54 protein-coding genes, 2 tRNA genes and 2 pseudogenes (1 of these 58 cut by a window edge) are annotated in these 54781 nt (G+C 64.8%); 25 read left to right on the top strand and 33 right to left on the bottom strand.

Features of this window, described 5'->3' with window-relative positions:
• The 3 genes from mctP to A9Z05_RS10820 form a co-directional block, all read right to left on the bottom strand.
• Positions 1-418, bottom strand: the 5' portion of a protein-coding gene (mctP, locus tag A9Z05_RS10830) for a monocarboxylate uptake permease MctP (protein WP_069618096.1). 1133 nt of this gene lie to the left of the window's left edge; the window shows 418 of its 1551 coding nt (coding positions 1-418); its start codon is at positions 416-418; its stop codon lies off the left edge, out of view.
• The gene (locus A9Z05_RS10825; protein WP_006490660.1) at positions 415-657 is read right to left on the bottom strand and encodes a DUF3311 domain-containing protein; all 243 of its coding nucleotides are present in this window, start codon (positions 655-657) and stop codon (positions 415-417) included. Before A9Z05_RS10825 ends, mctP begins: the two co-directional genes overlap by 4 nt.
• 199 nt (positions 658-856) lie before the next feature.
• Positions 857-1774 carry a spermidine synthase gene (locus tag A9Z05_RS10820; protein ID WP_069618095.1) on the bottom strand — a complete coding sequence of 306 codons (918 nt, stop codon included), beginning with the start codon at positions 1772-1774 and terminating at the stop codon, positions 857-859.
• A 154-nt stretch (positions 1775-1928) separates the two neighbouring features.
• Here A9Z05_RS10820 and A9Z05_RS10815 point away from each other — a divergent pair, with 154 nt between their 5' ends.
• A complete protein-coding gene (locus A9Z05_RS10815; RefSeq protein WP_069618094.1) occupies positions 1929-2183 on the top strand; it encodes a hypothetical protein in 255 nt (84 codons plus the stop codon).
• A 410-nt stretch (positions 2184-2593) separates the two neighbouring features.
• On the opposite strand, the gene A9Z05_RS10810 is transcribed toward A9Z05_RS10815, so the two are convergent.
• The 3 genes from A9Z05_RS10810 to htpG are packed head-to-tail and all read right to left on the bottom strand — an operon-like array spanning position 2594 to position 5591.
• The gene (locus tag A9Z05_RS10810; protein ID WP_069618093.1) at positions 2594-3070 is read right to left on the bottom strand and encodes a DNA-deoxyinosine glycosylase; all 477 of its coding nucleotides are present in this window, start codon (positions 3068-3070) and stop codon (positions 2594-2596) included.
• On the bottom strand, positions 3070-3666 hold the full coding sequence (locus A9Z05_RS10805) for a chorismate lyase (RefSeq protein WP_069618186.1): 597 nt from the start codon (positions 3664-3666) through the stop codon (positions 3070-3072). The genes A9Z05_RS10810 and A9Z05_RS10805 overlap by 1 nt, the downstream gene beginning before the upstream one ends.
• Positions 3667-3674: 8 nt before the next feature.
• Positions 3675-5591 carry a molecular chaperone HtpG gene (gene htpG, locus A9Z05_RS10800; protein ID WP_069618092.1) on the bottom strand — a complete coding sequence of 639 codons (1917 nt, stop codon included), beginning with the start codon at positions 5589-5591 and terminating at the stop codon, positions 3675-3677.
• 306 nt (positions 5592-5897) lie between these two features.
• Here htpG and A9Z05_RS10795 point away from each other — a divergent pair, with 306 nt between their 5' ends.
• Entirely contained in the window at positions 5898-6638 is a 741-nt protein-coding gene (locus tag A9Z05_RS10795; protein ID WP_069618091.1) for a LysM domain-containing protein, read from the top strand.
• A complete protein-coding gene (locus A9Z05_RS10790; RefSeq protein WP_069618090.1) occupies positions 6626-7021 on the top strand; it encodes a hypothetical protein in 396 nt (131 codons plus the stop codon). The genes A9Z05_RS10795 and A9Z05_RS10790 overlap by 13 nt, the downstream gene beginning before the upstream one ends.
• A gap of 56 nt (positions 7022-7077) precedes the next feature.
• On the opposite strand, the gene A9Z05_RS10785 is transcribed toward A9Z05_RS10790, so the two are convergent.
• Entirely contained in the window at positions 7078-8538 is a 1461-nt protein-coding gene (locus A9Z05_RS10785; RefSeq protein WP_050018117.1) for a PLP-dependent aminotransferase family protein, read from the bottom strand.
• Between the two features lie 230 nt (positions 8539-8768).
• Between A9Z05_RS10785 and A9Z05_RS10780 the strand changes: the two genes are divergently transcribed.
• From A9Z05_RS10780 to A9Z05_RS10750, 7 genes are all read left to right on the top strand, one after another.
• Complete coding sequence (locus tag A9Z05_RS10780; protein ID WP_069618089.1) at positions 8769-9461, top strand: VOC family protein; 693 nt, start codon at positions 8769-8771, stop codon at positions 9459-9461.
• 45 nt (positions 9462-9506) lie between these two features.
• Positions 9507-10415: a DMT family transporter gene (locus A9Z05_RS10775; RefSeq protein ID WP_069618088.1), complete on the top strand. Its 909-nt coding sequence runs from the start codon at positions 9507-9509 to the stop codon at positions 10413-10415.
• A 165-nt stretch (positions 10416-10580) separates the two neighbouring features.
• Positions 10581-11762: a PLP-dependent aminotransferase family protein gene (locus tag A9Z05_RS10770; protein WP_069618087.1), complete on the top strand. Its 1182-nt coding sequence runs from the start codon at positions 10581-10583 to the stop codon at positions 11760-11762.
• Positions 11763-11805: 43 nt separating this feature from the next.
• Positions 11806-12264: a RidA family protein gene (locus A9Z05_RS10765; RefSeq protein WP_006478174.1), complete on the top strand. Its 459-nt coding sequence runs from the start codon at positions 11806-11808 to the stop codon at positions 12262-12264.
• A 13-nt stretch (positions 12265-12277) separates the two neighbouring features.
• Positions 12278-13162: a PhzF family phenazine biosynthesis protein gene (locus A9Z05_RS10760; protein WP_069618086.1), complete on the top strand. Its 885-nt coding sequence runs from the start codon at positions 12278-12280 to the stop codon at positions 13160-13162.
• Positions 13163-13378: 216 nt separating this feature from the next.
• A complete protein-coding gene (locus tag A9Z05_RS10755; RefSeq protein ID WP_069618085.1) occupies positions 13379-15718 on the top strand; it encodes an EAL domain-containing protein in 2340 nt (779 codons plus the stop codon).
• 201 nt (positions 15719-15919) lie between these two features.
• Positions 15920-17125, top strand: a complete 1206-nt coding sequence (locus A9Z05_RS10750; protein WP_084044192.1) for a chromate transporter — start codon at positions 15920-15922, stop codon at positions 17123-17125.
• A gap of 45 nt (positions 17126-17170) precedes the next feature.
• Here the strand turns inward: A9Z05_RS10750 and A9Z05_RS10745 are convergent, their stop codons facing one another.
• Complete coding sequence (locus tag A9Z05_RS10745; RefSeq protein WP_069618084.1) at positions 17171-17617, bottom strand: multidrug/biocide efflux PACE transporter; 447 nt, start codon at positions 17615-17617, stop codon at positions 17171-17173.
• A 112-nt stretch (positions 17618-17729) separates the two neighbouring features.
• Here A9Z05_RS10745 and A9Z05_RS10740 point away from each other — a divergent pair, with 112 nt between their 5' ends.
• A complete protein-coding gene (locus tag A9Z05_RS10740) occupies positions 17730-18614 on the top strand; it encodes a LysR family transcriptional regulator (protein WP_069618083.1) in 885 nt (294 codons plus the stop codon).
• Between the two features lie 50 nt (positions 18615-18664).
• Here the strand turns inward: A9Z05_RS10740 and A9Z05_RS10735 are convergent, their stop codons facing one another.
• The 5 genes from A9Z05_RS10735 to A9Z05_RS10715 form a co-directional block, all read right to left on the bottom strand.
• On the bottom strand, positions 18665-19123 hold the full coding sequence (locus A9Z05_RS10735) for a CopD family protein (protein ID WP_050017501.1): 459 nt from the start codon (positions 19121-19123) through the stop codon (positions 18665-18667).
• Between the two features lie 260 nt (positions 19124-19383).
• Entirely contained in the window at positions 19384-21705 is a 2322-nt protein-coding gene (gene parC, locus A9Z05_RS10730; RefSeq protein ID WP_069618082.1) for a DNA topoisomerase IV subunit A, read from the bottom strand.
• Between the two features lie 70 nt (positions 21706-21775).
• Positions 21776-23758 (bottom strand): DNA topoisomerase IV subunit B, encoded by a 1983-nt coding sequence (parE, locus tag A9Z05_RS10725; RefSeq protein WP_069618081.1) that lies wholly within the window; start codon positions 23756-23758, stop codon positions 21776-21778.
• Positions 23759-23978: 220 nt separating this feature from the next.
• Entirely contained in the window at positions 23979-25964 is a 1986-nt protein-coding gene (locus tag A9Z05_RS10720; RefSeq protein ID WP_176730195.1) for an ATP-binding cassette domain-containing protein, read from the bottom strand.
• Between the two features lie 232 nt (positions 25965-26196).
• On the bottom strand, positions 26197-26601 hold the full coding sequence (locus A9Z05_RS10715) for a DUF4399 domain-containing protein (RefSeq protein ID WP_069618079.1): 405 nt from the start codon (positions 26599-26601) through the stop codon (positions 26197-26199).
• Positions 26602-26799: 198 nt separating this feature from the next.
• Here A9Z05_RS10715 and A9Z05_RS10710 point away from each other — a divergent pair, with 198 nt between their 5' ends.
• From A9Z05_RS10710 to A9Z05_RS34495, 3 genes and pseudogenes are all read left to right on the top strand, one after another.
• Positions 26800-26982: a rubredoxin gene (locus A9Z05_RS10710; protein WP_006478164.1), complete on the top strand. Its 183-nt coding sequence runs from the start codon at positions 26800-26802 to the stop codon at positions 26980-26982.
• Between the two features lie 148 nt (positions 26983-27130).
• Positions 27131-27205: transfer RNA gene (locus tag A9Z05_RS10705), tRNA-Arg, on the top strand.
• A gap of 148 nt (positions 27206-27353) precedes the next feature.
• Positions 27354-28574 (top strand): annotated as a pseudogene (locus A9Z05_RS34495) (tyrosine-type recombinase/integrase).
• An 88-nt stretch (positions 28575-28662) separates the two neighbouring features.
• On the opposite strand, the gene A9Z05_RS10690 reads toward A9Z05_RS34495, so the two are convergent.
• Positions 28663-29733, bottom strand: coding sequence for a ParA family protein (locus A9Z05_RS10690; protein WP_176730194.1), 1071 nt, complete (start codon positions 29731-29733; stop codon positions 28663-28665).
• Positions 29734-30390: 657 nt separating this feature from the next.
• Between A9Z05_RS10690 and A9Z05_RS10685 the strand changes: the two are divergent.
• Positions 30391-30840, top strand: a pseudogene (locus A9Z05_RS10685) (recombinase family protein); the annotation flags it as partial.
• A gap of 242 nt (positions 30841-31082) precedes the next feature.
• Here A9Z05_RS10685 and A9Z05_RS36090 read toward each other — a convergent pair.
• The gene (locus tag A9Z05_RS36090; RefSeq protein ID WP_141723402.1) at positions 31083-31955 is read right to left on the bottom strand and encodes a hypothetical protein; all 873 of its coding nucleotides are present in this window, start codon (positions 31953-31955) and stop codon (positions 31083-31085) included.
• 147 nt (positions 31956-32102) lie between these two features.
• Positions 32103-33128, bottom strand: a complete 1026-nt coding sequence (locus A9Z05_RS10680) for a hypothetical protein (protein WP_069618076.1) — start codon at positions 33126-33128, stop codon at positions 32103-32105.
• Between the two features lie 1068 nt (positions 33129-34196).
• On the opposite strand from A9Z05_RS10680, the gene A9Z05_RS36880 reads away from it, so the two are divergent.
• Together A9Z05_RS36880 and A9Z05_RS10675 are read left to right on the top strand one after the other, a co-directional pair.
• On the top strand, positions 34197-34538 hold the full coding sequence (locus A9Z05_RS36880; RefSeq protein WP_176730193.1) for a hypothetical protein: 342 nt from the start codon (positions 34197-34199) through the stop codon (positions 34536-34538).
• 9 nt (positions 34539-34547) lie between these two features.
• Positions 34548-34784 (top strand): hypothetical protein, encoded by a 237-nt coding sequence (locus A9Z05_RS10675; protein ID WP_069618075.1) that lies wholly within the window; start codon positions 34548-34550, stop codon positions 34782-34784.
• A gap of 446 nt (positions 34785-35230) precedes the next feature.
• Here the strand turns inward: A9Z05_RS10675 and A9Z05_RS10670 are convergent, their stop codons facing one another.
• The 4 genes from A9Z05_RS10670 to A9Z05_RS10655 all read right to left on the bottom strand — a co-directional run bounded on the left by A9Z05_RS10670 (position 35231) and on the right by A9Z05_RS10655 (position 37151).
• Positions 35231-35719, bottom strand: coding sequence for a hypothetical protein (locus A9Z05_RS10670; RefSeq protein WP_069618074.1), 489 nt, complete (start codon positions 35717-35719; stop codon positions 35231-35233).
• A gap of 230 nt (positions 35720-35949) precedes the next feature.
• A complete protein-coding gene (locus A9Z05_RS10665; protein ID WP_069618073.1) occupies positions 35950-36246 on the bottom strand; it encodes a 4Fe-4S binding protein in 297 nt (98 codons plus the stop codon).
• Between the two features lie 2 nt (positions 36247-36248).
• Positions 36249-36557 (bottom strand): hypothetical protein, encoded by a 309-nt coding sequence (locus tag A9Z05_RS10660; protein ID WP_069618072.1) that lies wholly within the window; start codon positions 36555-36557, stop codon positions 36249-36251.
• A gap of 12 nt (positions 36558-36569) precedes the next feature.
• A complete protein-coding gene (locus tag A9Z05_RS10655; RefSeq protein WP_176730192.1) occupies positions 36570-37151 on the bottom strand; it encodes an RNA polymerase sigma factor in 582 nt (193 codons plus the stop codon).
• A gap of 176 nt (positions 37152-37327) precedes the next feature.
• Here A9Z05_RS10655 and A9Z05_RS10650 point away from each other — a divergent pair.
• Positions 37328-37404 (top strand) — tRNA-Met (locus A9Z05_RS10650).
• A 207-nt stretch (positions 37405-37611) separates the two neighbouring features.
• Positions 37612-37944 carry a hypothetical protein gene (locus A9Z05_RS10645; protein ID WP_069618070.1) on the top strand — a complete coding sequence of 111 codons (333 nt, stop codon included), beginning with the start codon at positions 37612-37614 and terminating at the stop codon, positions 37942-37944.
• A 60-nt stretch (positions 37945-38004) separates the two neighbouring features.
• Here the strand turns inward: A9Z05_RS10645 and A9Z05_RS10640 are convergent, their stop codons facing one another.
• Positions 38005-38745 (bottom strand): SDR family NAD(P)-dependent oxidoreductase, encoded by a 741-nt coding sequence (locus tag A9Z05_RS10640; RefSeq protein ID WP_069618069.1) that lies wholly within the window; start codon positions 38743-38745, stop codon positions 38005-38007.
• A 115-nt stretch (positions 38746-38860) separates the two neighbouring features.
• On the opposite strand from A9Z05_RS10640, the gene A9Z05_RS10635 reads away from it, so the two are divergent.
• Positions 38861-39484, top strand: a complete 624-nt coding sequence (locus A9Z05_RS10635; RefSeq protein ID WP_069618068.1) for a TetR/AcrR family transcriptional regulator — start codon at positions 38861-38863, stop codon at positions 39482-39484.
• A gap of 21 nt (positions 39485-39505) precedes the next feature.
• Here A9Z05_RS10635 and eco read toward each other — a convergent pair whose 3' ends face one another.
• A complete protein-coding gene (eco, locus tag A9Z05_RS10630) occupies positions 39506-40006 on the bottom strand; it encodes a serine protease inhibitor ecotin (protein WP_069618067.1) in 501 nt (166 codons plus the stop codon).
• Between the two features lie 143 nt (positions 40007-40149).
• Here eco and A9Z05_RS10625 point away from each other — a divergent pair, with 143 nt between their 5' ends.
• Complete coding sequence (locus A9Z05_RS10625) at positions 40150-40455, top strand: hypothetical protein (protein WP_069618066.1); 306 nt, start codon at positions 40150-40152, stop codon at positions 40453-40455.
• 139 nt (positions 40456-40594) lie between these two features.
• Here A9Z05_RS10625 and A9Z05_RS10620 read toward each other — a convergent pair whose 3' ends face one another.
• Positions 40595-40996, bottom strand: coding sequence for a hypothetical protein (locus A9Z05_RS10620; protein ID WP_069618065.1), 402 nt, complete (start codon positions 40994-40996; stop codon positions 40595-40597).
• Positions 40997-41113: 117 nt separating this feature from the next.
• On the opposite strand from A9Z05_RS10620, the gene A9Z05_RS10615 reads away from it, so the two are divergent.
• The gene (locus tag A9Z05_RS10615; protein ID WP_069618064.1) at positions 41114-41494 is read left to right on the top strand and encodes a DUF5594 family protein; all 381 of its coding nucleotides are present in this window, start codon (positions 41114-41116) and stop codon (positions 41492-41494) included.
• A 182-nt stretch (positions 41495-41676) separates the two neighbouring features.
• A complete protein-coding gene (locus tag A9Z05_RS10610; RefSeq protein WP_069618063.1) occupies positions 41677-43044 on the top strand; it encodes an MFS transporter in 1368 nt (455 codons plus the stop codon).
• Between the two features lie 30 nt (positions 43045-43074).
• Here A9Z05_RS10610 and A9Z05_RS10605 read toward each other — a convergent pair whose 3' ends face one another.
• The 3 genes from A9Z05_RS10605 to A9Z05_RS10595 form a co-directional block, all read right to left on the bottom strand.
• Complete coding sequence (locus A9Z05_RS10605; protein ID WP_069618062.1) at positions 43075-43668, bottom strand: AAA family ATPase; 594 nt, start codon at positions 43666-43668, stop codon at positions 43075-43077.
• Positions 43661-45082 (bottom strand): alpha,alpha-trehalose-phosphate synthase (UDP-forming), encoded by a 1422-nt coding sequence (gene otsA / locus A9Z05_RS10600; protein ID WP_069618061.1) that lies wholly within the window; start codon positions 45080-45082, stop codon positions 43661-43663. Before otsA ends, A9Z05_RS10605 begins: the two co-directional genes overlap by 8 nt.
• A gap of 138 nt (positions 45083-45220) precedes the next feature.
• Positions 45221-45430 (bottom strand): hypothetical protein, encoded by a 210-nt coding sequence (locus A9Z05_RS10595; protein WP_069618060.1) that lies wholly within the window; start codon positions 45428-45430, stop codon positions 45221-45223.
• A 288-nt stretch (positions 45431-45718) separates the two neighbouring features.
• Between A9Z05_RS10595 and A9Z05_RS10590 the strand changes: the two genes are divergently transcribed.
• A complete protein-coding gene (locus A9Z05_RS10590) occupies positions 45719-46270 on the top strand; it encodes a hypothetical protein (protein ID WP_069618059.1) in 552 nt (183 codons plus the stop codon).
• The gene (locus A9Z05_RS10585) at positions 46267-46761 is read left to right on the top strand and encodes a hypothetical protein (RefSeq protein ID WP_069618058.1); all 495 of its coding nucleotides are present in this window, start codon (positions 46267-46269) and stop codon (positions 46759-46761) included. Before A9Z05_RS10590 ends, A9Z05_RS10585 begins: the two co-directional genes overlap by 4 nt.
• Positions 46762-46827: 66 nt before the next feature.
• On the opposite strand, the gene A9Z05_RS10580 is transcribed toward A9Z05_RS10585, so the two are convergent.
• The 7 genes from A9Z05_RS10580 to A9Z05_RS10550 all read right to left on the bottom strand — a co-directional run.
• Entirely contained in the window at positions 46828-47310 is a 483-nt protein-coding gene (locus A9Z05_RS10580; RefSeq protein WP_084044191.1) for a tetratricopeptide repeat protein, read from the bottom strand.
• Between the two features lie 64 nt (positions 47311-47374).
• The gene (locus tag A9Z05_RS10575; RefSeq protein ID WP_069618056.1) at positions 47375-47845 is read right to left on the bottom strand and encodes a hypothetical protein; all 471 of its coding nucleotides are present in this window, start codon (positions 47843-47845) and stop codon (positions 47375-47377) included.
• 11 nt (positions 47846-47856) lie between these two features.
• Entirely contained in the window at positions 47857-49197 is a 1341-nt protein-coding gene (locus tag A9Z05_RS34485) for a PAAR domain-containing protein (protein WP_218077807.1), read from the bottom strand.
• Between the two features lie 12 nt (positions 49198-49209).
• Positions 49210-50025, bottom strand: coding sequence for a DcrB-related protein (locus tag A9Z05_RS10565; RefSeq protein WP_069618055.1), 816 nt, complete (start codon positions 50023-50025; stop codon positions 49210-49212).
• A gap of 97 nt (positions 50026-50122) precedes the next feature.
• Entirely contained in the window at positions 50123-50809 is a 687-nt protein-coding gene (locus tag A9Z05_RS10560; protein WP_256121951.1) for an ankyrin repeat domain-containing protein, read from the bottom strand.
• Between the two features lie 95 nt (positions 50810-50904).
• On the bottom strand, positions 50905-53904 hold the full coding sequence (tssI, locus tag A9Z05_RS10555) for a type VI secretion system Vgr family protein (protein ID WP_069618053.1): 3000 nt from the start codon (positions 53902-53904) through the stop codon (positions 50905-50907).
• 496 nt (positions 53905-54400) lie between these two features.
• A partial coding sequence (locus A9Z05_RS10550; RefSeq protein WP_176730191.1) for an AAA-associated domain-containing protein occupies positions 54401-54781 on the bottom strand: 381 nt, incomplete at its 5' end.

Below are 54781 nucleotides of genomic sequence, written 5' to 3'. Positions count from 1 at the left end.
CGATGTACGGCATCGTCGCGAGGATGCCCGTCACCGCGATCGCCAGCGCGAGCATCCGGCTGCCGTAGCGCGCATTGACGAAATCCGCGGCCGTCACGTAGCCGTGCCGCTTCGCGATGCTCCACAGCTTCGGGAACACGACGAACGCGAACGGATAGATCAGGATCGTGTACGGCAGCGCGAAGAAGCCCATCGCGCCGGCGCCGAACACGAGCGCGGGCACCGCGACGAACGTATAGGCCGTGTAGAGATCGCCGCCGAGCAGGAACCACGTGACGATCGTGCCGAAGCGGCGTCCGCCGAGGCCCCATTCGTCGAGATGGGCAAGATCGCCGCGCCGCCAGTTCGCGGCCAGGAAACCGATGATCGTGACGCCGATGAACAGCAGGACGAAGACGAAGGTCGCGCCGAGATTCATTGCGCACCTCCTTGCGTACCGCTCGCCTTCCACGCGTTCTTGGTCTTGAAATACACGAACGCGGTAATCACCGCGCTGATGAAGACCCACAGCAGCTGGTACCAGTAGAAAAACGGAAAACCGAGCCATTGCGGTTCGATCTTGCTGTACGACGGTACCCAGACCATCGCGATCAGCGGCAGTACCAGCAGCCAGAGCCAGCGCTTGGCGGCCCGGTTGGCGTCGGCATCGTGAGCCATGACGTCTCCTCTTCTATCCCGGTTATCGATCTTGTTGAGCGGGTACGGCGCCGAGAGGAGCGGCAAAACGGGTAGGCTGCGGCTCCCCTGGCTTCGCGCCAGTATAGGAGCCGCGAGCACACGGTCAAGCGGGGGCGAACCCGAGGTGATCCGCCCCTTGTCGCGCGGTTGCACCGGCCCGTCGCCGGTGCATGCGACGTCAGATCGCGAACGCGGCGTCGCGGGCGCCGGTCGTTGCTTTCAAAGCTTTCACCCACTTGCGCGCGGGCAGCTTCAGCGTCTCCTCGATCAGCTTCGCGCGGGCTTCCAGCTGCGCGAACGGCACGTCAAGCGCGGGGCCCGAGAACGCGATCGCGATCCGGTTGCCGTCGTGCACCTCGGGCAGCGCGATCACGCGGTGATCGAACGCCGCGTTCAGGTGCTTCATGTTGCGCACGAAGCTCGGATGATCGCCGAACAGGTTGATCGTCGCGATGCCGGCGTCGGCGAGACAGCCACGCACCGCGCGGTAGAACGCGACGCTGTCGAGCACGGGGCCGCGCGCGGTCGCGTCGTACAGGTCGATCTGGATCGCGCCCGTCGTGCCGCGGTTGGCCGGATCGTTGACGAAATCCCATGCGTCGGCTTCGTGCACGACGAGGCGCGCGTCGTCGGGCGGCAGCGCGAACATCGTGCGCGCGGCGACGATCACGGCCGGGTTCAGCTCGACGGCCTCGACCTTCGCGTGCGGCAGGAAACGGTGCGAGAACTTGGTCAGCGCGCCGGTGCCGAGCCCGAGCTGGACGATCCGCTCGGGCGTTTCGAGAAACAGCAGCCACGCCATCATCTGCTGCGCGTATTCGAGCTCGATATGCAGCGGCTTCGAGATCCGCATCGCGCCCTGCACCCACTCGGTGCCGAAGTGCAGGAAGCGCACGCCGCCTTCTTCGGAGAACGTCACGGGCGCGAAGCGCGGCTTGCGCGGCGCTTCGAGCACCGGCACGTCGTCGTGCTCGTCGATATCCGGGCGGCGCTTCACGCGCGGCGGCTGGAGTTTTTCGGAGCCGTTGTACGCGGACGGCTTGCGTTGCTTGAACGCGCGCGCCTCGGCGGACGCGCGCTTGATCAGTCGGGTCATGATGGTTGAATCTCGCTGGGTGATGCTGGATGACGCTGGATGAGCGGACGAGAGGATAGCATTGGTGGGGGTCGGGGCCGCGCCGCGGGTCCGGCCACGCGTGACGCCGAATCCCGTCGGCGCCACGCTGCAGTCGCGGATCACAGGAGCGCGCATGACCTCGAACGACAAGAAGATCTGGTTTCCCGCGAAGCGCTACGGCTGGGGCTGGGGGTTGCCGGTGGCGTGGCAGTGGTGGGTCGTGCGGCTGCTGTTCGCGATCGGCGTCACTGCGAGCGCGTGGCTCGTGCCGCCGCAGCGTTCGCCGATTGCGTACGGTGCCTGCACCGTGGTGCTGGCCGCGCTGCTGACCGCGGTGTGCTGGCTCAAGGGCGAGAAACCGCGCTGGCGATGGGGCAAGGACGATTGAGCGTCGCACGCAACGGCGCGTGACGAGCGCCACGCGCGCCCACCGCCGGTACGCGTCGATGTTCCGGTCCGTTTCGACTGCTGATACGACGACCATCGAAATCCGCGAAACCCGCCGCCTGCCTGATCCGCGTACGTGCCGGTCCTTTACTTTCTTGCAATAAAAAGCCCGTTCGGTCGACCGAACCTATGCCAAACTGAAACGACATTCGGGCAGGCTCGCGGCGGCCATGACGCATACGGCGACGGACCATGCACCGCCAGATCGCCAGGGATGGCTCTCCAGTCTGTGGCTGGTGGCGACCACCGATGATCAACTCGTCGCCGCACAAAGTCGCATTGCGTCGACCACGGGCGCCTGGCAAGGCGAGGCGAAGCCCTGACCGGGAGAGACTCGGAATCCGACGCGTCTCAGGCGCGAAGTGCGCGCCAAAGCGCCAGCTTCTGCTCGAACGACAGCATCGCATTCGCCGGGCTCGACGAAGGCAACACGAGGGTTTCATAACCCGCCGCGCCGATCACGTCGGCGAACCGCCCTGCCGTCTTGCCGTTGAAGCACACGCGCTTGAGCAACGGCGCATGCTCGCGCAGCGAATCGAAGTCGTTCGGCTGCGCGTTCCTGATCGCGGAATCGAGACTGCCCTGTCGATGGCACGCGTCGAGCACATCCCAGATGCCGATGCCGTATGACAGCACACGCGCAAGCCGCGCATCGTACGGCAGTTCATGCAGCGACGGCTCGCCGAGCACCGCGCCGAGCAGCCGCCAGAACTGGTTACGCGGATGCGCGTAGTACTGCGCGGCGTCGAGCGACGCCTCGCCCGGAAAGCTGCCGAGGATCATCGTGTGCGTGTCCGGTGCGACGACCGGCGGAAATCCCCGCAACATCACGCGTCTCCGTGCGGCCCGACCGATCGCGGCCCGTCGCCGTGCGCATCGAGATGGCGCCACAGCGCCGGCAGCATGCACTCGGTGACCATCAGCGGCTTGCCGTGCCGCTGGAACACCGAGCGCCGCGCGGCAAACGCGTGCGGCGCGCGCGCGCCCTGCAATGCATGGCTCGCGAGCGCATACAGCGGATGGCCGGCGATCACGCGCCTGCTCACGAGCGCCGAGCGCTCGACCTGCGGATCGCTGTACAGCAGTTCCGCGAGCGGCCGCGTGCGCAGCCGCCGCATCGCCTGCCACACGCCCTTGCTGGCCGCGAGCGGCGCGATGCTGTGCGCGGCGACGTACGGCGTGCCGTCGACCGACAGGATCACCTCGCGCACCCACATCGGCGCGCGCGGCGAGCTCGCGAGTGCGTCGGGCTCGTCGAACCACGGCGCGTCGACGGCCTCGCGCGTCACGCGCACGCTCACGCGGCCGAGCCGCGCGAGGTGCGCGGTCAGCGATCCGCCGCGCGTCAGCCAGTCGCGCTGGTCGAGCGTGCAGCCAGGCCGCGGCGTCTCGCGCCAGCCGGCCTGCGCGCCGTCGAATCGCATGCGCGCGTTCACGCGGCGCGCGACAGCAGCAGCGCGTTGGTCCGCTTCACGAAGCTCGCCGGATCGTCGAGCATGCCGCCTTCGGCCAGCAGCGCCTGATCGAACAGCAGATGGCACCAGTCGCCGAAATCGGCGCTGTCGGCGTTCAGCTGCTTCACGAGCGCGTGCTCAGGATTGATCTCGAGAATCGGCTGCATCGCCGGCGCGTTCTGGCCGGCCGCCTTCAGCATCCGCTGCAGGTAGCCGCTCATGTCGTTGTCGTCCGCGACGAGACACGACGGCGAATCGGTCAGGCGGAACGTGACGCGCACTTCCTTCACCTTGTCGCCGAGCGCTTCCTTCATCTTCTCGACGACCGGCTTGATCGCCTCGCCGGCTTGCTCCTGCGCCTTCTTCTCCTCGTCGTTCAGCTCGCCGAGATCGAGATCGCCGCGGGCCACGCTCGCGAGCGGCTTGCCGTCGAATTCGTGCAGGAACGACAGCATCCATTCGTCGACGCGGTCGGTCAGCAACAGCACCTCGACGCCCTTCTTGCGGAACACTTCCAGATGCGGGCTGTTCTTCGCGGCCTGCCACGTATCGGCGGTCACGTAGTAGATCTTGGTCTGCTCGGGCTTCATGCGCGACACGTAGTCGGCGAGCGACACGTAGTCGGCGAGCGACACGTCCTGCGCGTCGGTGTCGCCGTGCGTCGACGCGAAGCGCAGCAGCTTCGCGATGCGCTCGCGGTTCGCGTGATCCTCGCCGAGACCTTCCTTCAGCACCTGGCCGAACGCGCCCCAGAACGTCTTGTACTTGTCCTTGCCGGCATCGTCTTCCGCGTTCGCGAGTTCCTCGAGCATCGACAGCGCGCGCTTGGTCACGCCTTCGCGGATCGCCTTCACGTCGCGGCTTTCCTGCAGGATCTCGCGCGACACGTTCAGCGGCAGGTCGGCCGAATCGACGACGCCCTTCACGAAGCGCAGGTATTGCGGCAGCAGCTGCTCGGCGTCGTCCATGATGAACACGCGCTTCACGTACAGCTTCAGGCCGCCGCGATAGTCGCGGTTCCACAGGTCGAACGGCGCGTGCGCCGGCACGAACAGCAGCTGCGTGTATTCGCTGCGGCCCTCGACGCGATTGTGCGTCCACGTGAGCGGATCCTGGTGATCGTGCGCGATGTGCTGGTAGAACTGCGTGTACTGCTCGTCGGTGACGTCGCTCTTCGAACGCGTCCACAGCGCGCTCGCCTGGTTGACGGTCTCGTCCTCGTCCTTCAGGACCATCTCGCCCTTTTCCTGATCCCACTCTTCCTTGCGCATCAGGATCGGCAGCGCGATGTGGTCGGAATACTTCTGGATGATCGACTTCAGGCGATGCGACGACAGCAGCTCGTCCTCACCTTCGCGCAGGTGCAGCGTGATCGTCGTGCCGCGCTGCGCGCGCTCGATCGCGTCGATCGTGAAATCGCCCTCGCCCGCGCTTTCCCAGCGCACGGCTTCGTTCGCCGGCAAGCCCGCGCGACGCGTCTCGACGGTGATTTTGTCGGCGACGATGAAGCCCGAGTAGAAGCCGACGCCGAACTGCCCGATCAGCGCCGCATCCTTCTGCTGGTCGCCCGACAGCTTCGTGAAGAATTCCTTGGTGCCCGAACGCGCGATCGTGCCGAGGTTCGCGATCGCCTCGTCGCGGCTCATGCCGATGCCGTTGTCGTCGATCGTGATCGTGCGCGCGGCCTTGTCGTAGCCGATGCGGATGCGCAGGTTCGGATCGTTCTCGTACAGCGCGCTATCCGCGAGCCCTTCGAAACGCAGCTTGTCGGCCGCGTCGGACGCATTCGACACCAGTTCGCGCAGGAAGATTTCCTTGTTGCTGTAGAGCGAATGGATCATCAGGTGGAGGAGTTGCTTGACCTCTGCCTGAAAGCTCATCGTTTCGTGTGCCATGGATGCTGTTTCCTCTTACTTGAACTTGATAGGCGCCCCGCCACGCCGTGCCGAACGGGTTTGCGCGCTCATCTGGGGACGAACGACTCGATTTCAAGGGACCTCGGACGATTGCGGCAAGCGAATCGCAGATTCCGTCTGTGCGGCTGACCGAACCGATACCAATCCGCATAGATTCGAACGTGTCCGATGTTTCCGCGGACGGAAATTTGTTGAAATGCTGGACGCGCCCCGATCCGCGCTGCGAGAGAGCGGGGACCGAATCAGCGCTGGAACGCATGACACTCAACACCGAGACAACCCGATATGACCACCCCCTCACCCGCGAAAACCGGTTACGAGAAATGGCAAGATGGCATTATGTCGGCCGCTGACGATCCAAAATGGCACATCTACGATTGCGAGCTTCGGGCGGCAGCAGGCGAATACAATCGGCACCTTGCCGGCGTGGCGGGTTACCGTCCGTTGGACTGGCAGCTCATCAAGGCGATGGCATGGGTCGAGACTGGCGCCAGAGATCCATTATGGGCATCCAATCCAATGCAGATCGGCATGTACGACGACCCAGGCCTGGACGGTCTGCTGTCAGGCAAAGAAGGGGGCGATCTTATCTTGCCGGCGTCGACCCAATCGCGACTGACCCGCGCGAATGCACGGGCCGTGCCTGCTTACAACATCCGCGCCGCTATCGGTTATCTGCTCATGCGCCTGGCGAATTTCTCGATGCAAAGCGTACCGGACCCGGATCGACGAACGTACGAAATTTCCGTCAAGCCTGGCGATAGCCTGGACAAAATTGCCCGACAACAGGGTTCGACAACCGACACACTGCGCGCACTCAATCCGGGTATCGGCACGTTACGCCCGGGACAAGTCTTGAAATATCAGAAAGCCGCGATACGCAAAGTCATCATGGGCTGGCAGCCGATGACTACGGCAAACGTCGGTCGACTTTACAACACGAAAGCGCCCGACACCTACGCAAAGAAGCTCGATTATGCGCTGGCGACGATTCGACAGGGCAAGGAACCGGTATGCGCGCCGTGAGAATTACCCAAGGGTTGAGCCTTGCTACCGCGCTGCTGGCAGGTGTTGCGCAGGCCGGCAATCAGCCGCTTACCGGGGCGTTCGTCGGTCATGGCCGGCAATGCGATGGCCAACTTCGTGTGACCGAAAAAACGATCGAATGGCACACGCCTTTCGCCCATTGCGCGAAGCGCCCGTATCGGGTGATTGAAAGCGACCTGACCGCGGCCAAGCCGAAAATCGCCTTCTTGCTACAGGGACGAGCCTGCGGTTTCGGCGTGATATCGCTGAATTTCGACCCGGCTTACCCCGATTACTGGATCGCAAAGGGTTACCGGAGCCTGGACGGCTACCAGCGCGATAGCGCGGATGCGCTAAGTTGCAGCATGGCGCGCCTGAAGTAGTAGCGCGTGCAACTTGCCGCGTCGCGGCAAAGCAACGCGAAGCCACCCGTTCCGCATCACGACGCGCGCCGCACCGCCGAGTCGATATAGCGCGCCAGCAGCCCGGGCAGCGCCGGATCGCCGCAATTCGCGACGTTGAAGCGCATCCACGTGGACGGCGACTGCTGCGGCGAGAACAGGCTGCCCGGCGTCAGCAGGAAGCCGGCCTCGTGCGCGACCGCCGCGAGCGCGTCCGAATCGACACCCGTGTCGGCCCACAGGAACATCCCGGCCGCCGGCATCGTGAAGAGCCCGAGCCCCGTGCGCTCGAGCATCCGCGCGGTCTTGTCGCGCACGCCGTCGAGCCGCGCGCGCAGCCGCTCGACGTGGCGCCGGTAATGCCCTTCGGTCAGGATCTTGTACAGCACGCGCTCGTTGAGTTCGGGCGTGGTCATCCCGACCAGCATCTTCTGGTCGGTGACCGCCTTCGCGATCTCCGGCGCGCAGGCCACGTAGCCGACCCGCAGGTTCGCCGCGAGCGTCTTCGAATAGCTGCCGAGATAGATCACCCGCTTCAACTGGTCGAGGCTCGCCAGGCGCGTGGCCGGATAGCTCGGCGGGCACAGGTCGCCGTACACGTCGTCCTCGACGACGAGGAAGTCGTAGGCCTCCGCGAGCTTCAGGATCCGGAACGCCTGCGCGGCCGACAGCGACGTGCCGGTCGGGTTCTGCAGCACCGAGTTGATCACGAGCATCTTCGGCCGCCACATCTGCACCAGAGTTTCGAGCGCATCGAGGTCGGGGCCGTCGGGCGTATACGGCATCCCGACGAGCTGCGCGCCTTGCGCCGCGAAACGGCCGAACATCTGGAACCACGCGGGATCGCCGACGATCACCGCATCGCCCGGCCGCATGTAGATCCGCGAGATCAGGTCGATCGCCTGCGTGATGCCGGAAACCAGCACGATCTGTTCGGGCTTCGCACCGATCTCGACTTCGGCGAGGCGCGTCTGCAGTTGCTGGCGCAGCGGCAGAAAGCCCTGCGCTGTGCCGAAGCCGAGCATCTGCGCGCCCGACTGGCGCCCGAGCGCGCGCAGTGCGCCGGTGATGAGCTCGCCGTCAAGCCAGCGGCCCGGCAGGTAGCCGAGGCCCGGGCCCTTCTCCGGGCTGACGGTGTGCAGCATGTTGCGCAGCAGCCAGACGACGTCGATCGTGTTGTGCACGGGCGCGGCCTCGGCCGTGCGCGCGACGCCGTCGGCCGGCTGCGGGCCGGCGCCCGTGCGCTCGCGCACGTAGAAGCCGGAGCCGCGCCGCGAGTCGAGGTAGCCCTGCGCGACGAGCCGCTCGTAGGCCTCGACGACGGTGAAGCGCGACACGCTCTTGTCGAGCGCGAGCTTGCGGATCGACGGCATGCGCATGCCGGGACGAAACACGCGTTCGTCGATGCGTCGCCGCGCCCACTGGACCAGCTGGTCGACGAGTGTGAGCGTGGCCGTGTCGTGCGGCGCGGGAATCTGGGCGAGTGGGACGGTGGACATGGGCGGCAGCTCCAACTGTACCGAAGGCTATCGTGCCGATTGTACCGTTACTGTGCCGGTAGCGACGATTACAGTTGACCGGAATGGCGATCGTGCGGCCATCGGTCCGACCCGGCCGCACATGGCGCTGCGCCCGCCGGCCCGCGTCGCGGCCGGTGCGCCGGCCGGTCCGGCCTCCACCCGGCCCGGCGCCCGCCTACCATGACACTTTCGCTTCCCGACCGACGCTCATGCCAGCCCGCTCCCTGACACTCGACCATCTCGTGATCGCCGCGCGCACCCTCGACGAAGGCGTGCGCCATGTCGCCGACGCGCTCGGCATCGAACCGGCCGGCGGCGGCCGCCACCCGCTGATGCGGACCCACAATGCGCTGTTCGGTGCGTGGGGCGGGCTCTACCTCGAAGTGATCGCGATCGACCCCGACGCACCCGCGCCGGGCGACGATGCGAAGCCGCCGCGCGCGCGGCTGTTCGGGCTCGACGCCCCGTCGATGCACGCGCGACTCGCGCAAGGCCCGTTTCTCGCGCACTGGGTCGCGCGCGTCGACCGCCCGCGCCAGCTCGCGCTGTGGCAGCGCCAGTACCCGGCCCGCATCGCGCCCGTCGTCGCAATGCGACGCGGTGATCTGAGCTGGGGCCTCACGGTGCCCGACGACGGCAGCTTCCCCGCGTGGCAGGGCGCGGGCGACGGCCTCGTGCCATCGCTGATCCAGTGGGACAGCCCGCGCCATCCGGCCGAATCGCTGCCGAACGGCGGCGTCGCGCTGAAGGTGCTCGAGGGCGTCCACCCGCGTGCGGATACGATCCGCGAGCAGCTCGACTGGCTCGGCGCCGCCCACCTGCTCGACGTCGAGTCCACCGACGGCGCGCCGGCCCTCGTCGCCGAATTCGATACGCCGCACGGCGCGCGCACGCTGCGCTGAGCGCCCGCCCGATTCCCCACCCTGCAATACGGAGACACCCAGTACATGAATTCGCGCGAAACCCGGGGCATGCTGCTCGGCCTCATCGGCGTGATGATCTTCAGCCTGACGCTGCCGATGACGCGGATCGTCGTATCCGAACTCAATCCGCTGCTCAACGGGCTCGGCCGCGCGCTCGCCGCCGCCGTGCCGGCCGGCCTGCTGCTGTGGTGGCGCCGCGAGCCGCTGCCGACCCGCGCGCAACTGAAAAGCCTCGCGATCACGTCGGCCGGCGTGATCATCGCGTATCCGGTGTTTTCCGCGTGGGCGATGAAGAGCGTGCCGGCCTCGCACGGCGCGGTGGTCAACGGTCTGCAACCGCTGTTCGTCGCGCTGTACGCGGCATGGCTGTCGCACGAACGGCCGTCGAAGGCGTTCTGGGCCAGCGCGGTGGCCGGCAGCGCGCTCGTGATCGCGTTCGCGCTGCGCGACGGCGGCGGCGCCGTGCAGGCCGGCGACGCGCTGATGCTCGTCGCGGTGGGCATCGGCGCGCTCGGCTATGCGGAAGGCGCGCGCCTCGCACGCCAGATCGGCGGCTGGCAGGTGATCTGCTGGGCGCTCGTCGTGTCGGCCCCCTTCCTCGTGCTGCCGGTCGGCTGGCTCGCCTGGATGCAGCACGCCGCGCATCCGGGCCCGCTCGCGCCGCGCACGTGGCTCGCGTTCGGCTACGTGACCCTCTTTTCTCAATTCATCGGCTTTTTCGCGTGGTACGCGGGGCTCGCGATGGGCGGCACCGCGCGCGTCGGCCAGGTGCAGCTGCTGCAGATCTTCTTCACGATCGCCTTTTCCGCGCTGCTGTTCGGCGAAACGGTCACGTCGTCGACGTGGCTGTTCGCGGCCGCGGTGATCGCGACCGTGGTGCTCGGGCGCCGCTCGGCGGTGGCCACGGCGCCGCGCGCCGCTCGCGCCGGCTGATGAGGTGCGCCATAATGAACGTTTTGCCTGATCGGTTTTGCCTGACTGGCCGTGCTTACCCAGCCGCGAAGGCTTCATCGTGCCGGCGCTGCCCACCCGGCAGCGTCGAAGCGATGCGCCCGAACGACCTTTCTTGACTGACCACGATATCCGAACGAGGAGACTATGAATCCGAACGACCTGCATCCGCCGCACTGGCAGCTTTCCGAACGCGCCCGCAAGCTGACGAGCTCCGCGATCCGCGAGATCCTGAAGGTCACGGAACGCCCCGAGGTCATCTCGTTCGCCGGCGGCCTGCCCGCCCCCGCGACGTTCCCGGCGGAACGCATGCGTGCCGCCGCCGACCGCGTGCTGCGCGACGCGCCGGCCGCCGCGCTCCAGTACAGCGCGACCGAAGGCTACCTGCCGTTGCGCGAATGGATCGCCGAGCGCTACAGCGTGCGCGTGTCGCAGGTGCTGATCACGACCGGCTCGCAGCAGGCGCTCGACCTGCTCGGCAAGGCGCTGATCGATCCGGGCAGCCCGATCCTCGTCGAAACGCCGACCTACCTCGGCGCGCTGCAATCGTTCTCGCTGTACGAGCCACGCTACGTGCAGGTGCCAACCGACGAGCAGGGCCTGCTGCCGGAAGGCCTTGCCCCCGAACTCACGCAAGGCGCGCGCCTGCTGTACGCGCAGCCGAACTTCCAGAACCCGACCGGCCGCCGCCTGCCCGTCGAGCGCCGCCGCGCGCTCGCCGCGTTCGCGCAGTCGAGCCCGTTCCCGGTGCTGGAGGACGATCCGTACGGCGCGCTGAACTACCAGGGCGAGCCGCTGCCGACGATGCTGTCGATGGCGCCCGACCACGTCGTGCACCTCGGCACGTTCTCGAAGGTGCTCGCGCCGGGCCTGCGGATCGGCTACATCATCGCGCCCGAGGAACTCCACTTCAAGCTCGTGCAGGCCAAGCAGGCCACCGACCTGCACACGCCGACGCTCACGCAGCGCATCGCGCACGAAGTGATCAAGGACGGCTTCCTCGACGAGCACATCCCGACGATCCGCGAGCTGTACAGCGCGCAATGCGACGCGATGCTCGGCGCGCTTGCGCGCCACATGCCGGAAGGCGTCACGTGGAACCGCCCGGAAGGCGGGATGTTCATCTGGGTGAACCTGCCCGCGCAGATCGACAGCATGACGCTGCTCGCCGCGGCCGTCGACAATCACGTCGCCTTCGTGCCGGGCGCGCCGTTCTTCGCGGAGAACGCGCAGCAGAACACGCTGCGCCTGTCGTTCGTGACGGTGCCGCCCGAGAAGATCGAGGAAGGCGTCGCGCGCCTCGGCAAGCTGCTGCGCGAGCGCCTCTGATCCCCTTTTTCCCTGTCACGACTCTCTACGAGGAATCGAACGCATGGCTAACGTCTACGACAAACTGAAGTCGCTCGGCATCGAGCTCCCGACCGCCGGCGCACCGGCCGCGGCCTACGTGATGAGCGCGCAAAGCGGCAACACGGTCTACCTGTCGGGCCACATCGCGAAGAAGGACGGCAAGGTCTGGGCCGGCAAGCTCGGCGCGGATCTGCAAACGGAAGACGGCAAGGCGGCCGCCCGCTCGATCGCGATCGACCTGCTCGCGACGCTGCACGCGCACACCGGCGACCTGAACAAGGTCACGCGCATCGTCAAGCTGATGAGCCTCGTCAACTCGACGCTCGACTTCACCGAGCAGCACGTCGTGACGAACGGCGCGTCGGAGCTGATCGCCGAAGTGTTCGGCGACGCGGGCAAGCATGCGCGCTCGGCGTTCGGCGTCGCGCAGATCCCGCTCGGCGCGTGCGTCGAGATCGAGCTGATCGCCGAAGTCGCGTAACGGGCGCCGCGCGATGCCCGGCCGTTTCGTTCGCTTCAAGCAGGTCGACGTGTTCACGTCGGTGCCGTTCAAGGGCAATCCGCTCGCCGTGGTGTTCGACGCCGATTCGCTCGGCGACGACGCGATGCTCGAGATCGCCCGCTGGACGAACCTGTCGGAAACGACGTTTCTCTGCACGCCGACCGATCCGGAAGCCGATTACCGCGTGCGGATCTTCACGACGGGCGGCGAACTGCCGTTCGCCGGCCATCCGACGCTCGGCACCGCGCACGCGTTCCTGGAAAGCGGCGCGCGGCCCCGCACGCCGGGCCGGCTGATCCAGCAGTGCGGGGTCGGCCGCGTCGCGCTGCGCGAGCAGGTCGACGGCTGGGCGTTCGCCGCGCCGCCGGCACGCGTCACGCCGCTCGACCGTTCGGACTACGCGGTACTGGCCGCCGCGCTCTGCAGCGACGCGCTCGACCTGGACGCCGAGCCGTGCGCGGTGGACAACGGCGCGCCGTGGCTCGTCGTGCGGCTGAAGTCGGCCGACGCGTGCATCGGCCTGTCACCCGATCCGGCCGCGCTGGCGGCGCTGACCCACCGCTACGGCGTGGACGGCCTCGCCGTCTACGCGCCGCACGCCGAAGGCGGCCCGGCGACGTTCGAGATCCGCTGCCTGATGACGGGCGGCAAGTTCGGCATCCCCGGCGAGGACCCCGTCACCGGCAGCGCGAACGCCGCGCTGGCCGGGCTGTTGACGCGGCAGGAACGCCGCCCCGGCTCGTCGTATACGGCCCGCCAGGGCACGGCGATCGGCCGCGACGGCCGCGTCTTCGTCAGCTACGACGCAGACGGCACGACCTGGATCGGCGGCCACGTCGTCACGGTCGTCGACGGCACGTTCCGGTCGCCCGACTGACATTTCGCGATGTGCGATGGCGCCGGCTCGTCCGGCGCTCCGCGCTTTGCCCAGCTATCGCAAAAACGTTCCAGCCAGTAATATCGGGCCTAATCCGTTGTTTCGGAGGTCTGTCCATGGTTGCGCGTCCCGCGAACGAACAGACGTCGGGACAATCCGAACCATAGCCGGCCATCCAGACGGATGGCGCACGCGAGCAGGACGCCGCCCTCTTCGATGAGTTCCGCCCGGTCCAACCACACGCCGCCGAACCGACCGCTACGCGCGCCGCGCAAATCGCGCCGGCGTGCGCTGTTTGCCATCCCGCTGCTCGGGATGCTGGCGCTCGCGCTGCTGTGGGCCGTGATCATCGCGCGGCTGTCCGTTGAAAAGGACAGTGCGTACAAGGAAGCAGCGGCCTCCGCGGCGATCCTGTCGTCCGCGCTCGAGCAGCATACGGTCAAGGCGATCCACCAGGTCGACCAGATCACCCGCTTCGTCAAGTTCGAATTCGAGAAGTCGCCGGCGCGCTTCAATCTCGCGAGCGCCGTCGAGAAAGGCGTCGTGCCGAGCGACACGTTGATCCAGGTGTCGCTCGTCAACGCGAAAGGCATCCTGTTCGCGAACACCGCCGAACTCCATCCGCAGCCGATCAACCTGTCCGACCGCGAGCACTTCAAGGTCCACCTCGCGCACAACGACGACCGCCTCTTCATCAGCAAGCCGGTGTTCGGCCGCGTGTCGAGCCACTGGACGCTGCAGATGACGCGGCGCCTGAACAATCCGGACGGCAGCTTCGCGGGCATCGTCGTGGTGTCGGAAGACCCGAGCTACTTCACGAACGATTTCTACAACAACGCGGCCATCGGCAAGGAAGGCGTGATCGCGGTCGTGTCCGACACGGGCGCGGTGCTCGCGCGGCGCACGGGCTCGGTCAACAACGCGCCGGGCGCGTTTTCGGCGTCGGGCGTCTACCCGATCGCGGAGCGTGTGACGGGCACGATCGTCGATCCGATCGACGGCGTGACGCGCATCGTGTCGTACCGCCACCTCGACGGCTACCCGCTCGCGGTGATGGTCGGGTTGTCGCAGACGGAAGAGTTCGCGGACTACACCCACACGCGCAACGTCTACCTGCTGATGACGAGCTTCATCACGCTCGCGATGCTCGCGTTCTTCGGCGTCGCGACGGGGCTGATCGGCAAGCTGCTCGGCCGCGAGCGCGAAATGACGCAGCTCGCCGAATACGACCTGCTCACCGGCCTCGCGAACCGCTATGCGACGCTGCGCGGGCTGCGCAACGACGTGTCGATGCCCGCCAGCCTGTCACGGCTCGGCCTGCTGTTCATCGATCTCGACAACTTCAAGACCGTCAACGACACGCTCGGCCACAACGCCGGCGACATCGTGCTGCAGATGACCGCGTCGCGCCTGGCCGATGCGGTCGGCGACGAAGGCTCGCTCGCGCGCATCGGCGGCGACGAGTTCGTCGTCGTGATGAAGGGCGACGACGTCGAGCGGCGCGCGGTGCGGCTCGCGGAGGCGATCATCCGGATGTTCAGCGAGCCGTTCGACGTACGCGGCAGTTCGTTCGTGCTGCATGCGAGCATCGGCATCGCGCTGCACACCGTCGCGAACGAAAGCGAGATCGACCTGCTGAAAAAGGCCGACCTCGCGATGTACAGCGCGAAGGATGCCGGCAAGAACTGCTACCAGTTCTATGCGCCGCACCTGTCGCACCGCGCCGACCACCTGATGCGCTGGGAACAGCAATTGCGTGTCGCGCTCGCCGAGGGGCAGCTGTTCCTCGCGTATCAGCCGAAGATCGACCTCACGCACCGCTACATCACCGGCTTCGAGGCGCTCGCACGCTGGGATCATCCCGAACACGGCGTGATCTCAGCGAACGAATTCATCTCGATCGCCGAATCGACCGGCCTGATCGTGCCGATCGGCGACTTCGTGATCCGCACCGCGTGCGAGCAGATCGCGCGCTGGCGCGACGAAGGCCACGACACGCTGACGCTCGCGGTCAACATCTCGCCCGTGCAGTTCTGGCGCGGCGACCTGATCGAGACGATCTCGCAGGCGCTGCAGGACACCGGCATCGACGCGAACCGGCTCGAGATCGAGATCACCGAAACCGCGATGATGGAATATCCGGAACTCGTGTCCGAGAAGATCGTCGCGCTGAAAAAGCTCGGCATCCGGATCGCGCTCGACGATTTCGGCACCGGCTATTCGTCGCTGTCGTACCTGCACCGCTTCTCCGTCGACACGCTGAAGGTCGACCGCTCGTTCGTGCAGGCGATTCCGACCGATCGCAGCGTGTGCGTGATGGTGTCGTCGATCGTGCATCTGGCGCGCTCGCTCGGGCTGACCGTCGTCGTCGAGGGCACCGAAACCGAGGAGCAGATCACGTGGCTGTCCGCACTCGGCGAAATCGAGGCGCAGGGGTTCCTGTTCTCGCGCCCGGTGCCGGCCGATGCGATTCCCGCGCTGATCGCACGCTTCGGCGTGCGCGGCGATCATCCGAACGTCATCGCGCATCGCGCGACCGGCAGCACGGGCGGCTGAGCCGCACCGCTGCAGCCGCGGCGCGCGTTGCGCACCGCCGCAATTGTTACGTTTTCCGATCCGGTCGTTTAGTTCATTAACTAGCGTTTTCGCGCATGGTAGTGTCACGATGCGCGGCGGACAATCGGGAGGGCCGACGTGTCGGCGGGCCGTCGCCACGGCCTTACGCGAGAGATCTGGCCCCGCGCCAACCACACAATCATGACAACCGTCGAAGTCGAAGCGACCGCGCGTGTCGAAGAGGCACCGGCCTCCCTATGGACCTTGTTCAAGGTCGTCGCCAGCATTTCGGCCGTCTCGTGGGGCGGGCTTTCGATGATGGCGCAGCTCGAACGCCATTACGTGGAGCGGCTGCAGCGCATCGAGCCGCAAGTCTTCGGCGATCTCGTCGCGCTCGCGTGGCTCGTACCGGGCCCCGTCGGCTGCAATGTCGCCGTGCAGGTCGGCCAGACGTTGCATGGCCGCGCCGGCGCATGGATCGCCGGCATTGCGAGCGTGCTGCCGTTCTCAATCCTGATGACGCTGTTCGCGATCTTCTATCAGACGCCGCTCGTCCGCTCGCTGGCCGCGCCGGTGCTGATCAATCACTTCGGGATGGTGCTCGCCGCGCTGATCGGCGTCACGTGGGTCAAGCAGTTGCGCTCGCTCGCGCGCACGCGGCTCGAACAGGCAATCGCCGCGTTATCGACGATTCTGCTGGCTTTCGCGCATAGTCCGGCCGCTTTCGTCGGGATTCTGTTCGCCGCGTTTGCAGCGGGCTGGCTGACGGGGCCGTCGCAACGCGACGCGGTCGATTTCACGCTGCCGAAGCGCGATCGCGGCCTGCTCGTGCTGCTCGGCGTGCTCGTCGTGCTGTTCGCGGTGCCGCTGCCGGGCGATTACCAGGCGGATCTGCTGTGGCCGCGCCTCGCGGGCGCGGGCATGACGCTGTTCGGCGGCGGCTTCTCCGCGCTGCCGGTACTCAAGACGCTGTTCGTGTCGCCGGCGACGGGCATCTCCGATCACGACTTCACGCTGGCGTTCGCGCTGTCGCCGGTCGCACCGGGGCCGTTGCTGAACGTCGTGCCGTTTCTCGGCTACCTGACCGACGGGTGGGTCGGTGCGCTGCTCGCCACCGCCGCGCTGTTCATTCCATCGGGGTGCCTCGTCGTATTCGCGCAGAACCATCTGCTCCGGCTCAAGCGCCATGCGCGCTTCGAGCACGGGATGCGCCTGCTGCGCGCGGCGACGACGGCCTTTCTCGTGGTCGCCGTCGTGAAGATCCTGCATCGCGAACCGGCCGACCCGGTTTACTGGCTGACGGGCGCGTTCGCGACGCTGTGCTTCACGCGCTTCAAGGTGCCCGTCTATGCCGTGTACGGCGTGGTCGCCGCCGTGTGCAGCGTGTGGCTGTGGGCCGCGCACTGACGGGCGGCGGACGTCGCCCTGCTCGCGCTGGCCGGCCTGACTCCGTCAGCCGGCCTGCACCGCGACGCGGCGCGCGATCCAGCGGGCGCGCAGCGCGTCGTACGCCAGGTTGAAGCAGAACGTGTAAGGCAGGAAGAACAGCACGATGCCGAGGTCGAGCAGCAGCGCCTCGACGAGGCTCACGTTCAGCCACCACGCGGCAACCGGCACCACCATCGCGACGAGGCCGAGCTCGAACGTCACCGCGTGCGCGACCCGCATGCCGAGCGTGCGCGACAACCCGGCCCGCCGCTCGAAGCGGTCGAACAGCGTGTTGAACGTCATGTTCCACGCCATCGCGATCAGCGACACCATCACCGTCAGCACGCCGACGTGCGACACCGGCATGTCGAGCAGCCACGCGCCGATCGGCGCGCACAGCGCGATCGCCACCAGTTCGAACGTCAGCGCGTGCAGCAGGCGTTCCGTCACCGTTTTATTCGTCTGTTTCATGATGCCCTCCGATGCATTGCTTGATCCATGTCGGGCATTCTGATCGGCGGCACCGTGCGAATCCAGTTTGATATCATCGGTTTTACCGATATAACGCTGCGAGGAGCCCTGCATGCACCACGCCCCGGAAGCCCTGCTCGCATTCGCCGAAGCGGCGCTGCTCGGCTCGTTTACGGCCGCCGCCCGCAAGCTCGGCAAGCGTCAGTCGACCGTGTCGGAAGCGATCGCGAATCTCGAGATCGATCTCGGCGTGCAATTGTTCGACCGCTCGACGCGCACGCCGACGCTCACCGATGCCGGCCGTGCGCTGCTGCCGCAGGTGCAGCGCGCGCTCGAGGCCAGCGCGGCGATCGACCGCACGGCCGCCCGGCTCGCGCACGGCGAGGAAGCGCGGCTCACGCTCGTCGTGTCCGATACCTACCAGTCGAAGCGTTACGAGGAAACGTTGATGGCGCTCGAACGGCGCTTTCCGGCGCTCGAGCTCGAATGCCAGATCGCCGAGCACGACGACGTGCTCGACCTGATCCAGCAGGGTCGCGCGCAACTCGGGCTGATGGCCGCGCGCGCGGCCTACCCGGCCGATATCGGCGCGGCGACGGTAGCCGAGGAATCGGAGATCGGGCTGTTCGTCGGCCGCACGCACGCGCTCGCCGAATACGGCGACGCCGAGGTGCCGCACGCCGCGCTACGCGACGTGCGCGAACTGCGCCTCAATACCTACGTGAAAACGGAAGGCCGCGGCACCGACGACCGGATCGTCGTCGGCACGCAGCACTGGCTGGCGCCGAGCTACCTGATGCTGCTGGAGATGGCCGTACTCGGGTTCGGCTGGGCGGAACTGCCGCGCTGGATGGTCGAGCATTTCGCGCGCGACCGCCTGTGCGAGCTGCGCGCGCGCGGCTGGCCGCGCCGTGTACGGGTGGATGCGGTCTGGTCGCGCAACCGGCCGCTCGGGCCGGCCGGCTCGTGGCTGCTCGACGCGATGCTGGCCGCTTAGCGGCGCGTGCCGCCGGGCCTACGCCGAAGGCAGTAGCCTGCGCCAGCCAGTCAGAAACCGCGCGACAGCACGGCCGCGCCGATCGTGACGACGCCGAGCACGAGGTTCACGACGACGAGCAGGCGCACCGCATTCACCGCGCGCGCGCCGTCCGGCCAGTTCTGCGCCTGCACCGCACGGCGAATGCGCGGGAACAGCGCGAAGCGGATGTGCCCGAAGATCAGCATCATCACGACGCCGAGTCCGGCCATCGCGTGCAGCGACCACGTCGCGTGCGCGCCGCCGAAGCTCATCAGCAGGAAGCCGCCGGACAGCAGGATCACGATCACGGCCCCGGACACCCAGTTGAAGAAGCGGCCGAACACGCCTTCGATCAGCGGCAGCCGCAGCTGCGGCGACAGGTCGGACAGCGCGGGGCGCAGGCAGAAGTGCGCGAAGACCATCCCGCCCACCCACACGGCGACGGCCAGCAGATGAAGAAACAGCGCGACGGCAACGGCGTGGGACATGGGGACGATCCTGTGATGAGTGGGTGCAGCGAACGGCCGCGTCGCACGCGGCATCAAGCGACGTTCGACCCGCCAGCCGCGCGGCGGTTCGGACCCTCGACGCGATTTCACACTATTTTGCAAATTCCGCGTGACAGCGCCACGCTTGCTTACCCGCATCCCCGCGCCAGAAAGAAAAAGCCGCACGCCCGCCGAAGCGGACGTGCGGCCTTCGATCGCGGCCGAACCAGCGATCCGGCGATCCGGTCGACCACGCGGCGTCAGCCGAGCAGCGGACGCAACTCGGTGACGACCTTGAGCTTCGTGTCCGGCGCGCGGCCCTTGCGGGCGCGCTTGCCGATGTGCGGCGCGAGCCCGGCATACGACAGCGTGTCGTCCTGCACCTTGCCGCCACGGCCGGTGCCGATCAGCACGACGCCGGCCGGATCGATCGCCAGCGCCTGCACGAGCGTTTCCTTGTCGTCGAGCGCCATCAGGATCACGCCGCGCCCGCCGCCGGACAGCGTCTTCATCTCGTCCATCCCGAACACGAGCAAGCGCCCGCCGCTCGACAGGCACGCGACCTGCGTCGCGTTCGGCAGCACCGGCATCGGCGCGAGCGGCACCGCACCCGCGTCGATCGTCATGAACGACTTGCCGGCCTTCAGGCGGCTCACCATGTCCCCGACCTTCGCGAGGAAGCCGAAGCCGTTGCTCGACGCGAGCAGCAGTTGCTGGTCGGCCGGCGCCGCGTAGTAGTGCATCAGGTGCGAGCCCGATTCGAGCTCGATCAGCGACGTGACCGGCACGCCGTCGCCGCGCCCCCCCGGCAGCACGGACACGTCGACCGAATACACGCGGCCGCTGCTGCCCCATGCGATCAGGCGATCCGGCGTGCGGCACTGGAACGCGGCGTACAGGTGGTCGCCCGCCTTGAACGTGAAGCCGGCCGGGTCGAGCCCGTGACCTTTCATCGCGCGCACCCAGCCCTTCTGCGACACGACGACCGTCACCGGCTCGTCGACCACCTTCGCCTCGAACGTCGCGCGCTTTTCCTGCTGGATCAGCGTGCGGCGATCGTCGCCGTACTGCTTCGCGTCGGCCTCGATCTCCTTGATCATCAGCCGCTTCATCGCGCTTTCGTTCGCGAGCAGTTCCTCGAGCTTCGCCTTCTCGTCGCGCAACGCTTCGAGTTCCTTCTCGATCTTGATCTTCTCGAGCCGCGCGAGCTGGCGCAGCCGGATTTCGAGGATGTCCTCGGCCTGCCGCTCGCTGAGGCCGAACGCGCTCATCAGCGCGGCCTTCGGCTCGTCCGACTCGCGGATGATGCGGATCACCTCGTCGATGTTCAGGAAGACGATCATCCGCCCTTCGAGGATGTGGATGCGGTCGTCGACCTTCGCGAGACGATGGCGGCACCGGCGCGTCATCGTCAGCTGGCGGAACTTCACCCATTCGTCGAGGATCGTCAGCAGGCCCTTCTGGCCCGGCCGGCCGTCGGCGCCGATCATCACGAGATTCAGCGTCGCGTTCGATTCGAGGCTCGTGTATGCAAGCAGCGTGTTCACGAATTCCGTCTGGTCGATCGTGCGCGACTTCGGCTCGAACACGAGCCGCACCGCCGCTTCCTTGCCCGACTCGTCGCGCACCGCATCGAGCAGGTCGAGCATCGCCTTCTTCGTGTTCAACTGCTCGGGCGTCAGCGTCTTCTTGCCGAGCTTCAGCTTCGGGTTGGTCAGTTCCTCGATTTCCTCGAGCACTTTCTGACCCGACGTGCTCGGCGGCAGCTCGGTCACGACGAGCTGCCACTGGCCGCGCGCGAGATCCTCGATCTTCCATTTCGCGCGCACCTTCAGGCTGCCGCGGCCCGTTTCGTACGCCGCCGCGATTTCGGTGTCGCTCGAGATGATCTGGCCGCCGCCGGGGAAATCCGGGCCCGGAATCAGGTTCATCAGCTCGGCATGCGTGAGCTTCGGATTGCGGATCAGCGCGACCGCCGCGGCCGCGACTTCGCGCAGGTTGTGCGACGGGATTTCGGTGGCGAGGCCGACCGCGATGCCCGACGCGCCGTTCAGCAGCACGAACGGCATGCGGCTCGGCAGCGTCTTCGGCTCCTCGAACGAGCCGTCGTAGTTCGGCATGAAGTCGACCGTGCCCTGGTCGATCTCGTCGAGCAGCAGCTTCGCGATCGGCGTGAGGCGCGCTTCCGTGTAACGCATCGCCGCCGCGCCGTCGCCGTCGCGCGAGCCGAAGTTGCCCTGCCCGTCGATCAGCGGATAGCGCAGCGAGAAATCCTGCGCGAGACGCACGAGCGCGTCGTACGCCGACTGGTCGCCGTGCGGGTGGTATTTACCGAGCACGTCGCCGACCACGCGCGCCGATTTCACCGGCTTCGCGTCGGGCCCCAGGCCCATTTCGTTCATCGCGAACAGGATCCGGCGCTGCACCGGCTTCTGGCCGTCGCACACGTCGGGCAGCGCGCGGCTCTTCACGACGCTGACCGCGTAGCTGAGATACGCCTGTTCCGCATAGTTGCCGAGCGTCAGCGCGTCGCTCTCGGGCGCGTCGGGGCTGGCAAAGAGATCGGAAGTATTGTCGTCCATCTGAATTCCGTATTCGTAAGTGGCATGAGGCCGGGCCGGGCGTCATGCCCGGCCGCGCGGAAGCGGTGCACTAAATGTCCGCTTCGACGTCGTTGCCCTTTTCCTCGAGCCAGCCGCGCCGCGCGGCTGCCTCGCCCTTGCCCATCAGCATCGTCATCCGCGCGACGGTCGCCTCGTAGTCGAGTTCGCCGAGCTTCACCGGCATCAGGCGGCGCGTGTCGGGGTTCATCGTCGTGTCCCACAGCTGCTCGGCGCTCATTTCGCCAAGGCCCTTGAAGCGGCTGATGCTCCACTGCGTGTCGCGCACGCCGTCCTTGCGCAGCTTGTCGAGGATCGCCTCGAGCTCGCCGTCGTCGAGCGCGTAGAGCTTCTGCGCGGGCTTCTTGCCGCGCGCGGGCGCGTCGACACGAAACAGCGGCGGGCGCGCGACGTACACGTGGCCGCGCTCGATCAGCTGCGGGAAATGCTTGAAGAACAGCGTGAGCAGCAGCACCTGGATGTGCGAGCCGTCGACGTCCGCGTCCGACAGGATGCAGATCTTGCCGTAGCGCAGGTTCGACACGTCGACGGTATCGTCCGGGCTATGCGGATCGACGCCGATCGCGACCGAGATGTCGTGCACCTCGTTGTTCGCGAAGAGACGATCGCGTTCGGTTTCCCACGTGTTCAGCACCTTGCCGCGCAGCGGCAGGATCGCCTGGTATTCCTTGTCGCGGCCCATCTTCGCCGAGCCGCCCGCCGAGTCGCCCTCGACGAGGAACAGTTCGTTGCGCGCGATGTCTTCCGTCTCGCAATCGGTCAGCTTGCCCGGCAGCACCGCGACGCCCGAGCTCTTGCGCTTCTCGACCTTCTGGCCGGCGCGCGTACGCGCCTGCGCCTGCTTGATCACGAGTTCGGCGAGCTTCTTGCCGTGCTCGACGTGCTGGTTCAGCCACAGTTCGAGCGCCGGACGCGAGAACGACGACACGAGCTTCACCGCGTCGCGGCTGTTCAGCCGCTCCTTGATCTGCCCCTGGAACTGCGGATCGAGCACCTTCGCTGACAGCACGAACGACACGCGCGCGAACACGTCTTCCGCGAGCAGCTTCACGCCCTTCGGCTGCAGGTTGTGCAGTTCGACGAAGCTCTTCACCGCCTGGTAGAGGCCGTCGCGCAAGCCCGACTCGTGCGTGCCGCCGGCCGGCGTCGGGATCAGGTTCACGTACGACTCGCGCACGAGCGAGCCTTCCTCGCTCCATGCGACGACCCACGACGCGCCCTCGCCTTCGGCGAAGGTTTCGTCGGTCGAGCGCGAATCGGCGAAACGCTCGCCCTCGAACAGCGGAATCAACAGCTCGCTGCCGTTCATTTCGTCGAGCAGGTAGCCGCGCAGGCCGTCTTCATACTTCCACGCCTGGCGCTCGCCGGTCTTTTCGTTGACGAGCACGACCTCGACGCCCGGCAGCAGCACGGCCTTCGAGCGCAGCAGGCGCTGCAATTCGCCGAGCGGCAGGTTCGGCGAATCGAAGTATTTCGGATTCGGCCACACCTGCACGCGCGTGCCGGATTTCTTCTCGCCACGGCCCGCGCCTTGCGTGGACAGCGGCTTCACGACGTCGCCGTCGGCGAAGCCGAGTTCGGCGATCTTGCCGTCGCGCCATACCGTCACGTCGAGACGCGTTGCGAGCGCGTTCGTCACCGACACGCCGACCCCGTGCAGGCCGCCCGAGAACGTATACGCGCCGCCCGCGGCCTTGTCGAACTTGCCGCCCGCGTGCAGGCGCGTGAACACGATCTCGACGACCGGCACACCCTCTTCGGGGTGCATGCCGAACGGGATGCCGCGGCCGTCGTCTTCGACCGAGACCGACTGGTCGGCATGCAGCGTGACCGTGATCTGCTTGCCGTAGCCGCCGAGCGCCTCGTCGGACGCGTTGTCGATGACTTCCTGGATGATGTGCAGCGGATTCTCGGTACGGGTGTACATGCCGGGCCGCTGCTTGACCGGCTCGAGACCCTTGAGCACCTTGATCGATGCTTCGCTATAGGCCGCGCTGGGTTTCTTTGTTGACATAGGCGCTGAATTTCGTCATTCATCGGGACGTTGTCCACACCTCGTGTGGATAACGTCGTGGACAAAACGTTGAGTTCCGTAAAAAAGCGAATCGAAACAACGGTGTGCTTGGACTGCTCCGAAAGCGGGCGCGCGGCGTGTGCGGCGCGACCCTGGACGCGCGGTATTTTACTGGTTCCGCGTGGCGCGCCAATCGCGGGATCGGCGCGCACCGCGCGCGTCACACCGGCTTGCGCTTCGCCTCGAGCGTTTCCCACCGTTCGAGCGCGGCGAGCAGTTCGTCGTCGATCGCCGCGAACCGCTCGGTCAGGCGCGTGCCTTCCTGCGGATCCTTCGCGAAAATCGCGCCGTCCTCGAGCTGCGCATTGATCGCCTTCTGCTCCGCTTCGAGCGCGGCGATCTTCTCCGGCAGCGAATCGAGTTCGCGCTGCTCGTTGAACGACAGCTTCACCGTGCGCTGCGCGTTGCGGCCGGCCGCGCTCTTCGCCGGTTCGTCCTTCGCGGGCGCCGCTTCCTTGACCGCGCGCTTCGCCGCTTCCTGCTGCGCGAGCTGCTCCGAGCGCTCGCTCTGGATCTGCCAGTCGGTGAAGCCGCCGACGTATTCGCGCCACTTGCCGTCGCCCTCGGCCGCGATCACCGACGTCACGACGTTGTCGAGGAACGCGCGATCGTGGCTGACCAGCAGCACCGTGCCGTCGTAGTCGGCCAGCAGTTCTTCGAGCAGTTCGAGCGTCGGGATGTCGAGGTCGTTGGTCGGTTCGTCGAGCACCAGCACGTTGGCCGGGCGCGCGAACAGGCGCGCGAGCAGCAGCCGGTTGCGCTCGCCGCCCGACAGCGACTTCACCGGCGAACGCGCGCGTTCCGGCGCGAACAGGAAATCGCCGAGATAGCTCATCACGTGCTTGCGCACGCCGCCGATCTCGACCCATTCGCTGCCGGGGCTGATCGTGTCGGCCAGGCTCTTCTCCTGGTCGAGCTGCGCGCGCATCTGGTCGAAATACGCGACCTGCAGGTTCGTGCCGGTGCGCACCGTGCCTTCGTCGGGCTTCAGGTCGCCGAGGATCAGCTTCAGCAACGTGGTCTTGCCGGCGCCGTTCGGGCCGACGAAGCCGATCTTGTCGCCGCGCATGACCGTCGTCGAGAAGCGGTCGACCACCGTGCGGCCGCCGTAGCGCTTCGTCACGTCGGTCAGCTCCGCGACGATCTTGCCGGACTTCTCGCCCTGCGCGACGTCGAGCTTCACGTTGCCCTGCGCATTGCGGCGCTCCGCGCGTTCGTTGCGCATCTGCACGAGCCGCGCGATGCGGCCGACGCTGCGCGTGCGGCGCGCTTCGACGCCCTTGCGGATCCACACTTCTTCCTGCGCGAGCAGCTTGTCGAACTTCTCGTTCTCCACGCGTTCGACTTCGAGCTGCTGCGCCTTGCGCGTCTGGTACGCGGAGAAATTGCCCGGATACGACAGCAGCCGGCCGCGATCGAGCTCGACGATGCGCGTCGCGACGCGATCGAGGAACGCGCGATCGTGGGTGATGAACAGCAGGCCCGCGCGCTGCGCGACGAGCAGCTCTTCGAGCCAGCGGATGCCGTCGAAATCGAGGTGGTTGGTCGGTTCGTCGAGCAGCAGCACGTCGGGCTGCAGCACCAGCGCGCGCGCCAGCGCGACGCGCTTCTGCATCCCGCCCGACAGCGCGTCGACGCTGGCGTCGCCGTCCGTCAGGCCGATTTGCGCGAGCGTCATCGACACGCGCGTGCGCCAGTTCCACGCGTCGTGCGCATCGAGCGACGACTGCAGTGCGTTCATCCGCGCGAGCAGCGCATCGTGCTCGGCGCCTTCCGGGATCTCCGCGAGGCGGTGCGCGATCGAATCGTATTCTTCGAGCAGTTCGCGCGTATGCCCGAGCCCCGACGCGACCGCGTCGAACACCGTCGCGCCCGGCTCGAATTCGGGCTCCTGCGGCACGTAGACGGTCACAAGCTCCTGCTGGCGCGTGATCAGCCCGTCGTCGGGCTTCGCGAGATCGGCGACGATCTTCAGCAGCGACGACTTGCCCGCGCCGTTGCGGCCGATCAGGCCGACCCGCTCGCCGGCTTCCAGCGAGAAATCCGCGTGATCGAGCAACGCGACGTGACCGAACGCGAGCTGCGCGCCGGTAATGGAATAGAGCGACATGGGGAGACGGCGAAGAGAGAAATCGGAAGCGCCCATTGTACCGGGCGCGGAGGCCGGCATCGGCTCGGCTGGATGGACGGGTGCCGCGGAGCGCGCTTGATGGGCGCTGGCGCGGTATCGTGGGCGCGGTGTGGCCGACGCCCGGTTTTGGGACGCCGGCTACGGTTTGCGTGCCCGCATGAGCACGCGCATGCCGGCCGGATGCCCGCGGCCGGCCGATCGGCATATCCCGCGCGCGGCGCATCGGGCGCGGGCGCGGGATGCACGGTTATTTCACGTTGACCGTGATCGTCGAGCTCAGTTCGGGACCGTACGAACGGTGCGCGCCGTCACCGAGCTGCAGCGTCAGCGTGTGCTGGCCGGGCGGCAGCTTCACGTCGGTTTCGGTCTGGGCCTTGCCGAAATGCAGCGAACGTTCGCTCGCCGGGATCACGTCGCCCTTCGGCACCGGCTTGCCGTCGATCAGCAGGTGATGGTGACCGGTATCCGGGGTCATGTCGCCGGCCGGCTTCAGCGCCATGCCTTCGAGACCGAACTTCACGTGCACGGGATTCGACACCGTCGCGCCGTCCTGCGGCTCGACGAAGAACACACGCGCTTCGGCGCGCGCGAGCGTCGACACGGCCAGCGCCGCGACACAAACTGCACCCGCGATCCACTTTCTGTTGAGCATCGTTTCCTCCTTCAGATTGACAGGCTCACGAAGCATACACTGCATGCCCGACCGACGCGATGACGCTGGTTGTTCGCGATGCGTACGTTTAAAACGACGTTGCGCAGGCGTTCGGCGAAATTCCGGTAACATTGCGCCTTTCGTCCGCCGGCCACGCTGCGGACGGCATCGCCGAATTTTCATTATCCCGAGCGCAACATGAGCGAAGTAACCGAATACCAGAGCTGGGTCTGCCTGATTTGCGGGTGGGTCTACAACGAAGCGGAAGGACTGCCCGACGAAGGAATTCCGGCCGGCACCCGTTTCGCCGACATTCCCGCCGACTGGCGCTGCCCGCTGTGCGACGTGGGCAAGGAAGATTTCGTCGTCGTCGACTTCTGATTTTCTGTTTCGATCGCGGGTGATCTCGCGATAGCCGCGTCGCGGGTGCATTCCGCCCCGCCGACGCGCCGCGCGTTTGCTATACTCTGCGCGCTGTCCACACCGCCCGTCCGGTTCGCATTTTTTGCGCGATTGCCCGGACTTGGCTCTCCCCGTAGTTCAATGGATAGAACAAGCGCCTCCTAAGCGCTAGATACAGGTTCGATTCCTGTCGGGGGGACCAGCCAAGCCCCAAACCTCTCCCAAGATTCACAAGAAACTTCTCGCTCAAGCCCGTCTGGCGGCCTTCTCGCGCCCATCGTTGCCCAAGGTTGCTCAGTGACAGCCGGAGAAAGTGTTGGTATTTTTGTTGGTATCAGCAGATACCAACAATGCCTCTCACTGACATACAGGTGCGGAATGCGAAGGCCAGCGCGACTCCGTACAAACTCACGGACGGCAACGGGATGTTTTTGCTCGTCCAACCGAACGGCGCGAAGTACTGGCGCTTGTCCTACCGCTTCCTTGGCAAGCAGAAGACGCTCGCCCTCGGCGTCTATCCGGCCGTCACGCTTGCGACGGCACGGAAGAAGCGCGACGAGGCCCGCGAGCAGATCCCGGCCGGCATCGATCCGGGCGAGGCGAAGAAGCACGCAAGACGGGCCGCCGAGATCGCGGCGGCCAACTCGTTCGAAGCGGTAGCTCGCGAGTGGTTCGACTCTCAGCGTCCGGGCTGGAGCGACGGCTACGCGGAGAAGGTGCTGAATTCGCTTGAGGTCGACGTGTTTCCGAAGATCGGCCCTCGCCCGATCGCGGAGATCGACTCGCCGCAGATGCTCAGCATCGTTCGCGAGGTCGAGGCGCGCGGGGTGCGCGAGACGGCGAAGCGGATTCTCCAGCGCTCTCGCGCGGTCTTTCAATACGGAATCATGACCGGGCGATGCTCCAGGAATCCGGCGGCCGACATCGACGCGCAGACGGTCTTGAAGAAAGGTCCGGGCGTATAGCACATGGCACGCGTCAAGGCGACGGAGATCCCGCAGCTCATGCGCGACATTGACGCCTACCAAGGCGACCTAGTTACCCGGCTCGCGCTCCGCCTGATGGCGCTGACCTTCGTGCGGACAACGGAAATGATCCGTGCGGAATGGTCCGAGTTTGACGAAGCCGCCGCAGAATGGTGCGTGCCGCCGGAGCGTATGAAGATGCGCGATCCGCACATCGTTCCGCTATCGCGGCAAGCACTCGACGTGATCACCCAGCTCCGCGCGCTCAACGGCCAGCATCGATTCGTGTTCTACAGCGTGCAAGGCCGAAGCCACATTTCGAACAACACGATGCTCTATGCGCTCTATCGCATGGGCTACAAGTCGCGGATGACCGGGCACGGCTTTCGCGGGCTGGCGGCTACGGCTCTGCGTGAACTCGGCTTCGGTCGGGACGTTGTAGAGCGCCAGATGGCGCACGCCGAACGCAATCAAGTGACGGCGGCCTACGTCCACGCTGAATATCTGCCGGAGCGCAGAAGAATGATGCAAGTCTGGGGCGATCATCTCGACCGCCTTAAGCTAGGGGCCGAGGTCATCCAGCTCGCCTCGGCCGGTAGCAGGTGAACGCCGCAAAGACGGCTGCTGGTCGACGAACTATGCACGCCAGCACTATTGGCGATCTCACCGATCGCTCGGACTGGCGTTCAGAATGTTAGTCGATGTACGCAATCAACTCGTCCAGAGCCTGAATGCACTCGCTCACCCGATCTGCATTGACCTTCACCTGTTGTCCGTGCACTTCATAGTACCCTTGCTCCATCGATGAGAGCGGCCGCCCCAAGTGTGCAGAGACAACACCGGCAGTGTTGAAGTCGCGCAACGCAACAGCATATTCGTCTCGGAAGTCCGTCAGTGATTGGGGCGGGTTCGGCGTCTGCGTGAAGTAGATTGGATGGGTACTAAATGCGCTGAAGAGCGTATCGGCGGTGGCATCAGAAAGCGCCTTAAAGGCGGTTGCCGCGCCATCATACTGTGTCAATCGATTGCCGACGATTACGTGAATCTGCGGCACCGCCAAGCCATATCTTTGTGCCTGCGACGCATACGTCCACGTACCATAAATCGGGTGTGGAGGAGTCTGCCCGTGCAGCAGAATAAACATCGCATTCGTTGCGACCCGCGACGAATCATCTGCGTTCACCGGGGTGATAAGGCGCTGCGCTGCAGACACTGCCAACTCGGTATAGATCGAGAAGCTTGGATTCGTATCGATGAAGATCATCCACTCCTCGTCATCAGGCGCCGCAATGTTGTTAATGAAGTTCCAGAAAATCTGATGAACCCACTTCCACGGCTGCGTGGTCGGCGTGAGTGCTGGCGCTGCGGAAGCCGCCGAGATTGCGGGTGCCATGGGTTCTAGATTGCCGTCACCGCAGAGCAGAAAGACGTTGTCGGGCATCTGGTCGTTGTAATCCCGAGTCGTCACAACGAAGTCCCACGGGTCAGGCAGAGGAGCGCCTGCACCACCTGCGATCACGGCGCTGAGGTAGCCCACAACAGTCTTTGGGGTCGCCGCCATGCAAAGATCCAGCACATGTTGCTCCCCTTCGACACCTCCACCCAAGAGCATCATGCTCGAGTTCGACTGCGGACATAGATCGATGACCAACACATTCACATCTGGATGCTCTTCCGCATAACGCGAAGCGAGATGGAATGTAATGGTGCTCTTACCGACACCCCCCTTGTTGTTCCAAATCGCATAGCTTCTCAAAAGAGACATTTTTTCCCCTTTATCGTATTAGTTTCGTAAAAGACAGGACAAGTCTACAGCGGATTCTACCGGCTCAGCCCCGGCCGAAGTTCGATGCACCTGAATGGTCGGATTCGCCCGACTCCAGGCCGTTGCATCGCACCCTCGCACGCCCGAAATGGATCTCTGTTGCGTCGCTTTCGGTCAACATCTGCGAATACCAGCGAGAACTCGCATTGTCGGACTGGCGAGCAGGCGGCGTTAGATAGCGGCCTTCACCCCATGGTTATGCCCCCCCTTGCCGCGCACCTCCCACCAGCAAAACGGACAGGGCCTGCCATATGGCGGCCGATTGATTTGGCCCCTTATTATGTGCCCCCCCTATGTTTGCCGTCAGTAGAGAAAACACGCGGGTGTGAACCCCCGCGTGTTTGCCCTAGATGCAGGGTCCCCCGCTTTCCGGCCGGCCTGACACTTGCGGCCAGCGCAACAATGCCCGATCGGGGCGCATCGCGGCCCTCCCCTCGAAAACACGCTGTCGACGCCCCTCGAATCCCGGAGAGCCACGCCCCGCCTAGCTTCATGGTCGCTACATTCGGTCGACGTCTGTCCGCTCACTGCAAAACGAGTTGGAGATTTGGAGATAAACGCCTGAGTCGGCCGCGAAGCCTTGTAGGGTAAGGCTTCGGTAGCGTTAGCGCAGACCATCGGCCGGGGTTTGCTGAATTGCTCCTGAAGATGGAAGAAGGCGACGTATTGATCGTCACAAAGCTCGACCGCCTCGGCCGTAACGCAATGGACGTCCGCGCGACCGTTGAGATGTTGGCGAATCGCGGCATTCGGACTCATTGTCTTGCGCTTGGCGGCATCGACCTGACCAGTGCCCCAGGTCGAATGACGATGCAGGTACTGAACGCCGTGGCCGAATTTGAACGTGATTTGTTGATCGAACGAACGCAAGCCGGTATCGCGCGTGCCAGGGCTGAAGGAAAATCCATGGGTCGGCCATCTGCGCTGTCCAAGCCGCAGCAGGACGAGGTTCGCCAACAATTGAACGAAGGCGCAAGCGTGGCAAGCCTTGCAAAGCGATACAGCACAAGCCGTCAAACGATCATGCGCGTACGCGCTGCGCAATAAATGCCACGCCAACCAAAGTCACTTTGCGCGACGGAAGCTGCTCCGCAAGGCACGCCGGACGCCGGACGCCGGACGCCGGACGCCCAATACTTTAGGTTCTTCGCGGATTTCCATGGATGTCGCTGTCCGCCCCGAACAAGTCGCTCGACCTCGCCGCAAGCAGCCGTTCTAATCGAAAGAAACTCCCACACGCGGAGTGCTATACAAAGCGGAGGGAAAACTCGCCCCTCCTAACCAACCGCTCAATTCCCGTCATCACGCACAAGGACCCTATGATTATTATAATAATACTTAAAATCCACATCCTCCACTGGCGCCTCGATAAGCTCCGTCAATTTTGGCGTCACCGTAGCGTATTCTGTAATCCCATAGCTTCCAATATATATATCCTCAGTTTCACCAGCATCGCGCTCTGGGTTCCAAAAATTAACCCCTTCGAACCCAAATGGAAGAACGACTTTCAATATCTTAGCTTTATGTGCCGCCGGAAGCACGTGACTAAGTGCAACAATCCATTTTTCCGGACATTCCCCTCCCCCTCCAAACAACTCCGCAAGGGGTATCGAAGAGGCACGCAGTGCCTCTCGTATTTCTTTAAACTTCGGATGTAGCGCATTCAACCCGACACGCCACATCGCCCAATCTAGATCACCCTCACTTTCAGCATGCCCTCCTTGCGGCTGCGCTGCAGCCGACAAGCGAATCACCTGCGCCTCGATTTCCTCAAGCTTTCCATCAGAATGCGAACTCTTTCCAATTCTAAAAATCGACGCAGTCTTTTTACTCAGGTAATCCGAATAAAATGAGTCCTCCTGCAGCTCAGCCCGGAATTTTGTTTGCAAGACAAAAAGCGCAAAAAGAAATATTGGCACATTAACGATCGACGCGATTACAAGCACACCACTCTCCCAAGCATCCTTCCCGAAATTTGCCGCAGCCCCAAGAAACGTTGCATTGATCAGAATAAGCCCAATCAACCACGCAGCAAGCAGCTGCATTGGTTTCGTTATTTTATGTGGCTGAATATGCTGTTCATTCATTTTTATCTTTCCATTTCTTAAATCATCTAAAATGCATAAAGCATCATCAAAAACCTTAGCGGACGCATCAATCACTTACATTGCAGCAACGGCAGAGAAATGGCGCAAAAGACAATACTTGGAGCCTTGATTGTCGACAGCTTAAGCGAGCTTGTCGAATAGCCGTTCGTAGCCGAACGCCGACAGTCTGCCCGCCCCAAGAAATCCGCAAAGAACGATACTTTAGCCACCATCATCGACCGCTGCCGGGATTACCGGAATCGCCGACTGTCCCCGACTCATGCCAAGACTCAAATTCGTGGGAAGGTTCTCGATAGCGATGAGTTCAACGTTGTCAGTGATGATCCTATCGTCGCTCAGAACCGCGTACGAGGGATACCACTTGCTCGCTTCTTTATCGAATTCATACACGAGCTGTCGAGCTGCCGTACCGCGAGCTTTCAGTTTCACAATCAAGCGCGCAGCTTGGGCGGCCGCATCAGACAACGCATCATGCGCGGCGTAATGTTGGATTACGTCCTTACCCCGGAGCAGAAACGACACGTCACAGTCGTCTTGGTGCGATTGGATCGAGAGTATCGGATTACGACGTTCCGCAAGTCTATCTAACAACTTTCGAAGCCATGCGCGAAGCGCCGCATACGTGTCCTTGCCGGCCTCAGAAGCAATGGCGGTTACGAAAGGGTTCCAGACAAGTACCACGTAGGGAACACCGATCCGAATCAACTCATGTATTGAATCTGCAGCATTGTGCGAAAGCTGAGCGCGTGTGACGCGTAGTGGTGCGTCGCTTGTTGCACGCCTCAACCACTCTTCATCAACCTCCCTCGGGTCCGTTGCAAAGTCGATCCACGCGCTATCCGGTAATACCGGAAGCCGAGCCGGCGGTGGAGCAACATCCGCTGTATCAAGGCCCAGCCCGCGAAAGTCTAGTACATCGCCGCCCGCGTAGTATCCCAACACAGCCACGACGAACTTCCGTCCGTCCTCGGTTTCGAAGTTTGCGCTTTCGAGAATCTGCCCTTTTGGCCGACCGGGATCGTGGTTATGAAGCAACGCGTGCGGAGTACTGTTAATCCGAGCCACAAGAATCAGCGGATCGACGGGCACCACAAGCTCGCCGTCGTCACCGCGCACGTCAGACCAGATCACCGCCGGCAAGACCTTGCCGAATATCCCGTTCGAGTGGCGCGGAATCGCGTCGTCTACCCATTCGCGGGCCGCAGGTGTGTCCCAAAGGTCGGTCATGGCATTCCCCGTATCGGTTGTTCTTGACGCACAGCTAGGGCTTTGCATCGCTTCCATTCTATAGCGCCCGGTCGTGCTCAAGATGGCAGCAAGCGATAGCTGCAAATTCAGCAGCACGCAGTAGGCGGCGGCGCGGGGCGATTCTATGCGCGGCGTGTTCCAGACGGCGGAGCAGTTCGTCAAGAGACTGAATGAACACCGTCGGACCCGCCACCTGTCTCCAACATTGTCTCCAAGAAAATGAGTGTTTTGGAGATACACTTGGAGATAGCCGCAGCCTTGCCAGACAAGGCTGCCAAGCCGAAAAGAGTGCTTGTCTCCAAATCTCCAAAGATTTTTGCTTCGAGCGGCGCGGCCGCGGTTACTTTTCACATCCGCTCCCGCCAATCGAGGGTACATGCGGATGCCTGTTGGTATTTTTGTTGGTATCTATTGAATTACTACGCCAGCAAACCGCCTCCGCCCTAGAGATATGAATCCTGTCGGGGACCAGCGATACCCCATCCCAGCCCTACGCGACAAATCTCTTCGCCGAGTTGGCGTAAATTTGGCGTAGCAGCGAATTGCTTCCACTTCCCTCCTGATCCACGAAGCCCAAAGGGCAAGCCCTGCCGGTATCGTATGATGTATATCGATCGGAATCGGAGAGCAAGTCGCATGGCGTCAGTGACTATCGATATAGGGTCTGGGAAGCGAGCCACGTTGTCTAACAACGGTGAAGTAAGTCGATCCGCGGAACAGCGGGCAGCCGTCTCAGAATTGATGCTCCATTGGCCGAAATACTCCGGACTACTGACAGGGGCCGTTGGCTATCTCCGAGACTTGGGACTAGCCGGGTCACTCTCCGGCGATCCCGTAGCCGCGCTCCGGTCCGCCATAGAGGACGGGAGAGTGTCCGTATCAATCGATCGTCCAACCGCCCGTGGCGGGGCGGCTGGAGGCTCGCCCTCAACCCCGCCTTTCCCCAAGGCTAGTAGGCTCGCCAGCGTGCCGGCGTCGGCTGGACTACCTATAGATAAGCCGCTACCTTCTTGGGCCACGCCTAGCGACGTATCGGCCGGCGAACTGATGAGCTATCTGCAAAGCGTTGTCGGAATCGGCGGCGCTGGCGGTACCGCTAAATTCGCAGGAGGTGCGAATTTCACTGACTCCGCCTCCCTCAGTGACGCGTCTCCGTTCGATTATTCAGCGGACACCTTGGGCGACGCGGTTCAAGTTGCAGGAATCGACCGAGGCGATATGATGGCCTGCGACATCATCAAAGCCGAATGCAAAGGCTCAGTGCTCCGTGAGTTTCCGGGGCAGTATTTGAATTCGACGCTCAACGAGATTCAAGGCGACGCGAGCGACGGTATCAAAGAGGCGCGTAAGGCGCTCAAGCTGCTCAACGACAATCGATTCAAGAAATAGGTACCCGATATGACCACCAATACACTGTTTGATCTGCTCGACAGGCTCGATTCCTCGAAAATTCACTACACCCTGAGCCGAAATCGACCCGATACCGTCTTGGTCTCGGTTACCGTGGTTGGGATGCGAGTCGAAATAGATGTGTTCCGAGACGGGCATACGGAGGTTTGCATTTTTCGGGGTACGGAAGAGCCTACCGACGATGCCAATGCGCTGGACCAGATTATCGAGGCGAATCGAGACTGATTCTTATCGAGCTCTATTTGGCGAGCCTATCACCGACATACCGACAGTGCCGAATCTAATCGCCGCAGGGCAGCCTGATATAAAAAAATTCTGAGCATAACGTTCGAGCCCATCTCAAGGGATGACAACGGCAATCCCCTTCGTCAACAACCTACGCTACGGTGCTTATCGAGCGCTTACCGGCAAATTGGTGCAGACCGATGATATGCGACGAGTGATTCGGTCTCTCCAGGACAGCATCAATAAGGGCTTAGATTACGTGCCAGCAGCCGCGGTAATACGTTAAGTCGTCGACCAAGTTACCGAATTGGTCGGCGCGGCAGGCGCAGAAGCGATCGTCCGCAAGCTTGTTGATGAGCTACGCGACATGATGACATGTCGATCTGCGCCCGCTTCTTGAATAACGCTCCGCGCGGCATTGGGCCGCTCGTCGACTGTTACGCCTGTCAGTTGACGAGACTGATGCCGATCGCAAGCGTACTCGCAACAGCAAGCATTGCGCTTATCCAACCACAGGCTTGACCGGCGATATTAACTTTCCTTCCGGCGGTGAGAGGGTCGAACGCGCGGTCAATCTTCTTGGAGAGGTCGTACACCTCCGTCATCCGCGATTTGACTTCGTTGAGCCTCCTGTCAAGGCTCAACCTAACGAGGTACATGTTGAGAATTGCCAAAGCAACACCGAGCCCGTATCCGAGCAATATAGCAGCGCCGATCCACTTCGGCTGCTGCAGCCTCGTGCCAGCTAATAAAGTTGCTGCGCCTGCGAGGCCCGCCGCATTCAACACGACGAGATGCTTGACCGTCTCAAGATCCCATGCAGAGGACAACTGGGCCAAGCGCTCCCACCATTGCTCGAGCGACGAACGCGCGGCACGCCGGAGTGCAAGTTCTCTCGCCTGCGCGTCCCCTGCAAGATCATTTCTGGCGTCCATCGCTTAGGCCTCTTTGTCCGGTCTTGATACCCGAGAGAATATCGGATCGATGGCATCGCAAGATGCTCGGGCCCAAGCCAGCCATTGTCCGATGCAATCGAAACTGCATGGTGATGAAGTCAAATGCGTTCCCTGATGAGGTTGATCACCTGGACGGCGTACCCAGCGACCGCCAATCCGCCGTCAGGCTCGACGAGCTGCCGTTCCATCATCGGCAAGCACAGACGACGCTATGCCCGTCGCGCAAGCGTGATTGCGCGCTCAGGACACGCCGTCACGCAAAACCCGCATGATCTGCACGCGTCCGCATTCGGCGTGTACGCGACCTTCATTCCATGCACGCGCAGTTTCAACCGACGCATCAAACCAAGATCGAGGTAATCGACCTGATCGATGCGTCGGATCTCGAACACGTCTTCAGGGCAAACGGTCACGCAATCCCCCTTCCCTTCGCAACGTTTCAGATCGACGACCGGCGCGATCACGCCCGCCTTCTGCTTGCAGTCGGCCGTTGATTTCTCGCGCATGTTCACTCCTCGGTAGGCCGCTTGCCACCCGATCGCCATGCGGCCCGGAATTGCTCGCGCTCTTCGGGCGTCATGGCTTCCCACTTGCGCCAGTGGCGCCGGCCGTGCCAGCCACGGTGTCCGCGGAATCCGCCGAACAGAATCCGGCTCAACACGAGCAAGCCCAGCGCATGGGCGAAATCAATCGTCCGGGCGCCGACGAATAAGCCCGGCATCACCCAATTCCAAAGCATCATGACGACCCATCCGAGCACGCCGATGGCAACCACCACGAGCAGCGCTTTGCCCGCACATCTGATTCGAAAATTCATCCGTCGACTCCTCTAGATATCCAGTTCGTCATAAATGGGCTGCAGTCGCGCACGCAGATGCAGGACCGCATAGCGTTTGCGCGCGAGCAGCGTATTGAGCGCGACGCCGCTTTGCGCGGCCATCTCCTTGAAGGACGCCCCTTCCAACTCGTGCGCGATAAAAACCTCACGCTGATTCGCCGGCAATTCGTCGAGCGCATCCTGCAACGCCTTGAGCAACAGCGTGCGAGCGTAGAGCGCTTCAGGGCCGGCATCGTGCGACGGTAGCGCGAGGTCGAGGCGATACTCGCTGTCCGCGTCGTCGTCGGCATCGAGCAGATCGGCCAGCGGCTGCTCCTTCTTCTTGCGAAAACGATCGATGATGCGGTTGCGCGCCGTACGGAACAGCCACGCGCTCGCCTGTTCGATTGGCGCGGGCAGCCGATAAGCCTGCACGAATTCGTGAAGCACATCCTGCAGAACGTCCTCGGCATCGTCCGGGTCGCGGATCCGGCGCCGAATGAAGTTCCCTAGCCTCGTTCGTTCACGCATCACTGTCGCAGTGATGTCGCGGTCTGGGTCGGTCATCGTTTGCGAAGTGGGTGGCGGTTCCATGCGTCTGAAGACGTATCAGGCGCGCGAATATTGTGGGGGGATGTGAAAATTTTGCGGCGGTACGCGTCCGCTTCACTGCGTTGCAGGCGTTTCAAGGAACAGGCCCGATATGGCATCGGGGCTGCCGCCACACGAATCGATTGACTCCCGGCATCAACCCGAAGTACACTTCGCGCCGCGGGGTGGAGCAGTCTGGCAGCTCGTCGGGCTCATAACCCGAAGGTCGTAGGTTCAAATCCTACCCCCGCAACCAAATGCCGAAGCCCGCTTTGCGAAAGCAAGCGGGCTTTTTGCTGTCCGCAGGATGTTGCCGCGCATGCGGCGCAGCACACGAAGATGGGTAATCGCCCGTTCACCGCGACGTGCGACACGCGATCGCACCTCGTCCGTTCTCCGCCGACATGCAGCGAACACTGCGTAGAATTCGAACCTTCTTCGGTTCAGCATACGGACTTCTCGAATGATTCGAACGATCGCGGCGCTCGCCGCGCTTTCAGCGATGACAGCCACGACCAATGCCGCCGACACCGGCACGGCCCCTGCCAAGCAACGCTACGTCAGCCCGGGCATCGCCAACGTCACCGCTTCGGCAGCCCCACGCGCGGAAAGCACCTCCGCCGACGCGCGGTGCCGGGAACTGGCCGCCGGCATCGATGCGCTCACGCACTCGCCCGATCGCGGCCACCGAGTCGTGCGCGGGATGGGCCCGGACGGCAAGCCGCGCAACGAACTGCACGCCTACGACAAACGGGCCGATCTGGAAACCGAGTACCTGCGCCTCGGCTGCCAGTAACGAACCACGACGAGCGATGAACGCACCGTTACCCGGCCCACTCACGCCGGGCATCGGTCTTTACGCGTTCGCGCCGCCGTCGATCGTCAATCCGGTGCCGTTGATCGACCGCCCTTCCGGCCCGACGACGAATGCCACGAGCGCGGCCACGTCATCGGCCTTGCCGTACTGCTGAATCGCCATCCGCGAACGTTGCGCATCGGCATGCTCGCCATCGGCGGGGTTCATATCGGTATCGGTGGAACCCGGATGCACGATGTTGACCGTGATGCCGCGCGAGCCGAGATCGCGCGCGAGCCCCTGCGTCCAGCCGATCAACGCGGCTTTGCTCGCCGCATAGAGGCTCATCCCCGCATCGGGCACGCGCGTCGCGAGGCAGCTGCCGGTCGACACGATGCGCCCGCCTTCCCCGAGATGCCGCGCCGCCGCCTGCGACGCGACGATCACCGCGCGCACGTTCACGTTCAGCGTCGCGTCGATATCGTCGAGCGTGAGGTCGTCCAGCGCGCCGGCCCGGAAAATCCCCGCGTTGTTGACGAGAATGTCGAGGCCGCCGAACGTCTCCGCAGCGCGATCAACCGCGTTGCGCACGGCGACGGGATCGGCGCTATCGGCCTGGATCGCAATGGCGCGACGGCCCAGCGCCTCGATGCCGGCGACGACGGCCTGCGCCCGCTCGGCCGATTTTTCATACGTGATCGCGACGTCCGCGCCATCGGCCGCCAGCCGTTTCGCGATCGCCGCGCCGATGCCGCGGCTGCCGCCCGTGATGAGTGCACGTTTGCCCTGAAGTCGATTCATGTCGATTCCTTTCCTCATTTATGTAACGACCGACACATAATGTGGGAAGTTGCGCCTCACAGTCAATTGATTTATTTTATCGATCGATACAGATATCGACGAAGGGACGGACGCAATGGCTGAACGAGGCCGACCGAGAAGCTTCGACAAGGAAGCGGCGTTGGATCGCGCGATGGAGGTGTTCTGGCGTCTCGGCTACGAAGGCGCGTCGATGACGGACCTGACGGCCGCGATGGGCATCGCATCGCCGAGCCTGTATGCGGCCTTCGGCAGCAAGGAAGCGTTGTTCCGGCAAGCGCTCGAGCATTACCGCGCAACCGAGGGGCGAGAAATCTGGGGCGGTGTCGAACGGGCAGCCAGCGCGCGCGACGCCGTGCAGAGCTACCTGATGGATACCGCACGCGTGTTCACGCGGCGCTCGAAGCCGGCCGGCTGCCTGATCGTGCTGTCGGCGCTGCATCCGGCCGAGCGTTCCGATATGGTCCGGCAAACGCTGATCGCGATGCGCGAGGGTACGGTCGACGCGCTGAGAGAACGCCTCGCGCAAGGCGTCGCGAACGGTGAAATATCGGCGCACGCGAACGTCGACGCAATCGCACGCTACTACGTGACGGTTCAGCAGGGCATGTCGATCCAGGCGCGCGACGGCGCGAGCCGCCGCGATCTGGAGGCCGTCGCGCAAGCCGCGCTGGCCGCATGGCCGGCGCTCGTCGGCACGAGCAGCGCGGCCCGTGGGTAGCGGCACGACGCCGCGGAGAGATTACTGCTTCACGGCTTGCTGCACGTCCTTCGACGCATGCCACACGCGATAGCGCACGTCGAAGCCGTCGGGTACATACACGACGAGCGGCAGGCGGCTGTTGTAGCGCAGCAATTGACCGTCACTGCGCACCTGCACGAACCGTTGCTGCGGCGCCTGGCCCGGGCACGCCATCAGCGTCGATGCCGGCCCCTTCACGTCGGTGAGCCGGTAGTACGTATAGCCCCAGCCCTTCACATCCTCGGCAGTCAGCTCACCGCCGAACCACTGCTGGTTGCAGTCGGTCTGCAGCGTCTTGCCGATCATCAGCTCGACGCGCGCATGACCCTCGTTCTCGAGCGCCGGCAGCGCGATCACGACGCGCTGCTGGCCGGTCGCTGCCTGCGGAAACATCTTGATCGACTCGGCCGACACGGCGGGCGCGGAGGCCGGCGCGGCCGCGCATGCGGCGGCCGTTGTCATGCAGAAGGCGGCCAGCGCGGCCCGGATCGCGAATTTCATCGATGTGCTCCTGAAAAACAAATGAGCCCCGGATGCTAACACTTTCGTCACAGGACCTTACGAGGCTGTAATTTGGCGACACAATTGCAAACAGCCGGCAATCGCGGGGCGCGGTACTTATAGCGGAACCAACGGAGAACATCATGCTGAAGCTCATTGCTGCCGCCGGCGTCGCCACCCTGCTGGCCGGCTGCGTCGTTGCCCCGGACGCCGGATACGGCTACGGGCAGCCTTACTATTCCGATCCCGGCTATGCGTACGCCCCGTCTCCCGTGTACGGCACGGTCAACATCTGGGGCGGTGGCGGCGGACGCGACTGGGATCGCGGCCGGCGCGACTACCATCGCTGGGACGGCGATCGCGGCAACCGCGGGAACGGCTGGGGACGCGGCGGCGGACACCGCGGCGACTGGAACGGCGGCGGTGGCGGCGGCGGTCATCGCCACTGACGCGCAATTGCAACCGTTTGTATCCGCGCACGGCCCGCCGAAGGCCGGCGGCGCATCACTCCGGCCGACGAACCGGCCGCACAAAAAGGCAAAGGCCCGCGCATCGGCGCCGCACGTGCTCGCGCGCGGGCACCGCCGCTTACCAGCCGGCGGGCCGCGCGTAACCGCCCTGCACCGGCGCACCGCACACGTACGCGCGCTGATAGCGGTCGTAGCAATAGTTCGGGCCGTCGTCCTGGTACTGCGCCTGCTGATAGGTCGGGTAGGCAGGCTGCTGGTACGCGGGCGCCTGGTAGTACGTCGGCGGTTGATAGGCCGGTGCCTGGTACACGGGCGCCTGATACGCGACAGGCGGATTCATCGCGGACGTCACGATCGCGCCCAGCACCGCGCCGCCGATCAATGCGCCGATGACGGCGCCGCCGTCGCGGCCATGCGCGGACGCCGGGCCCGCGACCGCGAGCGAACCGGCAAGGACACACACTGCGGCAATCTTTTTCATGATGGACTCCCACGCGAAGTGGTACTGGATGCGATGCATTGTGGCGGGAGGCGGCCGTAATAGATGCAGCAAGTGGTAACGCGCGATTACCGGTATCGCTCGCGCCGAAACGCGTCGTCGCCGTGCTACGATTTTCGGCAGACAGGAGACGCCTTCATGCAGCCCGACACTGCCCGCCGCTTCGATACCGAATTCGCGCCGCGCATCGCGCAGGCGATCGCCGCATTCTTCGCCGATCACGTTCAGACCGACGTCGTCCCCTATGGCGGGCACGGGCATCCGACGCGCGTGCAGATCCGCAGCGCGCCACACGAGCACGTGAGCGGCTTCGCGCATCCGCTGAATCTCGAACTGACCTGGGACACCGACGAAATCGAGCGGCTGATGGAACCGGACGGCCCGCAGCGCTTCGAGCACTACCTCGCCGCGTTGCCGAAAAAGCTCGGCGCATGGGAGAGCGCACGCGACATCGATCTCGCGTCGCGCACGCAGGCCGACCCGCTCGTGCGGCTCGGCGGCCTCGACTTCGAAGGCTGAATGCGCGCGCCAGCCGGCCATCGCGCGGCTTGGCGTCGCGCGATGCGGCCCGGTGATACACTCGACCGGCCCCGTTCCGGCGCAGCCGCGCTGGCCGGGCCGTTCATCGCCGCCGCCCCTGCACATGGTTGCGCACGCAACCGGCAAGCGGGCGCGCGAACAACCACGCTCTCGCTCCCGTCATGAACGCCGATACCGGCCTGCCGCTTCCGCAACGCTACTGGGCGATCGTCTGCGTCGCCCTGGGCATCACGCTCGCCGTGCTCGACGGCGCCATCGCGAACGTCGCATTGCCGACCATCGCGCGCGACCTGCACGCGTCCGACGCCGCGTCGATCTGGATCGTCAACGCGTACCAGCTCGCGGTCACGATCACGCTGCTGCCGCTCGCGTCGCTCGGCGAACGCGTCGGCTATCGCCGCATCTACATCGCCGGCCTCGCGTTGTTCACCGCCGCTTCGCTCGGCTGCGCGCTCGCCGGCTCGTTGCCGATGCTGGCGGTGATGCGCGTGATCCAGGGGTTCGGCGCGGCCGGCATCATGAGCGTCAACGCGGCACTCGTGCGGATGATCTACCCGTCGTCGATGCTCGGGCGCGGGCTGTCGATCAACGCGATGGTGGTCGCGCTGTCGTCGGCGATCGGGCCGACGGTCGCGTCCGCGATCCTGTCGTTCGCGTCTTGGCCGTGGCTGTTCGCGGTCAACGTGCCGATCGGCATCGCGGCCGTGCTCGGCAGCGTGCGCGCGCTGCCGGCCAACCCGCTGCACGACGCGCCGTACGACTTCGCGAGCGCGCTGATGAACGCGTGCGTGTTCGGCCTCTTGATCACGGCCGTCGACGGGCTCGGTCACGGCGAAAGTCATGCGTACGTCGCGGCCGAACTGGCCGTCGCATTCGTGATCGGCTACTTCTTCGTGAAGCGTCAGTTGTCGCAGCCCGCGCCGCTGCTGCCGGTCGACCTGATGCGCATCCCGATGTTCGCGCTGTCGGTCTACACGTCGACGGCGTCGTTCACGTCGCAGATGCTCGCGTTCGTCGCGCTGCCGTTCTGGCTACAGCATTCGCTCGGCTTCTCGCAGGTCGAGACGGGGCTCTACATGACGCCGTGGCCGCTCGTGATCGTGTTCGCCGCGCCACTCGCGGGCGTGCTGTCGGACCGCTATTCGGCCGGCATCCTCGGCGGGATCGGGCTTGCGCTGTTTGCGGCCGGACTGCTGTCGCTCGCGACGATCGGCGCGCACCCGGGCACGGTCGATATCGTGTGGCGGATGGCGCTGTGCGGCGCGGGCTTCGGGCTGTTCCAGTCGCCGAACAACCGCGCGATGCTGTCGTCGGCGCCGCGCGAGCGCAGCGGCGGCGCCGGCGGCATGCTGAGCACTGCGCGCCTGACCGGCCAGACGCTCGGCGCCGCGCTGGTCGCGCTGATTTTCGGGCTCGCGCCCGACCGCGGGCCGACGCTCGCGCTGTATGTCGCCGCGGCGTTCGCGGCGGTGGCCGCGGTCGTCAGCCTGCTGCGCATCGCGTCGCCGCGGCCGGACGCGACGGCCTGACACCGTCGTCCGCCGTACACGCGGCGGCCATCATGCGGCGTCGAGCGTGTCCATCACGAAGCGCACACGCGCCTTCACGCTCACGCGCGGTAACTCGATCAGCCGATAGCCGTACGACGTATAGCACTCGACCATCGCGTCATGGGTCCGCACCGCTTCCGCGAAATCCTGCCGGCGCTCGGTGTCCTGCACATAGATGTCGGGCCAAGGCGGCGCGATGAACACGCGCCGGTGATAGCGGAAACGCCGCGCCGCGGCTTCCGCGTGCGCGGGTACCGCCAACCCGGTCAGCTTCAGATAGCCGATCACGTCCGGCACGCCGCGGTCGAAGAACACCGGCCCGCGCGCCTGCCGGGCGAGATGGTAGGACCGCATCTCCCAGCCCAGCATCAGCTCGGCGAACGCCGCCGGGTCGCGCCACGGCAGCGCCGGGCCGTCGACGGCCATCTGGTCGCGGATCACGCCGCGCCCAGCCTCCTGCGAGCGTGCGAACCCGGCGCGCTCCAGCGCATCGAGCAACGTGCTCTTGCCCGAACCTGGGCCGCCCGTCACGACGAAGAAGCGGCCGGCCGTATCGCCCGCCGTTTCGTCGTCGCTGCCGGCGCCCGGCACGCACTCACGCATGCGCGACCCGCCGGCCCGCGCGCTGCGTGACCGACGCCGCCGCGGCGACACTGCGCAAGTCGGCGACGAACGTATCGCGCCAGACCGACAGGTCGTTCTCGCGCAACCGCGCGAGGTTCTCCTCGTGACGCGCCTGCCGCTCCGCGAGCGGCATCGACAGCGCGCGCTCGAGCGCCTCGGCCATCTGCGACAGGTCGTACGGATTGACGAGCAGCGCGCCGGTCAACTCGGCCGCCGCGCCCGCGAACTCCGACAGCACGAGCACGCCCGGATCGGCCGGATCCTGCGACGCGACGTATTCCTTCGCGACGAGATTCATCCCGTCGCGCAACGGCGTCACGTAGCCGACCTGCGACATCCGGAAGAACGCCATCAGCAGGTTGCGCTCGTACTTGCGGTTCAGGTACTGGATCGGCGTCCAATCGAGCTGCGAGAAGCGGCCGTTGATGCGGCCGGCCTCGCCTTCGAGCGTTTCGCGGATGTGCTGGTAGGTCTGCACGTCGGAACGCGTCGGCGGCGCGATCTGCAGGAGCGACACGCGCCCCTGCCAGCCCGGCGCATTCGCGAGCATCCGTTCGAACGACTGGAAGCGCTCGACGAGCCCCTTCGAGTAATCGAGGCGGTCGACGCTCATCACCAGCTTGCGGTCGCCCAGCGCCTCGCGCAGCATCTTCACCGGCTTGCGCGTGCCGTACTGGACGGCCGCCTGCGCGATCGCGTCCGGATGCACGCCGATCGGATAGGCGGCGACCTTCACGACGCGGCCGTGCGCATGCAGCATCCCGTCGTCGCTCGCCGTGCCGATGCCGCGCCGCTCGATGTAATCGGTGAATGCCTGCTTGTCGGCCTCGGTCTGGAAGCCCGCCACGTCGTACGCGCACATGAACTTCACGAGTTCCTCGTGCGGCGGCACGAGGCGCAGCATGTCGGGCGACGGAAACGGGATGTGCAGGAAGAAGCCGATCGGGTTCTTCACGCCGAGCTCGCGCAGGCAGTGCGCGAACGGCAGCAGGTGGTAGTCGTGCACCCAGATCAGGTCGTCGGGTCGCAGCAGCGCGGCGAGCTGCTTCGCGAGCATCGCGTTCACGCGCAGATAACCGGCGTACTCCTGGCGGTCGAAGCGCGCGAGATCGCCGCGGTAATGAAACACCGGCCATAGCGTCGCGTTCGAGAAGCCGCGGTAGTACTGGTCGTAGTCGCGCCGGGTCAGCCCGACCGTCGCATACGTCACATTGCCGTCCCGCTGGATCGCGGGCTCGGCATCCGGCGCACCGACGATCTCGCCGTTCCAGCCGAACCAGACGCCGCCGGTTTCCTTCAGCGCGTCCATCACGCCGACGGCCAGGCCGCCCGCGCTCGGGCGCGTGTCCTCGCCGGCGGCGACACGATTCGATACCACGATCAATCTGCTCATGCGACTTCCCCTCCTCGATTCGATTGGCTGGCGCGCGACGCACGCCAAAGCAGGCGCGGCGGCCCGAAGGCGGCCGCGCGGCGACTCAGTTCCGAGAATTGCAATGAAATACGGCGATGGAATGCGGCGACGACCGCATCAGGCGTCCTGCTCCTGGCCGAGGTCGCGCTGATAGTCGAGCCCTTCCGGGCGCGCCCCGCCCTGGTTGTGATCGCCGTCCGACGGCGTCTCGTCCGGCGTGCCCGCAGGCGGTGCCGAAGGCGCGTCGGTCCGCGGACGCGGCGGTACTTCCGGATGGTCGGCCGCCGCGATGGGCGGCCGATGTGACAACCGTTTCGAACGGCGCATGGCTGGGTGTCTCATATGCGGCGCGGCTCGAGGCCGTCGTAGAAACATTCCATAGCAAAACAGTCTAGGTCGCTTGATCGCATCCGAAGGTAACAATTACCTTCAATTTGTAACGTTTCGACCCCTCTCCGATCATCTATCCGACAATAACGCCGCCCGCGCGCACGCGGCCCGCCGCCCGGCGATTTGTCAAAGCTTTGCAGTTTTCCTATGACAATTGCGAAACAATGACGCGGCATCAGGACGTGCATGCGTCGCCGCTCACCCAGACAGGACTTGCACTCAGGGATGAACATTCGTTTCGAATCGCCGCGCCGGGCCACGCCGGCGCGCGTCGCGCTGGCCGTGATCGCCACGGCCGCACTGCTGTCCGGCTGCAATTCGCTGTACAGCGAAGGGGCGACGGCCGGCGCCGGTATCGCGGGCGCCGCGATCGCCGCCAAGGTCACCAACAATGCCGCCGTCGCGACGGGCATCGGCCTCGGCGCCGTTGCCGGCGCGCGGGCCGGCGTCCAGTACTCGCAACGCGTCGCGCACCGCTACACGCAGGAGCAGATCGCGAAGGCGGCCGGCCCGCTCGACGTCGGCGGCGTCGCGCCGTGGTCGACGCACCATTCATTCCCGATCGAGGACGACGAGCAGGGCCGCGTGACGGTCAGCCGGATGATCAGCGTCGGTCCGCTCGACTGCAAGGAAATCGTGTTCGCGGTCGATACGCCGGCGAAGGCCGACAAGGCCGCGCAATCGGCGTTCTACGTCGCCACCATCTGCCGCGACGGGCCCGTGTGGAAATGGGCGTCGGCCGAACCGGCGACCGAACGCTGGGGCGCGCTGCAATGAGCGTCGCGTTCCGTATCGCAGCGATCGGCGCGCTGTGCGCGGCGACGCTCGCGCTGTCGGGCTGCGGATCGGTCGGCGCCGCGAGCGGTGCGCTGGCCGGCGCGGCGACGGGCCTCGTCACCGCGAATCCGGCGGTCGGCGTCGGCGTCGGGATTGCCGTGCAGGCGGCAACCGACGAGGCCGTCAACCGCACGATGAAGCAGCTCCATCAGAATCAGCAGGACGCGATCGCGAAGACGGCCGGCAGTCTCGCCGTCGGCGAAGTGAAGCCGTGGAAGGTGAAGAACACGCTGCCGCTTGAAAACGGCGAAGGCGAAGTGCGCGTCACGCGCGCGTATTCGTCGGCGCTCGCGCTGTGCAAGGAATTCGCGTTTTCGGTGAAGGACGGCGACAAGGCCGACTGGTATTTCGCGAATGCGTGCCAGCAAGGCACGCACTGGAAGTGGGCGTCGGCGGAACCGGCTGTTGATCGGTGGGGGAATTTGCAGTAATCGCGCGATGCGCCGTACACCGTGCTCGGCGCCCGCGTCGTTCAGCGTACTCGCGAGCTGTCGTGGTTACAGACGCGCGCGAAGCTGCGCCACCCTTTCCTTGATTTTCGCGGACAGCGCATCGTCCGGGTTGTAAGTCAGGCACCGCTCGAGATCGGCGATCGACGCGTTGATATCGCCCAGCGTCTCGTATGCCCGGGCGCGATTGAAATAGACGAAAGGCTGGTCGGGATTGAGCTTCAGCGCCTTGTCAAAGTAATCGAGCGATTTCTGGTAAGCGCCGCCTTCGAGGTAAATCGTCGCGAGCGTGCAATACGCCGACGGGTCCGTGTAGCCCAGCTCGATGGCCCGGTTCAGATCGTTCAGCGCGAGATCCGTCTTCTTGATCATCGCGAAGGTCGTGCCGCGATCGGCATACGTCGCCGCGTCTTCCGGCGCCACTTTCAGGATGTCGCCGTACAGTCCAAGCGCATCCTCGATGCGGCCCTGCGCCACGAATCCGCGTGCCCGCATGCGCATCGGTGAAAAATCGGGGTTCTTATCGGTCATTCAATTCAGCTCCAAAAACTTCGGACATGCATTATCCGCTTCGCTGTCCGGAAACCACCCCGGCTCAGCGCCCGGCCCTCGCGATCAAGCCTTTCAGATAGCTCTCCAGCACACTGAACTTGACGATCGACGCATTCCGCCATGTTGGATGCTGACTCGCCGCAGCCTTCACGGCCTCCGGCACATCCTCACGCAGCCACAGCTCCGGGACATGCAATCTAGCGCCCAATTCACCGTCCATGTCCTCCAGGACCATGTGCCCGCGCGACGGATACTCGTTCAACGCACCGGCCTGCGCTCTCACGAACAGGAGGGCCCGCTCACCGGCTTGAAGTGCCACGTTACCCCAAGTCGGCGGACCGCCGTTGAACACGATTTCCGCCCCGCGATTATCCGGCGTGATGCCCTTTCCGCTGGAATAGACGCACTCGACCTTCGCCCGAAAAACATGCGGACTCGGAGAATCGATGACGGACACGAGCACCAGATCGTACGATTCCGCTGCTACGGTATAGAGACCCTTTTTCTCACTCATAGAATCTGATGTCATGGCTTCCACGGTGTCCCGACTTTCTCGAGTTCGGGCATGTAGTACTGCAATTTTCCGGTCGTTTCCGGAATCGGGATACCCAAGCGGCCGGGGAACGTCGCACAGTTATAGTTGTTTTCCGGCCATGCGCCGCCAGACTTGGGCGGCCATTGATATCGAATGTCGTCCATGGGCCCGCGCGCCACCAGTTCCTCGTGTGCCGCCAGAATTGATTCGTACTGCTCCTGCGTGACAGGTATCTTCTGCTCATACACGGTCTGTAACACGCCGCCCCCGCCACGGGCGGGCAGTGGATTTTCGGCGATCAGCGAGAATGCTGCCTGGTCCTGGGTCAGTTGCCCCGGATAACTGCCGGATGACTTCAGATTCGCGAATACATCCGCCGCGGTCGCATCCCCGACTGCCGGTCCAAAACCCCAAATCGTCTTGCCACCGTCGAATGAATACCCGACGTGGCCGGTGTACTGATACTCGTGCAGAACGCCTTCCGCGTCCGGCGTCCGCCCACCACCACGCACACCGAACAGCGAAATCGTCGGTTGCTCCGTCGCCCCTGCAGCACCTTCGGCCGCTTCCAGCGCCGACAGTTCGCCAGCCGCGGAGCCCGCTCCCCTCGCCCCGCTGACGATCCCGGCGCCCTTCGCCGCCCCGAACCCGCCCAGCAAGCTTCCTCCAAGCATCGACCACTTCTGCCCGTCCGAGCCCTCGCCGAAAATCTTTCCGCCCAGCCACCCGCCAACTTCGCCGCCAAGAAAACCGCCGGCCGCGCCGAGAAATGCCAGCGCCGGCCCCGCAAGAACGGCCGCGCCAGCAATGCCCACCGCGGCCATCGTCCAGTTCACCCACGCCGGGATCTCGGGATTGAACTCCCCGACCCCCGGGCCACCGATGAACACGTTCGGCGATCCGTCGTTGATCAACGCGCCGCACATCATCCGGTCTTCCTTGCGGCTCGCCGGCTGGCTGTTGATGAACACCGTCGACGAACCCTGCGCGACCACCTGCGGCGGACCCGCGTGGTCGCTGCACAGCCCGAGACTCAAAATGGCCCGTATCGCTGGGCGACTGTTGATGAAGACGTTGGGTGAGCCCTTTATCAGGCTTCCGGTGACGTGCCGCGGCGCCCACGACATCGTGCCCAGCACCTCGCCCAGCCCGCCGCCCGCGGCGGCACCCGCGGCGACCGCGGCAATCACCGTCAACGCCGCACCGCCGGTTGCGACCACCGCCACGGCGCCGATCACCGCGCCGGCAATCATCCCGGCGATCATCCATCCCTTCGACGCCGTATGCGCGATCGGATCGCCGAATCGCGCAGCAGCAAGCAATGTATCCACGCGCGCTCCCCGTCAGCCTGCGTTCGCCACCGCGGTCAGATAAGCCCGCACGGCCTCGACGTTCTGCATGCCGACCATGCCCTTCACCGCTGCCACATCACCCAGCCGGTCGGCCAGCGACGCGTGCTCGCGCGAGTCCGTCGTCCATAGCGCGAATTGACGGCCATCCACGGCTCGCCACGCCGGCTTCCCGTGCGGCGCAGGCTGAAGCGCCAGCGGCTCGCCGCCCGGGCCGAAGAACGCGGTGTCGTCGAACATTTCCGTGACGTCGTGCCGGTACAGTTCGGCCATGCCGGTGAGCGCGTACAGCGTCGCGCTCGGCTCGTGCAGCACGAACACGATGCCGGCCTCGTCCTGGTCGAGCGCCCTCGGCGCGAAGGCCGCCCGCTCGGGCCGCGCCAACACGACACTCGCGAGCAGGCTCTTGTATTCCTTGCTCTTGTCCTCCGTGAACGACTTCGGACAGGTACCGATGAAGCTGATCGCCATGCGCTCGCGCCCCGCCTTCGGCGACATCACGACCGTCTGGCGCTGATGCAGCGGCGAGCCTTCCGACACCCACTGGTAATCGATTTCGCGCGCCGTTTCGCCATCGATCTCCCGGTTTTCCAGATGCTTCAACTCGAAACGCGGCAGCGACTTGCGCATCTCCGAGACCAATCGCGTCACGAACGTATCGACCGTATCGTCCGGCTCCATCGGCGCGCGCGACACCACGAAGGTAAATCCGCTGCTTCCTGCTTCGTCGACCGTGAACAGGTGGATCGTCTTGTCTTTGAAGTGCGCCGGCAACTGAATGACGGCATCGTTCATCTGATATTCGGACATGCTCTTCTCGGTTCGGCCTGCTCATTCGAGCAGGCGCCGGATTGAAACTGTTCGCCGGCGACACAGGCGCCGCCGACGCATCCGTCAGGCGGCAGCGTTACCGTACGCCGGCCGTGACCAGACGCTTGTGAATGGCCTCGATGCGACCCAGTTGCGGCGAGCCTTTCGGCGTCTGTTGCAGTTCGTCGCCGAGGACTTTCGCGTACGCGAGACCGTTGTCGTTCTTCACCGACGGATCGGCGCCATGCTCGAGCAGATAATCGACGACGTCCCACTGCCGCAGGCGCGTCGCTTCGTAGAGCGCGGTTTCCTTCATCGAATCCCGCAGGTTGACGTTCGCCTTGTGCTCGACCAGCACGCGCATTTGCGGCAACAGCGTGTCCTTGCAGGTGGCGAAGAGCAGCGGCGTATCGCCGTCGTACTTGAGATCCGGGTTCATGCCGCCGGCCAGCAACGCCCGCAGCAGGTTCGGCGTGTCGGCCCGCGCAGCCAGATACGCGACGTTCGCGCCATTCTCGCCGAACGGCTGTTCAGGCTTGGCGCCGTCCCGGACCAGTTCGCTGATGATCTGAAGGCGCACGTTGGTCGCATCCGTCTTCACCGGCACGGCTTCCTGCACCGCGAACGACAACAGGCTGGCCTTCTTGTTGCCGAGCGCAGCGAGATCCGTATGTGTCGCAAGCGCCTTGACCTGCTCCAGATTCCCGTCGCGAATGGCACGCGCCAGCTCGAGTTGCTGTCCCGTGAAAAAATCTTCGGGCGGGTAACGTTTGAAGTCTGCCATTTTCGTTTCCTGTGCATGAGTCGGCCACCAGAACGGCGACGACAACCCGATTACCGCGACAACCGCGCCCGCGGCGATGACCTTGTTGTATTTCATCAATGTCCCTGAAGTTGACTCAGCAGCGACGATTGCTGCTCGGCGACGGTCGTATTCAGCCCGCTCGTCACCTGGCCCATCATGTGCCGCTGGACCGTCGTCACGCTGGTGCCCGGAATGGTGATCTGCTCACCGACCGCCTTGGGCATCAGTTGCGACGTCACATCGCTGATCGGGCCCAACCCACCCTCCTGCGCGCCCGTCAGGATGTCGCCGTCGACGCGATAGTTCGTGATCGACGACGATCGCGGCGTGGCCCCGTACAGCGGCAGCGTTTCAGGATTGAGGCCCGCCGCGTTGAAAGTCGTCGCGCCGGCGCCGCTCGCCTGCGATGCCGCCGACGCCAACCCGCCGCCGAGCGAATGGCCGGTGAGGTCGAGGCCGCCCGCATTTCCCGAACCGTAGACCTTCTTGCCGAGGGTCACGGCGCGATCGTAGTACGGCGAATTGTCGCCGAGCCCCTGGCTGAGGTTGTTCGACCAGTCCTCCTTGACCGTCGGCTGCGTACCCTTGAAGGCCAGCGTCGGCTTCATGCTGTCGCCGAACACCGCCGGATCGGGCGCATAGACCTGTGCGCCGAAATTGCTGCCGGGAATCTGCAGGTCCTGCGGTCGCATGCCGAATTTCTTCAACGCTTCCGGATCGTTCGACACGTTCTTCCATCCCGGCGGCGCCGTGCCCGGCGTGTACACGGCCTCCGCAAGCTTGGCCAGTTGCTGCGCCTTGACCGTCGCCTGAAGCTTGCGTGCCGCGGCCTGCACCTTCGGATCGGCCGAGGCGAGACCCGCCGCGATGATCGCCTGCTGATTGGCCCACTCGATCGCCATCGCCTGCTCGGGCGTCACGAACAGCCCCTGGTTCAGGTGAATCACCGGGCCATCGAGGAAGATGCCGCTCTGATTGATCAGGATGCTCGATGCGCCATGGGACAGCTTGATGCTGTCCGGCTTGAGCGTCACGATGCTGGCGCCGACCCGATGCTCGATCTCGTCCGTCGCCTGATAGCTCTGCTTGCCCGGTCCGGCATCGCCGGCGAGCGCCTGCACGCCGACGGTGTTGGCCGTCGTGAAGCGCGCCTTCGCGATCTTTTCCGACAGGCTGCCTTCCGCGACATGCTTGCTCTCGTCGCCTTTCAGCACCGACACGTTCCGGGCGCCGGATTCCACCGTGTGCGATTCGCTGTCCTTGACGATCGTCTTCATGTCCTTCTGCGCATGCAGAAAGACTTCCTGCGCGCCGTTCACGTCCGAGAACCGAAGCTCGTTGAAGCCCTCGCCCTTGTGCGTCTGGCTGCGCATCCCCATCGTCTGGCCGCCGCTGCCGTGATACGGGTTGCCCGAATCGCCGTTGAACACACGGCCGACGACGATGGGGTTGTCCGGATCGCCCTGATTGAACGAGACGAGCACCTCCTGGCCGATCCGCGGGATCGCCGAGCCGCCCCAGCCCTTGCCCGCCCATGGTTGCGATACACGCACCCACATCGAATCGGAACCGTCGAGCTTGCCGCGTCGGTCCCACAGGAAATGCAGCTTGACCCGGCTGCCGTCGGTGTGAATTTCCTCGCCCTTCGGCCCGACCACGATCGCCGACTGCGTACCCTGCATGTGCGGCTTGGGCGTACGCCGCTCGGGCCTGAACGGGATGTCGATCGGCAGGCACGTAAACGTGTTGTGGTACGGCAGTTTCGAGGTCTGCTGGGTATAGTCGTTCGCCACCTGGTGACGCACGCGAAGGATCACGAAGTCCTTGTTGTTGTAGGCGGACGTGCCGTGATTGACCAGCGTGAAGCGCCCGCTCGTCGTCATCCCGTGCGCGTGACCGGCGCCGTTGAAACGATGCGCGAGCGCTTCTTCCGCTTCCATCGCGTAGCACGCGTAACGCTGCCCGTCGTCGCCGTGGTCATACAGCGAATGGAATTGATAACGCTCGGTCGTCTGGATGTTCGGGTGCTTCAGATTGACGGTCGGCACCTCGACATGCATCAGTTGCGACGACGGCTGGTTGTAGTTGAAGTCCCGGTACGTGATCTTGCCGACGCGGAAACTGAACGCCTCGTCCCATCGATCGATGCCGTTCTGCTCGCTGGCGGCGCTGCTGGCTTCGTACGGAATGGTCTTCAGGTTCGGAATCGGCTGGAACACCGCGTTGGTGTCGCCGATCACGAGGACGTGCTTGTCCTGTTCGTAGCGGATCGTCCAGATCAGCCCTTCCTGCTCCATCAGGCGCGAGCAGAAACTGTAGTACGACTCGTCGTACATGACGATGTATTCGAGTTTCGGACGTTCACCCTGCATCGTGAACTCGAAATCCGAAAAACCCATCTCGCGGAAAATGTCGCTCAGGATGTCCTGCGGCGTCTGGTTCTGGAAAATCCGGCAATCGGTCGAGCGCGTGAGAAACCAGAACCACGGAACGACCGACATTTCGTAGCGGGTCACCGAACCCGATTTTCCAACGCGGCCGAACGACGCAACGTAACCGTCGAAATATCGTTTCGTCTCGGTATCCGCCGCCGACGTCACGACGCGCGTCAGACTGAAATTGCGGCTCTGCGGCTCGAGCGTGATATTGACTCGCTGCCCGACGATTTCCTGCGGTTCGATATTGTTGCGATGGGAAAGCAGGTCGAGATGGGTTTCAGTCAGCTGATTGACGTGCTCGTCGATGACCGCCGCGCTGACCAGCAGCACGTCCGGGCCGAGCGGCGTTTCGATCGTGATGAAGCGATTGTCCTGGGTCAGGCGCGGAAGCGCGCCCGTCAGGCCGTTGATGGCCTCGGCGATCGATTCGGGGGCCTTGCCCATCAGCGACAAGCCGGTTTGCGCCAGTTGCACCGCGCTCGCGGCACCGCCCAGCAGCCCCGCGCCCGGCATACCGGTCAGCGCGCCCAGCTGGCCCGCCATGCCGGCAAGCGAACCCAGGTTGCTCAAGCCGCCGGCCAAGGCCGCACCGCCCCCTCCCATTCCGTCAGGGTTTCCGTTTGCTGCGAAACTCATCATTAACCTCGTTCTTTTTTGTCGGGCGGACCCGCCGCGATCTGGACGCTATCGCACCACCAAGGCGCTCTCAGCCGCCTGGGTGGCGCCAAATATATCAAACCATAGGGAAATTCATAAGCGTTTGTCAGCATTTAGTAGTCGGCGCCGAAAAACAGCCGCAGTCGATCGGTCGATCATTCCCCAATATCTATTGCTGACGGGCGGCTGCGGCCGCGCCGATCGAAGCGCACCGCACCGAGTCGGCATTCAACGCGTAGTGAAGTAGAGGACGGCGGCGGAAGTGAACGAAGCGTGGCCGCCGAAAAGAGAAACCGGGCGCGACATCCGCGGCGAACGTCATCCGCAGCGCTTCCGGCAGCAGCGCGACCCGACAATCGGGTGATCCATGACTCGGCGCTCGTTGCAAACGCCTGGGTCGGGCCGCAGCAGCCGAATCAAGCTGCTGGGGGCATCGGGGCGACTCCAGCGGGACGCGTCGGACGCCCCGATCGCTTCAGGACTCGACGTCCTCGAGGCTGAAGATCTCGGTCTGGTCGTTGTACGAGAAGATCTCGCCATAACGGCCCCAGTCGATCACCGCGTCGAGCGTTTCCTCGGCCGCGCCGTCCGACAGGAAATCCTCCAACTCCTGCTCGAAGCGCACACGCGGCGCGCGATGGCCCGGCCGCTCGTTCAGCACCTTCTTGATCCGCGCGGCGAGCGGCACGTGCTTCAGCAGGTGATCCGCGAACATCAGCTTGCGTTCCTGCGTGCCGAATTCCGCGAACACGCGCCCCGGCGGCGTCAGGAACACGTCGCCTTCGCGCACGTCCGCGAAGCCGAGGTACTGCAGCACTTCCGCGATCGGGAACAGATCGTCGACTTCCAGATGCAG

This window comes from Burkholderia sp. A2 (assembly GCF_001729305.1).
Classification (GTDB): domain Bacteria; phylum Pseudomonadota; class Gammaproteobacteria; order Burkholderiales; family Burkholderiaceae; genus Burkholderia; species Burkholderia sola.
Note: the sequence above shows the minus strand (reverse complement) of the source record. Positions and strands in the feature narration are given on the sequence as shown.

Excerpts from the sequence above, each read along its gene's own strand:
- A9Z05_RS10560 (WP_256121951.1), bottom strand. The coding sequence starts at position 50,809 with ATGGCAGACTTCAAACGTTACCCGCCCGAAGATTTTTTCACGGGACAG.
- A9Z05_RS10715 (WP_069618079.1), bottom strand. The coding sequence starts at position 26,601 with ATGCTCAACAGAAAGTGGATCGCGGGTGCAGTTTGTGTCGCGGCGCTG.
- A9Z05_RS10825 (WP_006490660.1), bottom strand. The coding sequence starts at position 657 with ATGGCTCACGATGCCGACGCCAACCGGGCCGCCAAGCGCTGGCTCTGG.
- A9Z05_RS10775 (WP_069618088.1), top strand. The coding sequence starts at position 9,507 with ATGAATTCGCGCGAAACCCGGGGCATGCTGCTCGGCCTCATCGGCGTG.
- A9Z05_RS10615 (WP_069618064.1), top strand. The coding sequence starts at position 41,114 with ATGCAGCCCGACACTGCCCGCCGCTTCGATACCGAATTCGCGCCGCGC.
- A9Z05_RS10620 (WP_069618065.1), bottom strand. The coding sequence starts at position 40,996 with ATGCATCGCATCCAGTACCACTTCGCGTGGGAGTCCATCATGAAAAAG.
- A9Z05_RS10735 (WP_050017501.1), bottom strand. The coding sequence starts at position 19,123 with ATGTCCCACGCCGTTGCCGTCGCGCTGTTTCTTCATCTGCTGGCCGTC.
- A9Z05_RS10820 (WP_069618095.1), bottom strand. The coding sequence starts at position 1,774 with ATGACCCGACTGATCAAGCGCGCGTCCGCCGAGGCGCGCGCGTTCAAG.
- A9Z05_RS10810 (WP_069618093.1), bottom strand. The coding sequence starts at position 3,070 with ATGTTGCGGGGATTTCCGCCGGTCGTCGCACCGGACACGCACACGATG.
- A9Z05_RS10675 (WP_069618075.1), top strand. The coding sequence starts at position 34,548 with ATGACCACCAATACACTGTTTGATCTGCTCGACAGGCTCGATTCCTCG.
- A9Z05_RS10645 (WP_069618070.1), top strand. The coding sequence starts at position 37,612 with ATGATTCGAACGATCGCGGCGCTCGCCGCGCTTTCAGCGATGACAGCC.
- A9Z05_RS10770 (WP_069618087.1), top strand. The coding sequence starts at position 10,581 with ATGAATCCGAACGACCTGCATCCGCCGCACTGGCAGCTTTCCGAACGC.
- tssI (WP_069618053.1), bottom strand. The coding sequence starts at position 53,904 with ATGAGTTTCGCAGCAAACGGAAACCCTGACGGAATGGGAGGGGGCGGT.
- A9Z05_RS10660 (WP_069618072.1), bottom strand. The coding sequence starts at position 36,557 with ATGAATTTTCGAATCAGATGTGCGGGCAAAGCGCTGCTCGTGGTGGTT.
- A9Z05_RS10590 (WP_069618059.1), top strand. The coding sequence starts at position 45,719 with ATGAACATTCGTTTCGAATCGCCGCGCCGGGCCACGCCGGCGCGCGTC.
- A9Z05_RS10785 (WP_050018117.1), bottom strand. The coding sequence starts at position 8,538 with ATGTCCACCGTCCCACTCGCCCAGATTCCCGCGCCGCACGACACGGCC.
- A9Z05_RS10575 (WP_069618056.1), bottom strand. The coding sequence starts at position 47,845 with ATGAGTGAGAAAAAGGGTCTCTATACCGTAGCAGCGGAATCGTACGAT.
- parE (WP_069618081.1), bottom strand. The coding sequence starts at position 23,758 with ATGTCAACAAAGAAACCCAGCGCGGCCTATAGCGAAGCATCGATCAAG.
- A9Z05_RS10805 (WP_069618186.1), bottom strand. The coding sequence starts at position 3,666 with ATGCGATTCGACGGCGCGCAGGCCGGCTGGCGCGAGACGCCGCGGCCT.
- A9Z05_RS10745 (WP_069618084.1), bottom strand. The coding sequence starts at position 17,617 with ATGAAACAGACGAATAAAACGGTGACGGAACGCCTGCTGCACGCGCTG.
- A9Z05_RS10605 (WP_069618062.1), bottom strand. The coding sequence starts at position 43,668 with ATGCGTGAGTGCGTGCCGGGCGCCGGCAGCGACGACGAAACGGCGGGC.
- A9Z05_RS10610 (WP_069618063.1), top strand. The coding sequence starts at position 41,677 with ATGAACGCCGATACCGGCCTGCCGCTTCCGCAACGCTACTGGGCGATC.
- A9Z05_RS10790 (WP_069618090.1), top strand. The coding sequence starts at position 6,626 with ATGCGCGCCGTGAGAATTACCCAAGGGTTGAGCCTTGCTACCGCGCTG.
- A9Z05_RS10565 (WP_069618055.1), bottom strand. The coding sequence starts at position 50,025 with ATGTCCGAATATCAGATGAACGATGCCGTCATTCAGTTGCCGGCGCAC.
- A9Z05_RS10755 (WP_069618085.1), top strand. The coding sequence starts at position 13,379 with ATGAGTTCCGCCCGGTCCAACCACACGCCGCCGAACCGACCGCTACGC.
- A9Z05_RS10690 (WP_176730194.1), bottom strand. The coding sequence starts at position 29,733 with ATGTCTCTTTTGAGAAGCTATGCGATTTGGAACAACAAGGGGGGTGTC.
- A9Z05_RS10595 (WP_069618060.1), bottom strand. The coding sequence starts at position 45,430 with ATGCGCCGTTCGAAACGGTTGTCACATCGGCCGCCCATCGCGGCGGCC.
- A9Z05_RS10655 (WP_176730192.1), bottom strand. The coding sequence starts at position 37,151 with ATGGAACCGCCACCCACTTCGCAAACGATGACCGACCCAGACCGCGAC.
- A9Z05_RS10720 (WP_176730195.1), bottom strand. The coding sequence starts at position 25,964 with ATGGGCGCTTCCGATTTCTCTCTTCGCCGTCTCCCCATGTCGCTCTAT.
- A9Z05_RS10680 (WP_069618076.1), bottom strand. The coding sequence starts at position 33,128 with ATGACCGACCTTTGGGACACACCTGCGGCCCGCGAATGGGTAGACGAC.
- A9Z05_RS10780 (WP_069618089.1), top strand. The coding sequence starts at position 8,769 with ATGCCAGCCCGCTCCCTGACACTCGACCATCTCGTGATCGCCGCGCGC.
- eco (WP_069618067.1), bottom strand. The coding sequence starts at position 40,006 with ATGAAATTCGCGATCCGGGCCGCGCTGGCCGCCTTCTGCATGACAACG.
- A9Z05_RS10760 (WP_069618086.1), top strand. The coding sequence starts at position 12,278 with ATGCCCGGCCGTTTCGTTCGCTTCAAGCAGGTCGACGTGTTCACGTCG.
- A9Z05_RS10640 (WP_069618069.1), bottom strand. The coding sequence starts at position 38,745 with ATGAATCGACTTCAGGGCAAACGTGCACTCATCACGGGCGGCAGCCGC.
- A9Z05_RS10765 (WP_006478174.1), top strand. The coding sequence starts at position 11,806 with ATGGCTAACGTCTACGACAAACTGAAGTCGCTCGGCATCGAGCTCCCG.
- A9Z05_RS10750 (WP_084044192.1), top strand. The coding sequence starts at position 15,920 with ATGACAACCGTCGAAGTCGAAGCGACCGCGCGTGTCGAAGAGGCACCG.
- otsA (WP_069618061.1), bottom strand. The coding sequence starts at position 45,082 with ATGAGCAGATTGATCGTGGTATCGAATCGTGTCGCCGCCGGCGAGGAC.
- A9Z05_RS36880 (WP_176730193.1), top strand. The coding sequence starts at position 34,197 with ATGAGCTATCTGCAAAGCGTTGTCGGAATCGGCGGCGCTGGCGGTACC.
- A9Z05_RS10580 (WP_084044191.1), bottom strand. The coding sequence starts at position 47,310 with ATGACCGATAAGAACCCCGATTTTTCACCGATGCGCATGCGGGCACGC.
- A9Z05_RS10625 (WP_069618066.1), top strand. The coding sequence starts at position 40,150 with ATGCTGAAGCTCATTGCTGCCGCCGGCGTCGCCACCCTGCTGGCCGGC.
- A9Z05_RS10635 (WP_069618068.1), top strand. The coding sequence starts at position 38,861 with ATGGCTGAACGAGGCCGACCGAGAAGCTTCGACAAGGAAGCGGCGTTG.
- A9Z05_RS10585 (WP_069618058.1), top strand. The coding sequence starts at position 46,267 with ATGAGCGTCGCGTTCCGTATCGCAGCGATCGGCGCGCTGTGCGCGGCG.
- A9Z05_RS10815 (WP_069618094.1), top strand. The coding sequence starts at position 1,929 with ATGACCTCGAACGACAAGAAGATCTGGTTTCCCGCGAAGCGCTACGGC.
- A9Z05_RS10665 (WP_069618073.1), bottom strand. The coding sequence starts at position 36,246 with ATGCGCGAGAAATCAACGGCCGACTGCAAGCAGAAGGCGGGCGTGATC.
- parC (WP_069618082.1), bottom strand. The coding sequence starts at position 21,705 with ATGGACGACAATACTTCCGATCTCTTTGCCAGCCCCGACGCGCCCGAG.
- htpG (WP_069618092.1), bottom strand. The coding sequence starts at position 5,591 with ATGGCACACGAAACGATGAGCTTTCAGGCAGAGGTCAAGCAACTCCTC.
- A9Z05_RS10670 (WP_069618074.1), bottom strand. The coding sequence starts at position 35,719 with ATGGACGCCAGAAATGATCTTGCAGGGGACGCGCAGGCGAGAGAACTT.
- A9Z05_RS10710 (WP_006478164.1), top strand. The coding sequence starts at position 26,800 with ATGAGCGAAGTAACCGAATACCAGAGCTGGGTCTGCCTGATTTGCGGG.
- A9Z05_RS10795 (WP_069618091.1), top strand. The coding sequence starts at position 5,898 with ATGACCACCCCCTCACCCGCGAAAACCGGTTACGAGAAATGGCAAGAT.
- A9Z05_RS10740 (WP_069618083.1), top strand. The coding sequence starts at position 17,730 with ATGCACCACGCCCCGGAAGCCCTGCTCGCATTCGCCGAAGCGGCGCTG.